The 56,004-nt window shown below is 57.5% G+C and carries 55 protein-coding genes and 1 tRNA gene (1 of these 56 only partly in view); 38 read left to right on the top strand and 18 right to left on the bottom strand.

Going from position 1 to position 56,004, the window contains the following annotated elements; translation table 11 throughout:
- Window positions 1–313, bottom strand: partial view of an amino acid ABC transporter substrate-binding protein gene (locus tag ACQZ5M_RS10080; RefSeq protein WP_449079821.1) — the beginning only. The gene continues 452 nt to the left of window position 1, outside the view; only the first 313 of its 765 coding nucleotides appear in the window; the start codon lies at window positions 311–313; its stop codon lies beyond the left edge, outside the window.
- Window positions 314–722: 409 nt separating this feature from the next.
- Here ACQZ5M_RS10080 and katG point away from each other — a divergent pair, with 409 nt between their 5' ends.
- The gene (gene katG, locus ACQZ5M_RS10075; protein WP_449079639.1) at window positions 723–2,906 is read left to right on the top strand and encodes a catalase/peroxidase HPI; all 2,184 of its coding nucleotides are present in this window, start codon (window positions 723–725) and stop codon (window positions 2,904–2,906) included.
- 121 nt (window positions 2,907–3,027) lie between these two features.
- On the opposite strand, the gene ACQZ5M_RS10070 is transcribed toward katG, so the two are convergent.
- Both ACQZ5M_RS10070 and ACQZ5M_RS10065 read right to left on the bottom strand, forming a co-directional pair.
- Complete coding sequence (locus ACQZ5M_RS10070; protein WP_296018054.1) at window positions 3,028–4,131, bottom strand: TRAP transporter substrate-binding protein; 1,104 nt, start codon at window positions 4,129–4,131, stop codon at window positions 3,028–3,030.
- A gap of 145 nt (window positions 4,132–4,276) precedes the next feature.
- Window positions 4,277–4,741 (bottom strand): group III truncated hemoglobin, encoded by a 465-nt coding sequence (locus ACQZ5M_RS10065; protein WP_296018052.1) that lies wholly within the window; start codon window positions 4,739–4,741, stop codon window positions 4,277–4,279.
- A gap of 149 nt (window positions 4,742–4,890) precedes the next feature.
- Between ACQZ5M_RS10065 and ACQZ5M_RS10060 the strand changes: the two genes are divergently transcribed.
- Window positions 4,891–5,250, top strand: coding sequence for a response regulator (locus tag ACQZ5M_RS10060; protein ID WP_062427616.1), 360 nt, complete (start codon window positions 4,891–4,893; stop codon window positions 5,248–5,250).
- A gap of 301 nt (window positions 5,251–5,551) precedes the next feature.
- Complete coding sequence (gene clpB, locus ACQZ5M_RS10055; protein ID WP_449079638.1) at window positions 5,552–8,170, top strand: ATP-dependent chaperone ClpB; 2,619 nt, start codon at window positions 5,552–5,554, stop codon at window positions 8,168–8,170.
- Window positions 8,171–8,232: 62 nt separating this feature from the next.
- Here clpB and hpt read toward each other — a convergent pair whose 3' ends face one another.
- Entirely contained in the window at window positions 8,233–8,778 is a 546-nt protein-coding gene (gene hpt / locus ACQZ5M_RS10050; RefSeq protein ID WP_296099454.1) for a hypoxanthine phosphoribosyltransferase, read from the bottom strand.
- 73 nt (window positions 8,779–8,851) lie between these two features.
- Window positions 8,852–9,523, bottom strand: a complete 672-nt coding sequence (locus tag ACQZ5M_RS10045; protein WP_449079820.1) for a hypothetical protein — start codon at window positions 9,521–9,523, stop codon at window positions 8,852–8,854.
- Window positions 9,524–9,721: 198 nt separating this feature from the next.
- On the opposite strand from ACQZ5M_RS10045, the gene ftsE reads away from it, so the two are divergent.
- The 4 genes from ftsE to ACQZ5M_RS10025 all read left to right on the top strand — a co-directional run bounded on the left by ftsE (window position 9,722) and on the right by ACQZ5M_RS10025 (window position 13,053).
- Complete coding sequence (gene ftsE / locus ACQZ5M_RS10040) at window positions 9,722–10,381, top strand: cell division ATP-binding protein FtsE (RefSeq protein WP_296018044.1); 660 nt, start codon at window positions 9,722–9,724, stop codon at window positions 10,379–10,381.
- A complete protein-coding gene (locus ACQZ5M_RS10035; RefSeq protein ID WP_296018042.1) occupies window positions 10,374–11,375 on the top strand; it encodes a cell division protein FtsX in 1,002 nt (333 codons plus the stop codon). Before ftsE ends, ACQZ5M_RS10035 begins: the two co-directional genes overlap by 8 nt.
- A 64-nt stretch (window positions 11,376–11,439) precedes the next feature.
- Entirely contained in the window at window positions 11,440–12,126 is a 687-nt protein-coding gene (locus ACQZ5M_RS10030) for a YdcF family protein (RefSeq protein ID WP_449079637.1), read from the top strand.
- A 138-nt stretch (window positions 12,127–12,264) separates the two neighbouring features.
- Window positions 12,265–13,053 carry a lysophospholipid acyltransferase family protein gene (locus ACQZ5M_RS10025; RefSeq protein WP_449079636.1) on the top strand — a complete coding sequence of 263 codons (789 nt, stop codon included), beginning with the start codon at window positions 12,265–12,267 and terminating at the stop codon, window positions 13,051–13,053.
- 3 nt (window positions 13,054–13,056) lie between these two features.
- Here ACQZ5M_RS10025 and ACQZ5M_RS10020 read toward each other — a convergent pair whose 3' ends face one another.
- From ACQZ5M_RS10020 to ACQZ5M_RS10005, 4 genes are all read right to left on the bottom strand, one after another.
- Window positions 13,057–14,097, bottom strand: a complete 1,041-nt coding sequence (locus ACQZ5M_RS10020) for an esterase-like activity of phytase family protein (RefSeq protein ID WP_449079635.1) — start codon at window positions 14,095–14,097, stop codon at window positions 13,057–13,059.
- Complete coding sequence (gene cobT, locus ACQZ5M_RS10015; RefSeq protein WP_449079634.1) at window positions 14,087–15,994, bottom strand: cobaltochelatase subunit CobT; 1,908 nt, start codon at window positions 15,992–15,994, stop codon at window positions 14,087–14,089. Before cobT ends, ACQZ5M_RS10020 begins: the two co-directional genes overlap by 11 nt.
- Window positions 15,995–16,151: 157 nt before the next feature.
- The gene (gene cobS, locus ACQZ5M_RS10010) at window positions 16,152–17,141 is read right to left on the bottom strand and encodes a cobaltochelatase subunit CobS (RefSeq protein ID WP_296018036.1); all 990 of its coding nucleotides are present in this window, start codon (window positions 17,139–17,141) and stop codon (window positions 16,152–16,154) included.
- Window positions 17,142–17,204: 63 nt separating this feature from the next.
- The gene (locus tag ACQZ5M_RS10005; RefSeq protein ID WP_296018033.1) at window positions 17,205–17,831 is read right to left on the bottom strand and encodes a J domain-containing protein; all 627 of its coding nucleotides are present in this window, start codon (window positions 17,829–17,831) and stop codon (window positions 17,205–17,207) included.
- 111 nt (window positions 17,832–17,942) lie between these two features.
- Here ACQZ5M_RS10005 and ACQZ5M_RS10000 point away from each other — a divergent pair, with 111 nt between their 5' ends.
- The gene (locus ACQZ5M_RS10000) at window positions 17,943–18,224 is read left to right on the top strand and encodes a BolA family protein (RefSeq protein ID WP_296018031.1); all 282 of its coding nucleotides are present in this window, start codon (window positions 17,943–17,945) and stop codon (window positions 18,222–18,224) included.
- Window positions 18,225–18,254: 30 nt separating this feature from the next.
- Here ACQZ5M_RS10000 and aroB read toward each other — a convergent pair whose 3' ends face one another.
- Together aroB and ACQZ5M_RS09990 are read right to left on the bottom strand one after the other, a co-directional pair.
- Window positions 18,255–19,385, bottom strand: coding sequence for a 3-dehydroquinate synthase (gene aroB, locus ACQZ5M_RS09995; RefSeq protein WP_449079633.1), 1,131 nt, complete (start codon window positions 19,383–19,385; stop codon window positions 18,255–18,257).
- Between the two features lie 4 nt (window positions 19,386–19,389).
- Window positions 19,390–19,971 carry a shikimate kinase gene (locus ACQZ5M_RS09990; protein ID WP_296080093.1) on the bottom strand — a complete coding sequence of 194 codons (582 nt, stop codon included), beginning with the start codon at window positions 19,969–19,971 and terminating at the stop codon, window positions 19,390–19,392.
- Window positions 19,972–20,258: 287 nt separating this feature from the next.
- Here ACQZ5M_RS09990 and ACQZ5M_RS09985 point away from each other — a divergent pair, with 287 nt between their 5' ends.
- The 5 genes from ACQZ5M_RS09985 (at window position 20,259) to ACQZ5M_RS09965 (ending at window position 23,502) form a co-directional block, all read left to right on the top strand.
- Window positions 20,259–20,411 (top strand): hypothetical protein, encoded by a 153-nt coding sequence (locus ACQZ5M_RS09985; RefSeq protein WP_296037598.1) that lies wholly within the window; start codon window positions 20,259–20,261, stop codon window positions 20,409–20,411.
- 24 nt (window positions 20,412–20,435) lie between these two features.
- Window positions 20,436–21,389 carry a site-specific tyrosine recombinase XerD gene (xerD, locus tag ACQZ5M_RS09980; protein ID WP_449079819.1) on the top strand — a complete coding sequence of 318 codons (954 nt, stop codon included), beginning with the start codon at window positions 20,436–20,438 and terminating at the stop codon, window positions 21,387–21,389.
- Window positions 21,390–21,452: 63 nt separating this feature from the next.
- Complete coding sequence (locus ACQZ5M_RS09975) at window positions 21,453–22,406, top strand: acetyl-CoA carboxylase carboxyltransferase subunit alpha (protein ID WP_449079632.1); 954 nt, start codon at window positions 21,453–21,455, stop codon at window positions 22,404–22,406.
- Window positions 22,407–22,780: 374 nt separating this feature from the next.
- Window positions 22,781–23,149, top strand: a complete 369-nt coding sequence (locus tag ACQZ5M_RS09970) for a hypothetical protein (protein ID WP_296022437.1) — start codon at window positions 22,781–22,783, stop codon at window positions 23,147–23,149.
- Window positions 23,146–23,502, top strand: a complete 357-nt coding sequence (locus ACQZ5M_RS09965; RefSeq protein ID WP_296022436.1) for a DUF6693 family protein — start codon at window positions 23,146–23,148, stop codon at window positions 23,500–23,502. Before ACQZ5M_RS09970 ends, ACQZ5M_RS09965 begins: the two co-directional genes overlap by 4 nt.
- Before the next feature lie 181 nt (window positions 23,503–23,683).
- On the opposite strand, the gene ACQZ5M_RS09960 is transcribed toward ACQZ5M_RS09965, so the two are convergent.
- Window positions 23,684–23,768, bottom strand: a tRNA-Leu gene (locus tag ACQZ5M_RS09960).
- A gap of 229 nt (window positions 23,769–23,997) precedes the next feature.
- Here ACQZ5M_RS09960 and ACQZ5M_RS09955 point away from each other — a divergent pair.
- Window positions 23,998–24,516, top strand: coding sequence for a disulfide bond formation protein B (locus tag ACQZ5M_RS09955; RefSeq protein ID WP_449079631.1), 519 nt, complete (start codon window positions 23,998–24,000; stop codon window positions 24,514–24,516).
- Window positions 24,517–24,540: 24 nt separating this feature from the next.
- On the opposite strand, the gene ACQZ5M_RS09950 is transcribed toward ACQZ5M_RS09955, so the two are convergent.
- Both ACQZ5M_RS09950 and ACQZ5M_RS09945 read right to left on the bottom strand, forming a co-directional pair.
- Window positions 24,541–25,098 carry an HNH endonuclease gene (locus ACQZ5M_RS09950; RefSeq protein ID WP_296022431.1) on the bottom strand — a complete coding sequence of 186 codons (558 nt, stop codon included), beginning with the start codon at window positions 25,096–25,098 and terminating at the stop codon, window positions 24,541–24,543.
- A gap of 99 nt (window positions 25,099–25,197) precedes the next feature.
- Window positions 25,198–25,842, bottom strand: coding sequence for a DNA-3-methyladenine glycosylase family protein (locus tag ACQZ5M_RS09945; protein WP_449079818.1), 645 nt, complete (start codon window positions 25,840–25,842; stop codon window positions 25,198–25,200).
- A 54-nt stretch (window positions 25,843–25,896) separates the two neighbouring features.
- Here ACQZ5M_RS09945 and gluQRS point away from each other — a divergent pair, with 54 nt between their 5' ends.
- A complete protein-coding gene (gluQRS, locus tag ACQZ5M_RS09940; protein WP_449079630.1) occupies window positions 25,897–26,778 on the top strand; it encodes a tRNA glutamyl-Q(34) synthetase GluQRS in 882 nt (293 codons plus the stop codon).
- Here the strand turns inward: gluQRS and ACQZ5M_RS09935 are convergent.
- Window positions 26,749–27,657 carry a YihY/virulence factor BrkB family protein gene (locus ACQZ5M_RS09935; RefSeq protein ID WP_296022426.1) on the bottom strand — a complete coding sequence of 303 codons (909 nt, stop codon included), beginning with the start codon at window positions 27,655–27,657 and terminating at the stop codon, window positions 26,749–26,751. The two genes, gluQRS and ACQZ5M_RS09935, sit on opposite strands and share 30 nt — an antisense overlap.
- A gap of 172 nt (window positions 27,658–27,829) precedes the next feature.
- On the opposite strand from ACQZ5M_RS09935, the gene ACQZ5M_RS09930 reads away from it, so the two are divergent.
- The 7 genes from ACQZ5M_RS09930 (at window position 27,830) to ACQZ5M_RS09900 (ending at window position 33,353) form a co-directional block, all read left to right on the top strand.
- A complete protein-coding gene (locus tag ACQZ5M_RS09930) occupies window positions 27,830–28,663 on the top strand; it encodes an SDR family oxidoreductase (RefSeq protein ID WP_449079629.1) in 834 nt (277 codons plus the stop codon).
- 169 nt (window positions 28,664–28,832) lie between these two features.
- Window positions 28,833–29,030, top strand: a complete 198-nt coding sequence (locus ACQZ5M_RS09925) for a twin transmembrane helix small protein (RefSeq protein WP_062423947.1) — start codon at window positions 28,833–28,835, stop codon at window positions 29,028–29,030.
- A 1-nt stretch (window position 29,031) separates the two neighbouring features.
- Window positions 29,032–29,619: a cob(I)yrinic acid a,c-diamide adenosyltransferase gene (locus ACQZ5M_RS09920; protein WP_112360410.1), complete on the top strand. Its 588-nt coding sequence runs from the start codon at window positions 29,032–29,034 to the stop codon at window positions 29,617–29,619.
- Window positions 29,620–29,648: 29 nt separating this feature from the next.
- The gene (locus ACQZ5M_RS09915) at window positions 29,649–30,425 is read left to right on the top strand and encodes a rhomboid family intramembrane serine protease (protein WP_449079628.1); all 777 of its coding nucleotides are present in this window, start codon (window positions 29,649–29,651) and stop codon (window positions 30,423–30,425) included.
- Window positions 30,426–30,607: 182 nt separating this feature from the next.
- Window positions 30,608–31,354 carry an electron transfer flavoprotein subunit beta/FixA family protein gene (locus ACQZ5M_RS09910; RefSeq protein WP_296099403.1) on the top strand — a complete coding sequence of 249 codons (747 nt, stop codon included), beginning with the start codon at window positions 30,608–30,610 and terminating at the stop codon, window positions 31,352–31,354.
- A 23-nt stretch (window positions 31,355–31,377) separates the two neighbouring features.
- Window positions 31,378–32,307, top strand: a complete 930-nt coding sequence (locus ACQZ5M_RS09905; protein ID WP_296099400.1) for an electron transfer flavoprotein subunit alpha/FixB family protein — start codon at window positions 31,378–31,380, stop codon at window positions 32,305–32,307.
- 164 nt (window positions 32,308–32,471) lie between these two features.
- Window positions 32,472–33,353, top strand: a complete 882-nt coding sequence (locus tag ACQZ5M_RS09900; protein WP_296017721.1) for a 3-hydroxybutyryl-CoA dehydrogenase — start codon at window positions 32,472–32,474, stop codon at window positions 33,351–33,353.
- On the opposite strand, the gene tlpA is transcribed toward ACQZ5M_RS09900, so the two are convergent.
- Window positions 33,354–34,022, bottom strand: coding sequence for a thiol:disulfide interchange protein TlpA (tlpA, locus tag ACQZ5M_RS09895; protein WP_449079627.1), 669 nt, complete (start codon window positions 34,020–34,022; stop codon window positions 33,354–33,356). It lies immediately after the preceding gene.
- 22 nt (window positions 34,023–34,044) lie between these two features.
- Between tlpA and argH the strand changes: the two genes are divergently transcribed.
- The 6 genes from argH (at window position 34,045) to ACQZ5M_RS09865 (ending at window position 42,020) form a co-directional block, all read left to right on the top strand.
- On the top strand, window positions 34,045–35,445 hold the full coding sequence (gene argH, locus ACQZ5M_RS09890; RefSeq protein ID WP_296099394.1) for an argininosuccinate lyase: 1,401 nt from the start codon (window positions 34,045–34,047) through the stop codon (window positions 35,443–35,445).
- 107 nt (window positions 35,446–35,552) lie between these two features.
- Complete coding sequence (lptM, locus tag ACQZ5M_RS09885; protein WP_449079626.1) at window positions 35,553–35,747, top strand: LPS translocon maturation chaperone LptM; 195 nt, start codon at window positions 35,553–35,555, stop codon at window positions 35,745–35,747.
- Between the two features lie 12 nt (window positions 35,748–35,759).
- On the top strand, window positions 35,760–37,028 hold the full coding sequence (lysA, locus tag ACQZ5M_RS09880) for a diaminopimelate decarboxylase (RefSeq protein WP_449079625.1): 1,269 nt from the start codon (window positions 35,760–35,762) through the stop codon (window positions 37,026–37,028).
- Between the two features lie 175 nt (window positions 37,029–37,203).
- On the top strand, window positions 37,204–39,891 hold the full coding sequence (locus ACQZ5M_RS09875) for a TIGR02302 family protein (RefSeq protein WP_449079624.1): 2,688 nt from the start codon (window positions 37,204–37,206) through the stop codon (window positions 39,889–39,891).
- A gap of 153 nt (window positions 39,892–40,044) precedes the next feature.
- Window positions 40,045–41,214: a zinc-dependent alcohol dehydrogenase gene (locus ACQZ5M_RS09870; RefSeq protein WP_449079623.1), complete on the top strand. Its 1,170-nt coding sequence runs from the start codon at window positions 40,045–40,047 to the stop codon at window positions 41,212–41,214.
- 11 nt (window positions 41,215–41,225) lie between these two features.
- Window positions 41,226–42,020 (top strand): SDR family NAD(P)-dependent oxidoreductase, encoded by a 795-nt coding sequence (locus ACQZ5M_RS09865; RefSeq protein ID WP_449079622.1) that lies wholly within the window; start codon window positions 41,226–41,228, stop codon window positions 42,018–42,020.
- An 18-nt stretch (window positions 42,021–42,038) separates the two neighbouring features.
- Here ACQZ5M_RS09865 and ACQZ5M_RS09860 read toward each other — a convergent pair whose 3' ends face one another.
- Complete coding sequence (locus tag ACQZ5M_RS09860; protein WP_296080202.1) at window positions 42,039–43,055, bottom strand: substrate-binding domain-containing protein; 1,017 nt, start codon at window positions 43,053–43,055, stop codon at window positions 42,039–42,041.
- A gap of 258 nt (window positions 43,056–43,313) precedes the next feature.
- On the opposite strand from ACQZ5M_RS09860, the gene ACQZ5M_RS09855 reads away from it, so the two are divergent.
- The 9 genes from ACQZ5M_RS09855 (at window position 43,314) to ACQZ5M_RS09815 (ending at window position 54,075) form a co-directional block, all read left to right on the top strand.
- Window positions 43,314–44,582, top strand: a complete 1,269-nt coding sequence (locus tag ACQZ5M_RS09855) for an ABC transporter substrate-binding protein (RefSeq protein ID WP_449079621.1) — start codon at window positions 43,314–43,316, stop codon at window positions 44,580–44,582.
- A gap of 63 nt (window positions 44,583–44,645) precedes the next feature.
- Window positions 44,646–45,614, top strand: a complete 969-nt coding sequence (locus ACQZ5M_RS09850) for a carbohydrate ABC transporter permease (protein ID WP_449079620.1) — start codon at window positions 44,646–44,648, stop codon at window positions 45,612–45,614.
- Window positions 45,611–46,444, top strand: coding sequence for a carbohydrate ABC transporter permease (locus ACQZ5M_RS09845; protein ID WP_296103235.1), 834 nt, complete (start codon window positions 45,611–45,613; stop codon window positions 46,442–46,444). Before ACQZ5M_RS09850 ends, ACQZ5M_RS09845 begins: the two co-directional genes overlap by 4 nt.
- Window positions 46,445–46,454: 10 nt before the next feature.
- Entirely contained in the window at window positions 46,455–47,483 is a 1,029-nt protein-coding gene (locus tag ACQZ5M_RS09840; protein WP_449079619.1) for an ABC transporter ATP-binding protein, read from the top strand.
- A 56-nt stretch (window positions 47,484–47,539) separates the two neighbouring features.
- On the top strand, window positions 47,540–48,325 hold the full coding sequence (locus tag ACQZ5M_RS09835; RefSeq protein ID WP_449079618.1) for a ThuA domain-containing protein: 786 nt from the start codon (window positions 47,540–47,542) through the stop codon (window positions 48,323–48,325).
- Between the two features lie 6 nt (window positions 48,326–48,331).
- A complete protein-coding gene (locus ACQZ5M_RS09830; protein WP_296017749.1) occupies window positions 48,332–49,375 on the top strand; it encodes a Gfo/Idh/MocA family protein in 1,044 nt (347 codons plus the stop codon).
- 268 nt (window positions 49,376–49,643) lie between these two features.
- On the top strand, window positions 49,644–51,809 hold the full coding sequence (locus tag ACQZ5M_RS09825; protein ID WP_449079617.1) for a GumC family protein: 2,166 nt from the start codon (window positions 49,644–49,646) through the stop codon (window positions 51,807–51,809).
- Between the two features lie 31 nt (window positions 51,810–51,840).
- Window positions 51,841–53,115 carry a lipopolysaccharide biosynthesis protein gene (locus ACQZ5M_RS09820; RefSeq protein ID WP_449079616.1) on the top strand — a complete coding sequence of 425 codons (1,275 nt, stop codon included), beginning with the start codon at window positions 51,841–51,843 and terminating at the stop codon, window positions 53,113–53,115.
- Window positions 53,116–53,157: 42 nt separating this feature from the next.
- Window positions 53,158–54,075, top strand: a complete 918-nt coding sequence (locus ACQZ5M_RS09815) for an ATP-grasp fold amidoligase family protein (RefSeq protein WP_449079615.1) — start codon at window positions 53,158–53,160, stop codon at window positions 54,073–54,075.
- 54 nt (window positions 54,076–54,129) lie between these two features.
- On the opposite strand, the gene ubiG is transcribed toward ACQZ5M_RS09815, so the two are convergent.
- Window positions 54,130–54,876: a bifunctional 2-polyprenyl-6-hydroxyphenol methylase/3-demethylubiquinol 3-O-methyltransferase UbiG gene (gene ubiG, locus ACQZ5M_RS09810; RefSeq protein WP_449079614.1), complete on the bottom strand. Its 747-nt coding sequence runs from the start codon at window positions 54,874–54,876 to the stop codon at window positions 54,130–54,132.
- Window positions 54,877–55,090: 214 nt separating this feature from the next.
- Here ubiG and ACQZ5M_RS09805 point away from each other — a divergent pair, with 214 nt between their 5' ends.
- A complete protein-coding gene (locus ACQZ5M_RS09805; RefSeq protein WP_449079613.1) occupies window positions 55,091–55,873 on the top strand; it encodes an SH3 domain-containing protein in 783 nt (260 codons plus the stop codon).
- The last annotated feature ends 131 nt before the right edge of the window (window positions 55,874–56,004 follow it).

Raw genomic sequence — 56,004 nt, 5'->3', positions numbered from 1 at the left:
TGCGCGCCTCTGTAATGCCAACCTGATTGATGACGGCATCGTAGCGCTTGGAATCAAGACCAGCGATCAGGCCATCCCACTTGCCTTCGATGAATTCCGGCTTCACCCCAAGCTTCTCGGCAACGGCCTGGCCAACCTCGACATCGAAACCGACAAGCTTGCCGCTGGCGTCGTGGAATGTGAAGGGAGCATAGGTACCTTCGGTGCCGATCTTGATGACGCCGGAGGACTTGATCTGATCGAGGTTTTCTCCTGCTGCAGAAGGAGAGATCATTACGGCGTGCAGCGCAACCGTGGTTACAGCCGTCGTCATGATTGTTTTGAACAAGCCCATTGGTATTCCTTTCCCTGTGTTCCGGATAACATCGCTCCGGTTGATGTCTCATCCCATAAAGCGTGACGCATTAAACGGCAGAAACATTCAAAAAGATGCGGCGATGGAGAATATTTTTGCTGCATTTTTCCATCTCGTTGCGACATGCGCAGAGAATACCGCCCAGTCGCAGTTACAGACGGTGTCGATAACAATTTCCTATCAACGCAATCGGTAAATCCAACTTAAAACTATCACATCTATTGGCTAAGACATGAACCGCGAGGAGCGCCGCGCTGGCTCAATCCAGGAAGATGGGATGATAGCGCGACGAAAGGCGGGTCATATTATTTCCGCAACCGCTTCTCATTGAATTTGATGATTTGATTTAGCAAAGCAGGAGAACATCATGGACAATCCCAACGCCAGCGCGGGCAAATGTCCCGTCGCACACTCTTCCCCGCGTGGAAGAGGCAATCGTGACTGGTGGCCCGATCAGCTGGATATCCAGAAGCTTCACCAGCATTCCAGCCTGTCTGACCCGATGGGCAAGGACTTCGACTACGCGGAAGCGTTCAAGTCCCTCGACCTTGATGCCGTAAAGAGCGATCTTCATGCGCTGATGACGGATTCGCAGGATTGGTGGCCAGCCGACTTCGGTCATTACGGCGGTCTCTTCGTGCGCATGGCCTGGCACAGCGCCGGTACTTACCGCATCACTGATGGTCGCGGCGGTGCCGGCATGGGCCAGCAGCGTTTTGCGCCGCTCAACAGCTGGCCGGACAATGCCAACCTCGACAAGGCGCGCCGCCTTCTGTGGCCGATCAAGCAGAAATACGGCAACAAGATTTCCTGGGCCGACCTGATGATCCTGACGGGCAATGTCGCGCTGGAATCCATGGGCTTCAAGACGTTCGGTTTCGCCGGCGGTCGCGCAGACGTCTGGGAGCCGGAAGAGCTCTATTGGGGTCCGGAAGGCACCTGGCTCGGCGATGAGCGCTATAGCGGCGAGCGCCAGCTCTCCGAACCGCTCGGCGCGGTGCAGATGGGTCTCATCTACGTCAACCCGGAAGGCCCGAACGGCAATCCGGATCCGGTTGCCGCAGCCCGCGATATCCGCGAGACCTTTGCCCGCATGGCGATGAACGACGAAGAAACGGTGGCGCTCATTGCAGGCGGCCACACCTTCGGCAAGACGCATGGTGCCGGCGACCCGTCGCTGATCGGCGCAGAGCCGGAAGGTGGCGCGCTTGAAGACCAGGGTCTCGGCTGGAAGAGCAAGTTCGGCACCGGCGTCGGCAAGGATGCCATTACCGGCGGACCGGAAGTGACCTGGACGCAGACGCCGACCCAATGGAGCAACTTCTTCTTCGAAAACCTCTTTGGTTTCGAGTGGGAACTGACCACGAGCCCGGCTGGTGCAAAGCAGTGGGTGGCGAAGAATGCAGAGCCGTCCATTCCCGATGCCTTCGATCCGTCGAAGAAGAAGCTGCCAACCATGCTGACGACGGATCTGTCGCTGCGTTTCGACCCGGAATATGAAAAGATTTCGCGCCGCTTCCTGGAGCATCCGGAACAGTTTGCCGATGCTTTCGCTCGCGCATGGTTCAAGCTGACCCATCGCGACATGGGTCCGAAGGTTCGCTACCTCGGTCCGGAGGTTCCCGCCGAAGACCTGATCTGGCAGGACGTCGTTCCAGCCGTCGACCATCCGCTGATCGACGATCAGGACATTGCCGAGTTGAAAGCAAAAGTTCTGGCGACCGGTCTTTCGGTTCAGGAATTGGTTTCCACTGCCTGGGCGTCTGCTTCGTCCTTCCGTGGTTCGGACAAGCGTGGCGGTGCCAATGGCGCACGCATTCGCCTGGAGCCGCAGAAGAACTGGGAGGCCAACCAGCCTGAGCAGCTGGCAAAGGTTCTGTCTGTTCTGGAAGGCGTCCAGCGTGACTTCAACGCGGCTCAGACGGGCGGCAAGCAGATATCGCTTGCCGATCTCATCGTGCTGGCAGGTGCTGCCGGAATCGAAAAGGCCGCGAAAGCTGGCGGACAGGATGTAACCGTACCGTTCACGCCTGGCCGCGCCGATGCCTCGCAGGAGCAGACCGATGTTGCCTCCTTCGCCGCACTCGAGCCACGCATCGATGGCTTCCGCAACTATGTCAACGAGAAGCGCCATCAGTTCATGAAGGCAGAGGAAGCACTGATCGACCGTGCGCACCTGCTGACCCTGACCGGTCCTGAAATGACGGCGCTCTTGGGTGGCCTTCGTGTTCTCAACGTCGGCAAGCCGGAACATGGCGTCTTCACCGATCGTCCCGAAGTTCTGACGAACGACTTCTTCGTCAACCTTCTCGACATGAGCACCCAGTGGGCGCCGGTCGCTGGAGAAAAGGGCATTTACGAGGGCCGCGATCGGACCACCAACGAGGTCAAGTGGACGGGTACCCGCGTCGACCTGATCTTCGGTTCGCATTCGCAGCTGCGCGCCTTCGCCGAGGTCTATGCCTCTGCCGATGCCGGTCAGAAGTTCGCCAAGGACTTCGTTGCCGCCTGGAACAAGGTGATGAACGCCGACCGCTTCGATCTCGTCTGAATTCAGAAGACAGGACATATGAAGGGGCGCGATGAAAGTCGCGCCCCTTTTCGTTTGTTCTGAAAAAGGAAAAAGCCATCCGCACGCGTCGGATGGCTTCGTAGTTCTGCCCAGATAACGCTTAGAGCGTGCCGTTGCGCTGCTGGATCATCATGTAGGTGTCATAGGTATATTCAGCGATCTGTGCCCAGAGATAGGCATCCTTCTTGAAGGCCTGCTGGCTTTCGTAGATCGCCTTGAAGTCTGCATTGACCGCTGAGATACCAGCATATGTCTCAACCGCTGCCTTGTGGCAGACATCAAGGATTTCCTGGCTGAAGGGACGGAGGATTGCGCCTTGAGCCACAAGCTCTTTGAGAGCCTTCGGGTTTTGCGTGTCGTAGCGCTCCAGCATATAGGCGTTGCCGGCGGCGCAGGCGTCTCTCAGAATGCGTTTGTAGTTTTCCGGAAGGCCATTAAACTTCTCCAGATTGATAAAGGCGTGAACCGCAGGGCCGCCCTCCCACCAGGCCGGATAGTAATAATACTTTGCGACCTTGTAGAATCCGAGCTTCTGGTCGTCATAGGGGCCGACAAATTCGGTGGCGTCGATCGTGCCCTTTTCAAGAGCTGCGTAGACATCACCGCCGGCGATCTGCTGTGGTGTAACGCCCACCTTCTGCATGACCTGACCGGCGAGACCGGCGATGCGCATCTTCAGCCCCTTCAGGTCATCGATGGTGTTGATTTCCTTGCGGAACCAGCCACCCATCTGTGCGCCGGTATTGCCGAGCAGGATGGAGTAAATGTTGTGCTTGGCAAGAAACGCGTTCAGCAGGTCATTGCCGCCGCCCTGATTGAACCAAGCATTGGTCTGGCGGGCATTGAGGCCGAATGGAATTGCGGTGCCGAGCGCGAATGTTGGATCTTTGCCAACATAATAGTAGGAGCAGGTATGGGCCATCTCGACCGTACCAGCGCTGACTGCATCTGCTGCCTGGAGGGCCGGGACGATCTCGCCGCCAGCGAAATGCTGGATGACGAACTTGCCGCCTGAAGCTTCCTTTACATGGTCAGCAACCAGCTGCCCCGCGCCGAAGAGAATATCCAGCCCCTTGGTAAAGGAAGAGGTCATGCGCCATGTGATCTGCGGGTTTTCCTGCGCGATTGCGGGTGCGGCGAGTGCTGCTGCGGTGACGCCTGCGCCTGCGGCGCCTGCGTTTCTGATAAACGATCTGCGATCCATTACTGATTGCCTTGACTGAAGCTTCGGCGAACCGCTTGGTACGCCTCCCGCCGATGTAATAACCACGTCCGATTGCAGCCTTCAAGACAATAGTGGTGATATTTCGGCCAGCCTCGGGTAACCGCAGGTTGAGATCAGCGATCCGTCAGGATTTGCGTGCGGGGTCGTCGAGGGCGGGGTTGTAGAAGAGGGAAAGGGTCAGGCTTCTGGCGATGCGCTCAGCGGTCTGCATGAACCAACAATGCGCTTCTGACGTAGGTGCGATCTCATCCAGCGTCTGTGAAAACAGTGTCAGCCATTGAGGAAAGAGATCGGCGCTCATGCCGCTGACACCCACATGCGCCTGGACCGGTTTTCCACCATAGGCGCCCGACTTGAAGGCTACGGAAGACCAGAAGCTCTTCATCTTTTCCATGTGCTCCGGCCAGCGACCGGCAAGCTTATTGTCGAAGACCGGTCCCAGCGCTTCATGCTCGCGGACACGCATATAGAAAGTCTCGACCAGCTGGGAGATGAACGCGACGTCGATACCCATGCGAGCCATGTCCTCTTGCGCACGTTGTTGCATTGCCATGCTGTGTGCGGCTCTTGCTTGCAGGTCTTCACTCATCAGTTATCGGTTCTGCCTCGGATTGGGTGGAACGCAAATATGGCATGGGTTGTTAACCATGCCACCGGTGGCCTCGCCGTCATTTACTTATTGCAAAGGGAAATGACCGAGTTTGGGCTCGCTGGAATGAATACCAGGAGCAATGGAAGATGGCCAGAATTCTGATTACCGAAGACGAAGACGCTCTGCGTACATTCGTGGCCCGGGCGCTTCGCCTGGATGGACATGAAACCCATGAAGCCGCCGATGGCGAACAAGGGTTTGAAAAATTGAGCGAGCAGGATTTCGATCTTCTGCTGTCCGATATCCGTATGCCTGTCATGGACGGTATCGAACTGGCCCATCGCGCCTCCACACAATATCCCAACCTCAAGATCCTGCTGATGACTGGCTACGCCGAACAGCGTGAACGCGCTGACGATCTCGTCACCAAGATCATCGATGTGGTTCCCAAACCCTTCGCATTGCCGGACATCCGTCTTGCCGTAGCCCGCGCTCTCGCAGCCTGACACATAAACCACTTTGCGCGCGACGGGTTCTTGAACCTGTCGCTTCTGCGGCTCTCGCTCTTTGCCTTTTTACAGGCCGCAAATTTTTGCATGCGCAGTTGCCGCACGCTCTTTAAAGGCATGAAAACACCCACCATATCCTTGTCAAGCAAGCCGAGGCGATAATGTTCGCCAAGGCTTGACGGCATCTGCAAATCCAAAACGTACGATGTCGAAAAAGGGGTCTGCCGCTTACGGGGGCTCCAATCCCAACGTTCCGATCTGTGCCGAAAGCGGGCAGGCCGGCAAAGGAGGTTACGATATGAACATTGAAAAATACTCAGAGCGCGTGCGCGGATTTCTTCAATCCGCCCAGACCTATGCGCTGGCGCAGAACCATCAGCAGTTTGCTGCCGAACATGTCCTGAAAGCGCTGCTCGACGACGACCAGGGCATGGCGTCCTCGCTGATCGAACGTGCGGGCGGTAACGCCAAGGAAGCACGGCTTGCCAATGATGCCGCACTTGCAAAACTCCCCAAGGTTTCCGGCGGTAATGGCGGTCTTTCGCTGACGGCGCCGCTCGCAAAGGTGTTTGCAACCGCAGAAGATCTGTCCAAGAAGGCAGGCGACAGCTTCGTGACTGTCGAGCGCTTGCTTCAGGCTCTCGCCATTGAAACCTCTGCGTCGACATCGGCTTCGTTGAAGAAGGCTGGTGTCACGGCGCAGGCGCTCAATCAGGTCATCAACGATATCCGCAAGGGTAGAACGGCAGATAGTGCCAATGCCGAACAGGGCTTCGACGCGCTGAAGAAGTTCGCTCGCGACCTGACGGAGGAAGCACGCGAAGGCAGGCTCGACCCGGTGATTGGTCGCGATGACGAAATTCGGCGCACGATCCAGGTCTTGTCGCGCCGTACGAAGAACAATCCCGTTCTGATTGGTGAACCGGGCGTCGGTAAAACGGCGATTGCCGAGGGCTTGGCGCTACGCATCATCAATGGTGACGTGCCGGAAAGCCTCAAAGACAAGAAGCTGATGGCGCTCGACATGGGCGCGCTGATTGCCGGTGCAAAATATCGCGGCGAATTCGAAGAGCGTCTGAAGGCTGTCCTGAACGAGGTTCAGGCCGAAGCCGGCGGCATTATTCTCTTCATCGACGAAATGCACACGCTGGTCGGAGCAGGAAAGGCGGATGGCGCGATGGATGCGTCGAACCTTCTAAAGCCAGCCCTTGCCCGTGGCGAACTGCACTGCGTCGGCGCAACCACGCTGGATGAGTATCGCAAGCATGTGGAGAAGGATCCGGCCCTTGCCCGGCGCTTTCAGCCTGTCATCGTCGATGAACCGACGGTTGAGGATACGATCTCGATTCTGCGCGGTCTGAAGGAAAAATATGAGCAGCACCATAAGGTCCGCATCTCGGATTCGGCTCTGGTGGCGGCGGCTCAGCTTTCCAACCGCTATATCACCGATCGCTTCCTGCCAGACAAGGCAATCGACTTGATGGACGAAGCCGCATCGCGTCTTCGCATGCAGGTTGATTCCAAGCCGGAGGAACTGGACGAACTGGATCGTCGTATCATCCAGCTCAAGATCGAGCGCGAAGCCTTGAAGCAGGAGACGGATGCGTCCTCTGCTGATCGGCTGAAGAAGCTCGAAGATGAGTTGACCGACACTGAAGAGAAGGCCGATGCCCTGACGGCCCGTTGGCAGGCTGAGAAACAGAAACTCGGCCACGCAGCGGATCTGAAGAAGCAACTTGACGAAGCTCGCAACGAATTGGCGATTGCCCAGCGCAACGGTCAGTTCCAGCGTGCAGGTGAGTTGACCTATGGCATCATTCCGGGATTGGAAAAGGAACTGGCTGCGGCGGAAGAGCGCGATGGCAGCGGTGCAGCTTCCATGGTGCAGGAAGTGGTGACCGCGGACAATATCGCTCACGTCGTCTCTCGATGGACCGGCATTCCAGTCGATAAGATGCTGGAAGGTCAGCGTGAAAAGCTTCTGCGCATGGAAGACGAGCTCGGCAAGTCCGTGGTCGGCCAGGGTGAAGCGGTTCAGGCTGTATCGAAGGCAGTGCGCCGTGCGCGTGCCGGCCTACAGGACCCGAACCGTCCCATCGGCTCCTTCATCTTCCTCGGCCCAACGGGTGTGGGTAAGACGGAGCTGACGAAGGCTTTGGCACGTTTCCTTTTCGATGACGAAACCGCGATGGTTCGCCTCGACATGTCGGAATATATGGAGAAGCACTCCGTTGCCCGGCTGATCGGTGCGCCTCCCGGCTACGTCGGCTATGAAGAGGGTGGCGCATTGACGGAAGCGGTTCGCCGCCGTCCGTACCAGGTCGTTCTGTTCGACGAAATTGAGAAGGCGCATCCGGACGTCTTCAACGTGCTCTTGCAGGTGCTGGATGACGGTCGCTTGACCGATGGTCAGGGCCGCACGGTCGATTTCAAGAACACCATCATCATCATGACCTCGAACCTCGGTTCTGAGTTCCTGACACAGATGGGTGACAGCGACACGGTCGACTCTGTCCGCGAAATGGTGATGGAACGCGTGCGCGGTCATTTCCGCCCCGAGTTCCTGAACCGTATCGACGATATCATTCTCTTCCATCGCCTGCATCGCGATGAAATGGGTGCGATTGTCGATATCCAGCTTCGCCGCCTCGTATCGTTGCTGAGCGATCGCAAGATCACGCTCGATCTGGACGAGGATGCACGGATCTGGCTCGCCAACAAGGGTTATGATCCCGCCTATGGTGCGCGCCCGTTGAAGCGCGTCATTCAGAAGTCCGTTCAGGACAGGCTGGCCGAAATGATCCTCGGTGGCGAGGTTCCCGATGGTTCGACCGTCAAGGTGACCTCCGGTACCGACAGGCTCCTGTTCAAGGTCAGGCCAAATTTGGCGCGTGATGGCGTGGCAGACGCCGCCTGATATGATTAAGGGCTCCTTCGGGAGCCCTTTTTCGTTTCACTGTCCCCTGAACAGAGAAAGCGTTATTCCGCGTCGCCAGTGACGACGCCGACGAAAGGCAGTTCGCGGAACGCGTAAGCCACATCCATTCCGTAGCCGACGACGAAGTAATCGGGGCATTCGAAGCCGACGAAATCTGCCTCCAGATCTTCCTTCCGCTTGACCTTCTTGTCCAGCAGCACTGCGATGGACACGTTGTGAGCGCCACGCTCGTAAAGCAGTTCTTTGGCAAAGCGGAGTGTGCGGCCGGATTCGAGAATATCGTCGATCAGAAGAACGTCGCGATCCTTCACGTCGCTGTCGATATCCTTGACGATCTTTACGCCCTGCGAAACCGTGCCGGTGCCGTAGCTGGACAGTGTGATGAACTCGACTTCCGGGGCAAGGCCGCTGTCATGCAGTGCGCGGATCAAGTCGGCGGCGAAAATGAAGGAGCCCTTCAGCACCGCGATCACCAGCAGGTCCTTCGTTGGTCCCTGAGCAATATGCTTTGCCATATCCCGGTTGCGCTCGGCGATCTGGTCGGCGGTGTAAAGCGGCTCGATGTTTTTTCCACGAACGACGGGCATATCTTCTCCTGCATTGCTTCGCAGCCAGCGACAGTTTGCCGGCGGGTGGAATGAAGCGCGTGCGGTAGCACAGTCAGCGCGCGGACGCATCCGTTTCGACGAAGGAAAGCTTGATTTCGGGCGTTTTTCCACCGGGATAGCGCAGTTTTGCCGAAAAGCCGTGGCTGAGGCGGGGGCCAACTTCTTTCACGGGAGGCTCGATCAACATGCTGGCAACCTTCTCGCCTTTTGCCGCGAAGAGATCGGCGCGGATGGCAGGAATTTCCTGAATGTCGGCCGTGCTGTTTTCGACGATGCCGTTGATGACGAGCACTTCCATGCCGCCAGCGTCTTGTGGCGTGATGCTGACGTGGCTGATGGCTAGCGGTTCCGGCAAGGCGGCGATGGCTTGATGCTGCGTAGGAACAACCGAAAAGCCGCCGGACAGTATGAACATGCCAACCGCTGCGGCGGCGACCACCGCTGAGTATCCATCAACCGAAAGTGAGGAAAGCTTGCGATCGACCCATGCGATCATCGCCTGAAACGTGTCGACCGCGCCGACCGGCTTTACCTTGCCTTGTTGATAAACGGCGCGGCGATTATCGTTTCCATAGTCACGGTAAAGCGTTTCCTTTACCGTCACAAACTCGGCATCGATCGTCTCGTGCTGCACTCTCCCGCCGGTCTTCGGGCGAGGGGCGGGCATGTCCGGCATCAAAAGGTCGTAATCATGTGCCGTGTGGTTGCGGAATGGACGGAACATAGCCATGGAGTTCCCTTGGTCAGGTTTTCAGCCCGGGTGTTACCAGGCATTGAAAGGAATCTTGTCCAGTCGTAAATTTAATTGGTTAACGCTTCGCAAAGATTGCTTGCATCGTGCCGGGCTTCCGGCTGTTTGCAGTTGGCGCTAAGAAGCGGCGGAGCCGGTGCCGGGTCGGAAGAGAAAGAGACTGGAAAAACGTTGATCCATTTCGAAAATGTCGGGCTGCGTTATGGCATGGGACCTGAAATTCTAAGGGACATGACCTTCGATATTCCCAAAGGTTCTTTCCAGTTTCTGACCGGCCCATCGGGTGCGGGCAAGACGACGCTGCTGCGTTTGTTGCTGATGTCGCTGCAGCCGACGCGGGGTCACATCCGCATGTTCAACCGGGATATTTCGCGCATACCGCGTAGCGAACTTCCCATGCTGCGCCGGCGTGTCGGTATCGTTTTTCAGGATTTCCGTCTTCTCGACCACCTCACGACCTATGAGAATGTTGCGTTGCCCTTACGGGTTCGCGGCAAGGATGAGAGCGCCTATCGCAATGATGTGATCGAGTTGTTGAAGTGGGTTGGGCTTGGAGAGCGCGTCAACGTTCTTCCCGCCATTCTCTCCGGTGGTGAGAAGCAGCGTGCGGCCATTGCCCGCGCGTTGATGGACCAGCCGGAAATTCTCCTTGCCGATGAGCCGACAGGTAACGTCGATCCGCCGATGGCCAAGCGGCTCCTCAACCTCTTTCTCGAACTCAATAGGCTGGGGACTGCAGTCGTCATCGCAACGCATGATTTCGCTTTGATGGATCAGGTCGATGCTCGCCGGATGATTTTGACCGAAGGGCGGCTCGACATCTATGAATGAGATGACCCGTAAGACGCCGAATCCGAAAGCGCCGCCGCAAAGCGCGCCGCAGATGCGCATCCGCCCTATGGCGCCGATTCTTCCGCAGTCCAACATTCAAGGCAATGCGCTGATCGTCGTCATCGCCATCATGGCATTCCTCGCCTGTCTGACTCTTGGTGCCGTGAGCATGGTACGCGCCACCGCGGGTAGCTGGCAAAGCCAGATCTCGCGTGAGATCACCATTCAAATCAAGCCTGAAGAGGGGCTCGATATGAACGCGGCGCTTAACAAGGCTCGTAATCTTGCGCTGGGTTTCGTCGGCACGCGCGAAGGCACGATCATGGACGATGCCGCGACAAGCCGGCTTTTGGAGCCATGGCTTGGTTCGGGGCTCGATCTTTCCGAATTACCGGTGCCGCGTCTTGTCATCATCACCATCGATGAAAACAATCCGCCGGATTTCGAAGCCATGCGGGCAATGCTGAAAACCGAGATCCCGCAAGCCTTTCTGGACGACCACCGCACCTGGGTGGATCGTCTGGTCTCCATGGCCCATACCACCGTAATGATCGGGGTAGGTGTGCTGGTGCTCGTCTTTACCGCCATGGTGCTGACGGTGATCTTTGCCACACGCGGGGCACTGTCCGGCAATCGGCATATCGTTGAAGTACTACATTTCGTCGGCGCGGAGAGCGGCTTCGTTGCGCGCGAATTTCAGAAGCATTTTCTCAAGATCAGTCTTAAAGGATCGGGTGCCGGCAGCGCGGTGGCCGCGCTGGTGTTTCTTGCTGCGGGCTTCTGGCAATCGCGTTCGCTCGCCACGCCGCAAAGCGATCAGGCAACGGCCTTGTTCGGCACCTTTTCCGTCGGCTTCGAAGGTTATCTCGGTATCCTTGCCACCATGATCATCATTTCTCTGCTGACGACTGTAACGGCGCGGATGACAGTCATCCGCACGATTGACGAAATAGACCGTATCCGCTCAGACCCGTCGAAGAGCGAGGGCTTATAGGCGCTGATGGTGAGGCGGGCTACAACCGCCTGTTCCTTGCCATAGTCCGTGCATATGGTAACCCATGGAAATGAGTCGCATAGACCGGCACGATCATATGGATGATTCGCCGCGAAACCGTCTGTTTTCGCGGCGCGGTCGCCTGCGCCGCTTCGTGCGTATCGCCATACTTGTTTTTGTCGTGACTGCGGGCGCCGTGTTTGGCGGCTTTCTCTGGTTCGCCGATTCCGTTGCGACCATGCGTCCGCCGGAAGGCGCAAGGGCCGATGCGATCATCGTGCTCACCGGTGGATATCAGCGGATCGATCAGGCGGTCGGTCTGCTGCGCGACAAGGTAGGCAAGCGGCTCCTCATTTCCGGTGTCAACCCTTCGACGACGCGCGCGCAGATCAGAAAGATGACGCAAAGTTCTCCCGATCTCTTCGCCTGCTGTGTCGACATGGGCTACAAGGCGATCGACACCATCGGCAATGCCAATGAGGCCGCTGGGTGGATACGCGATAAGGGCTATACTTCCATCGTCGTCGTCACCAATAATTATCACATGCATCGCAGCCTGCATGAATTGAGAAGCGCCAGTCCCGATACCGAGTTCATCGCCTATCCGGTCATCAACTCGGATTTGAGCCGCACAAACTGGTTCGCCAATCCGGATGTTTTACGGACCATGATGTATGAATATGCGAAATTCGTCGTCGCCGCCCTTCGCGACCTGACCGGCATCGGCAAGGGCAACGGGCTTCGCGATTGAGGGCCTGATGGGCTATGTTTCAGGCGTTGCGGCGGATAGTTCTTGCTGCGCAGCACGAATTTCGTGTAGGCGTTGCCCATCTGCGCTGGCGTGAAGAGGCACCCGTCTTCGGCCCGAGCGCCCGGAGACGCCAGGTTCATGCTCAGACTACGTTCGGTTCTGTTCAATACGCTTTTTTACCTCAATTTGATCGTGCGGATGATCGTGCTGACGCCGATCTATTTCATCGTACCGCGCAAGCTCGCCTATGAGATTCCGAAGAACTGGGCACGGTCCAACCACTGGCTGATGAAGACGATCGTCGGAACGACATTCGAAGTGGATGGCCTTGAAAACATTCCTCAAACCGGCTGCATCTTCGCACCGAAGCACCAGTCTTTCTGGGACACCTATGCGCTGCTGCCGGATCTGAAAGACCCGGTCTATATTCTTAAACGCGAACTAATGTGGATTCCTCTGTTCGGCTGGTATGTCGCCAAGCAGCGCATGATACCCGTCAACCGTGCAGCGCGCGGCAAGGCGATGCTGAAGGTCATGGACCGTGCCAAGGAGGAGATGGCCAAGGGCCGTGAACTTATCATCTATCCCGAGGGCACGAGGCGTCCTCCCGGTGCAGAACCGGAATATCGTTATGGTATTGCACGTCTCTACCGCGATCTTAAAGTGCCTGTCGTGCCCGTTGCAATGCATCCAGGCCTCTTCTGGCCGCGCCGCTCCACCATGCGCTATCCCGGCCATTTCAAGGTGCGCATCTTGCCCCCGATCCAGCCTGGTCTCGATCCCGATACCTTTTTCAAGACATTGATCGAGGTCACGGAGAGGGCAAGCGACGAGTTGTTGATCGAGACGGCGCGCAGCAATCCAGACCTACCCATGCCGCCGACGGCGCAAAAGCGGCTGGCCGAGCTCGGTTTTTCCCGGGGCTGAAAATCAGTCCAGCTTGAATTCCAGCATCAGGTTGCGCTGGAGGAAAGAGCGATTGTCATCGGACACGACGATGATGTGCGTCGATCCATCTTGCTGGACCAATACATCCATGCCCTCCATATTGTCGATCTGGTAGGATGGCCCGGCTTCGATCAACGTTTCGCCATCCACGACGGCGCCTGGACGAATATCCTGGCCAGCAATGCGGCGGATGCGCATACCGATCCCTTCGCTCAGATTGAAGCGTCGCTCCAATAGAAGCAAATCGCCATTGGGTAAGAAAGCTCCGTCGGTCACGGCAAAAGACCCATGCCGCTTTACGGAAAAAAGGCCCTTCAACGGTCCTTCCAGAATAGCAGCGAAGAGGTCACCATCTTGATCCATGCTGTCTTCCGCCACGGCAACCAGGGCCCCTTTCAGGGATGAGTTTTCCGGCGAGGCGACAAGCGTCTCCAGTCCGCCATTGCGACGAAGCTCGCTGTTCGGAATGAGGTGGGGGAGCCGACCCCGCGGCTTCGCCTCGGCCAGATCGTGATCCGGATAAATGCCAATCCGGTGGAATTGTTCGTAGCTGACATAGAGCCGGTCGCCGCGAAGCGCCAATCCCTCGGCATCCATATCCACTTTTTTACGAGCCGTGTTGCCGCTCTCGTTTAGCATCGGGTGGATGCTAAGATGCGTGACGCCGGAAAGTGCGCCTGTTGTGACATCGCGCTGGATTTTTCCGGTCATCCAGTGGCCGGTGTCCAAAACTGCGACGAAACTGCGCTGATCGGGCCGGAAGCGGATGCTCGAAATCGCACCGAACTGGGAATCGGATGATCGAAGTGTCATGCCGCCGAGAAATTCCAGTTTACCGAAGCGCTTTTCAGTCGATCCAAGAAGGAAATCCCGGATCGGTGTGGCTGTGACAGGTAGATCGGGTGCGGAAGCACCAATTGTAGCCGGGGTCAGACCGACGAGTGTGAAGCCCAATGCTGCAAGGATCGACCTCGAAGATCGACGGGGGCGAACACCCCCGCCAAGACGTGTCTTATCCCGCACGGCGCATCCTGCCGGAGGAATTGGCCGAGCTTGCGCTTTTATCTTCGAAAAGAGCCGCCAGCTGCTCGGTCATGGCGCCAGCCAATTCGTCCGCGTCGACAATGGTCACGGCGCGACGATAGTAGCGCGTGACGTCGTGGCCAATGCCGATGGCGAGAAGCTCGACCGGGGAACGCGTTTCGATCTGTTCGATCACGGCGCGCAGGTGCCGCTCCAGATAGTTGCCCGGATTGACAGAAAGGGTCGAGTCGTCCACCGGCGCGCCATCGGAGATCATCATCATGATCTTGCGTTGCTCCGGCCTGTTGATCAACCGGTTATGCGCCCACATCAACGCTTCGCCATCGATGTTTTCCTTGAGCAAGCCTTCGCGCATCATCAGACCGAGATTGTTTCGCGCACGGCGCCAGGGCGCATCGGCGCTCTTGTAGATGATGTGTCGCAGATCGTTGAGGCGACCGGGCGAAGGTGGCTTACCATTAGCCAGCCACTGCTCGCGCGACTGTCCGCCCTTCCAGGCCTTGGTTGTAAAGCCGAGAATTTCGACTTTCACGCCCGAACGCTCCAGAGTGCGCGCCAGAATATCGGCACATGTTGCGGCGACTGTGATCGGGCGTCCTCGCATCGAGCCGGAATTGTCGATGACGAGCGAAACGACCGTGTCGCGAAATTTCGTATCGCGTTCCTTCTTGAAGGAAAGCGGCTGCATCGGGTCGATGATGAGACGTACGAGCCGAGCCGGATCGAGGTATCCCTCTTCCAGATCGAAATCCCAGGAGCGATTCTGCTGCGCCATCAGGCGGCGTTGCAGACGGTTCGCCAAGCGCCCGACCGCTCCTTGAAGATGCGCCAGCTGCTTGTCGAGGAAGGCGCGCAAACGATCGAGCTCCGCTTCGTCGCAAAGCTCTTCGGCGTGGATTTCCTCGTCGAATTCCTGGGTGAAGATGCGGTAATCCACCTTCTCGTTGAAATCGTCAAACGGGCTATTGGGACGGCGGGTCTCTCCGGGCGTTTCTGACTCATCGTCGAGATCGTCGGACATTTCGTCCTCCGACATCTCTGCGCCATCCATCTCGCCGTCTTCCATCTGCTCCTGAGAGGCTTCGCTCTCTTCGGCAGGGGCTGCATCGGAGCCGGCCTCTTCCTCGACCTGCTCTTCCTGCTGCTCGTTGCTGCGCGGCTGGTCTTCGTCGGATTCGGCCTCCTGCGATTCCGGCTCGTCATTCTCGTCGCCAAAATCCTCTGCCATCTGCATGGATGTCAGCATTTTGCGCACAAGCTTGGAAAAGGCTTTCTGATCCTCAATGACGGAGGACAGGTCTTTCAGGTCGCCGGACGCCTTGTCTTCGATGAAGGAACGCCAGACATCGAGAATTTTGCCAGCACTTTCCGGTGGCTTCTCGCCCGTCAGCTTCTCGCGCACCAGAAGGGCCACAGCCTCGGCGATCGGCGCGTCTTCCTGGCTGTTGATGGTGCCGAAGTTGGCCTTGGCATATTTCTCCGTGTTCATCGCACGGATATTGTTCGCCATGCCGGGCATGCGCAGTGCGCCAATGGACTCAACACGCGCCTGTTCCACGGCATCGAATATCTGCCGTGCATCGGCGCCTTGCGGCGACATCGTCGCATGCACATCGCTATCGTGGCATGCAAGGCGAAGCGCCATGGAATCACCAAGCCCGCGGGTGATCGCCACTTCCTGCGCCGTCGGCTTCTTGGAGATTTCAGGCAGACGCATACGCTCGCCAGCAAGACCCGGGCGCTCATTGGCGAAGACCACTTCGACTTCAGAGCTGCCCGCCACTGAGCGCACGCAGCCAGTAATGGCCTGACGCAACGGCTCAGTGTCGATCACCGTGCCGGATTTGGGTCTCGAATTGTCGCCGCGCGCTGCCATGGTCTTTCCTGTCGATTCTGAACGCTCCGCGCAGGCATTATGCCTTGCGCGCGGAAGCGTCTTCGTCTTCATGCATTGGGAGCAACTTCAAACGCAAAGCCGAGCGTGGTTTCGCGTAAGGCCGCTCCAGCGATCTTCCCGGCTCCCGCTGGAAGGATCAGGCGCTGAGAACGATGTTCGCAGCACTTTCCTTGAGCTCGACACCGAAGGCGCGCTGGTACTGTTCTGCCACCAGCGTCCGCTCCAGCTCATCGCACTTGTTGAGGAAGGTGACGCGGAAGGCGAAAGCGAGATCACCGAAGATTTCTGCGTTTTCTGCCCAGGTGATGACGGTACGCGGGCTCATGACGGTGGAGAGATCGCCATTGATGAAGGCCGAGCGCGTGAGATCGGCAACGCGCACCATCTTCGATGCGGTTTCGCGGCCCTTATCGTTGTCTAGGCTCTTTACCTTTGCGACGATGATGTTCACTTCCTGCTCATGCGGCAGGTAGTTCAGCGTGGTGACGATAGACCAGCGGTCCATCTGCGCCTGGTTGATCTGCTGGGTACCATGATAAAGGCCTGTCGTGTCGCCAAGGCCAACGGTGTTGGCGGTTGCGAAAATGCGGAAAGCCGGGTGAGGGCGGATGACACGGCTCTGGTCGAGCAGCGTCAGGCGGCCGGATGATTCCAGAACGCGCTGGATCACGAACATGACGTCCGGGCGCCCGGCATCGTATTCGTCGAAGACGAGCGCGACATTGTGCTGGTAGGCCCAGGGCAGAATGCCATCCTTGAATTCGGTTACCTGCTTGCCATCCTTCAAGACGATGGCGTCCTTACCGACGAGATCGATACGGCTGACATGGCTGTCGAGGTTGACGCGCACGCAGGGCCAATTGAGGCGCGCTGCGACCTGTTCGATATGGGTGGATTTACCCGTGCCGTGGAAGCCAGACACCATGACACGTCGGTTATGAGCAAAGCCTGCAAGGATCGCCAGCGTCGTATCGCGGTCGAAAAGATAGTCGGGATCTAGATCGGGCACATAGGCGTCACCCTGGCTGTAAGCCGGGACCCGCAGATCCGTATCGATACCGAAGACCTCACGGACAGAAACAGTCGTATCCGGAAGGTTGGTAATATCAAGGTCAATTTTGCTCATCACGTCTCCAAGGCGGGTAGCAACCACCCGGCCACATCTTCATAAGGCAATTACCAAAAGGGCTTAGCAGAAACCCGATTGCTTTAACAATTGGTAGGCTTGAATGACAGCCCGAAAACGCTCTTCCGAACCGCGATCGCCACCATTAGCATCAGGATGGTGCTTTTTGACAAGCTCCTTATAACGCCGTTTTATGTCATCCTGCTTCGCGCCAGCCTCAAGTCCCAGCGTATCGAATGCCTTCGCCTCGAGCGTTTTCAGCTTTCTGTCTGGCTGGACGCGTTGCCCGCCTGCCTTGCCATCGCCAAAACCGTTGGCGAAGCCGAAAGGATCCCGGATGCGCGCGTTTGCCGCACCTGAGCGCAGGGTGGAGTGAAGCGGGCTGTCTCGTGCGGTCTTGTTCACCCCAACCGTCCATGTCGGGCGGTGGCCGGTGATCGCTTCCTTCTGATAGCGGGCAATCTCGCTGTCGGACAGGCCGGAGAAGTAGTTGTAGCCCTTGTTGTAATCTTTCACATGTTCGAAGCAGAACATGAAGAATTGACCTTCGGCATTGCGACCGACGGGTGCGCGGTGATTGCCGGGCTTGTCGCATCCGTCCCACTGACACACGGGGGCCTGAGCCTCCGGCGGTTGCTCTCTTTTGCGACGCGTACGGATGCGGTCGAAATATTTCGAATCCAGTTTCATGATATCCTGATTATGGTGCGCAAAAGCGCACACAACAAGAATTGACAAAGCGGAATGTTACAGGCTTTTAGGGAGCCCCTTCAACAACGCGACAATCAGGAGATGGATGCCATGTCCTTGCGCCAAAGCATGGAAAACAAGCTGCGAGACGCATTTTCGCCGGACCGCCTGAATGTCATTGATGAAAGTCACATGCATGCCGGGCACCAGCCCGATATAACCGGCACAGGCGAGACGCACATGCGTATTCAGATAGTGTCCGAGCAGTTTTCCGGCAAGTCTCGCGTGGACCGCCACCGTGCAATTAATGGCCTTCTGAAGCCCGAACTGGATGCCGGCCTGCACGCACTTGCCATCGAAGCCGCAGCGCCGGGCGAGCCGACGCGGTTCTGATCGGATAACGCGTCTATCGCCGCTGCGGCGTCAGCCGGGATGCTTTTCCGACAGGAAGCTCTGAACCTCGGACGCAGCCACATCATCCGCCACAAAAGACTGGCCGATGCCGCGGGTAAGGATGAAGGTGAGCTTACCGCCCTTGACCTTCTTGTCCTGAGCGATCGCCGCCATCAGCGTTTCGACCGGCGGAAGCTGGCCGGGAATATCCTTCATCGATGTGGGCAGACCGACTGCCTTCAGATGGGCTTCGACGCGGTTTGCATCATCCGGGCTTGCGAGATTCATGCGAGACGAGAAGTGGTGTGCCAGCACCATGCCGATGGCAACGCCTTCGCCGTGGACCAGGCGCTCGCTGTTATATTCCGTTGCCGCTTCCAAAGCGTGGCCGAAGGTGTGGCCGAGGTTCAAAAGGGCGCGAACGCCGTTTTCCTTCTCATCCGCCACCACCACGTCGGATTTTGCCTGGCAGCTCGTGGCGATCGCTTGGATTCGGGCAGGCCCGCCTGTCTCGATCTCTGCCCAGTTCTTCTCCAGCCAGGCGAAGAATTCCGGCTTGTCGATCAGGCCGTATTTGACCACTTCGGCATAGCCTGCTCGAAATTCGCGTGGGCTCAACGTATCGAGTACTGCAGTATCGGCCAGAACCAGATCCGGCTGGTGGAAGACTCCCACGAGGTTCTTGCCATGGCGGCTGTTGATGCCGGTCTTGCCGCCAACGGAGGAATCGACCTGCGCCAGAAGCGAGGTCGGAATCTGCACGAAGCGTATACCGCGGCGCACAATGCCGGCGGCGAAGCCAGCCAGGTCGCCGATGACGCCGCCGCCGAGCGCTATGACGGCATCGTTTCGCTCGATCCGCGCGGCAAGGATCGCATCGCACACCGTTACGAGATGCTCGAAGCTCTTGGTCTTCTCGCCTGCGGGTAGCGTCAGCGATACGGCCTCGATACCATCCGTCTGCAGGCCGTCCATCAGGGTTTCGAGATAGAGTGGGGCCACATGCTCATCAGTAATGATGGCGGCCCGCTTACCCTTCAGCCGTGAGGAAATTTCCCCTCCGGCACGGCCAATCAGGCCTGGCCCGATAAGAATATCATAGGCGCGTTCACCCAGCGGAACATGAACAAGGCGCTCGTCGGTCTGGATGGCAGAGGGCATGGAATCAGGCTTTCCTGGTAAGGCTGGCGATGGCTTCAAGAACTTCCGTCGTGATGATGTCCTTGCGAACATCCCGCGATTCGATGGTGATATCGGCTTCGCGATAGATCGGATACCGCTTCTCCATCAGCGCTGCGAGCGTCGCCTTCGGGTTCTCGGTTTTCAACAGTGGACGATGATCGCGCTTGTTGACGCGCTCCCACAGAATTTCGAGATCGGCCTTCAGCCAGAGAGAGACGCCGCCACGCTTGATATGCCTGCGGGTATTCTCGTTGATGAAGGCTCCGCCGCCGGTGGAAACGACCTTCGGACCGCCGCGCAAAAGCCGCTTGATGACCCGCGTTTCCAACGCGCGAAATTCGTCCTCACCGTAAGTGGCGAAAAGCTCCGAAATCGTCATGCGCGACACACGCTCGATCTCATCGTCGGTATCGACGAAAGGGACCCTCATCTGCTGTGCCGCCGACCTGCCGATGGCGGATTTGCCAGCACCCATCAGCCCGACAAAGACGAGATTGCGCCTGCCGAGTGCGGCGCGTGCTTTCTCGCCTAAGCTCTGGGGAACGGATAAGTTGATTTCGCTCATGTATGATGGCCCATTTGGCTTCGGTATCTTCAAATGTTTACCAAGCGTCAAGCCAAATCGCGCCTTATAGGCATGTCGCGCAAAAGTGTGCAGCGGTTTTGCGATAACGACATGCGATGAAACAAGAACCTAAAGCCTAAAGCGCGAACCTGAAAGATGACGGCGCGCTTTAGGCGAGAGAAATCGCCTGACCGGATGACGTCGATTGTCATGCGCAAGGCCAGCGACGCCATGTCCTTGCCAAGATGTTTTTAGAGGCAAGGCTGACCAAGCGCAGCGGAGTGACAATGCCCACCCTTTTCCGTTTCATCTTCATCCTGGCGGCCATCGCAGGCATCGTTTACGGAAGCATGGTGTCGCTCGTCACGCTGGTGAAGCCGCGTGAGCGGGAAGTAACCGTGCGCATTCCATCCGAACGCTTGAATCCTCCAACCCCTTGAGGAGCGGGTAGCCCGATGGCTGGAATGTCTCGCCAGGATCATGCAAGGCTTGAAGGCTTTCTGGAGATGATGAGCGCCGAGCGGGGTGCTGCAACCAACACACTTGCCGCCTATGAGCGCGATCTTGCCGACGTGATGGAGTTTCTCTCTTCTCGGCACGCATCTTTGACGGAGGCCACGACGGGGGACCTTTCCGCCTACCTTGCCTATCTCGCCACCCAGGGTTTTGCCGCGTCGTCGCAAGCAAGACGCCTGTCCTCGCTTCGCCAATTCTACAGGTTTCTTTATTCGGAAGGTGTTCGGAGCGACGATCCGACGGGAATACTCGATGCGCCGCGCAAAGGCCGCGCTCTCCCCAAGACCATGAGCGTCGCCAACGTGACTGCGCTACTGGCGCAGGCAGCTGAGGAGGCAGAACAGGAAGGGCCGGGGCAACTGTCACGCATCCGCATGCATCTTTTGCTGGAACTGCTCTATGCCACAGGCATGCGGGTGAGCGAGCTTGTCTCTCTTCCCGCCAAAGTATTGCGCCACGAAGGCCGGTTTCTGATGATCCGCGGCAAGGGCAACAAGGATCGCGTCGTCCTGCTGTCGCGTGCAGCCATCGACGCGATGGAAAAATATGACGCGGGCCGCAAGGCGCTTGCACCAAAGAACCAGTCGCAGGGAGAAAGTCCCTGGTTGTTTCCCTCCGTCAGCAAGGAGGGGCATCTGCCGCGTCAGGTGTTCGCCCGCGATTTGAAAGATATCGCCATCCGCGCCGGGTTGACGCCATCGGCGGTCTCGCCGCACGTGTTACGGCACGCCTTTGCCAGCCATCTTTTGCAGAATGGGGCGGATCTGCGCGCCGTGCAGGAACTGCTTGGTCATTCGGACATTTCCACGACACAAATATACACGCATGTGCTGGAAGAACGCCTTCAAGAGCTGGTACAAACGCACCACCCTCTTGCCAAACAGGGCAAAAACCTTGATTAGAGCGACCGGAACCGCCGGGAGACCCCGGTCAAACCTTGCGCAAAACGATCGGAAACGGATCTCATGCTCAGCTATCTCGACTTCGAAAAACCCATTTCGGACCTGGAAGGCAAGATTCTCGAACTGAAGAAACTGGCCACCGAAGATGAGAGCATAGATACGTCCGAGGAAATTTCGCGCCTGGAATCCCGTGTCAATGACGCGATGCAGGATATCTATTCCAAGCTGAATGCCTGGCAGAAGACGCAGGTTGCACGTCACCCGCAGCGGCCCCACTTCATCGATTACGCCAGCACACTTTTCACCGATTTCACACCGCTTGCCGGCGACCGCAAATTTGCCGAAGATGCCGCCATTCAGGCAGGTCTTGGCCGTTTCAACGGTCAGCCAGTCGCCATCATCGGTCAGGAAAAGGGCAACGACACGAAGTCGCGTCTCAAGCACAATTTCGGCAGCCCGCGTCCTGAAGGGTACCGCAAGGCGATCCGCGTTCTGGAACTGGCCGACCGTTTCTCCCTGCCTGTTGTCACTTTGATTGACACAGCTGGTGCCTATCCAGGTGTAGGTGCTGAAGAGCGCGGCCAGGCAGAAGCGATCGCGCGTTCGACCGAAATGTGCCTCAACATCAAGGTGCCGATCGTATCCGTTGTCATCGGCGAAGGCGGATCCGGCGGCGCTATCGCGATTGCCACAGGGAATCGCGTCTACATGCTGGAGCATGCGATCTACTCCGTGATTTCGCCCGAAGGGGCAGCTTCCATTCTTTGGCGCGACTCGACTCGCGCCAAGGAAGCCGCAACCAACATGAAAATCACCTCCGATGATCTGAAGGCGCTCGGTGTTATTGACGGCATCATCAAAGAGCCGATCGGTGGCGCGCATCGCGATCCGGCGGGTGTCATTGCTGCAACCGGCAAGACGATCGATTCCGCATTGAAAGAACTCACGGCGCAATCCGGAAGTCAGTTACGCGCCGAACGCCGCCAGAAGTTCCTGGACATCGGACGTAGTCTGTAACTCCGCCAAAAGTGCTGTTCTGATCAAACGCGCGCCGCAGGCGCGCCTTTTTCGATATGGCGCATACGCTTAGGAAGCATGGCATTAGCTTCCTGATGCAGATCAGATTTCGATAAAAGTCATGATCTCGGGCATGTCGGGCGAAGTAAACGATCGTCCGCGTAGAACCATCTTGGTAATCGCGGAAGGCGTTTCGAGCCGTTCTTCTAAATCACAGCAACGCTATCGCGCTAATCGAAGGTAGATTTTGACCGTCCTTGATGTGCGCCGTGGATGATCTGAAACTTAACCTAGTAAATTCTTGACTCCACCGCGATCTTACGTTGTATCGTTGCCCTGGGACGTAGGGGCGTCTCAAAGGGGAAAAGGATATCATGAAGAAGATCGTGACGTTGCTGGTTGCAGGACTGGCCTTGACCGCCTGCGCGAAAAGACCAGACGCCATTGTGCCGGTCGACGTGCCTATGGCGGCCTATAGCAACATGGACTGTCAGGCGTTGGCTCAGGAATATCTGAAGGAGCAGAATGCCCTTTTCGCCGTATCCAAACAACAGAACGACGCCGCGACCGGCGATGCTTTCGGCGTCTTCCTGATCGGTGTTCCCATGTCCAGTACGTTCGGTGGTGACAAAGAAGGTCAAGTCGCCGTCACAAAGGGCAAGGTCAATGCAATTGAAGCAAACCTCAGAAGCAAGGGCTGCAATGTCCCGGCTTATACCAAACCGGGAAGTCGGAAGTCATGACCGATATCGTGTCCTCAGGCAGCCGCAGGGGCAGGCTCAAGTGCTCGTTCAGTGCGGTCGAGGCAATCGGAAGCGTTGTCCTGTGGTTCATCCTGACGATTGTGACCTTAGGTTTGGCGCTTCTCGTTTTTCCGTACTATTTAAATCGCGCCGTCTTGAACAAAACGGAAGTTCTCGATGGCTCAGGTCGGGCGATCGGTAGGCTCAACTGCACCTTCAATATCGGCCACTCCATCGGCCATCTCCTCATCTGGCTGATTCTTATTCTCGTAACATTCGGCCTGGCGAGCTTTTTATACGTCTATCGTGTGCTTCGGGTTGTTCTCAACGAGACGGCGATCGAATATTATTGATGCCGATGGCAGAGGAATAGCACAGCGGGGCAGTTTTCTGCCTCGCCCATCAGTCAACAAGCCTCGTTTTATGTCTTAAAAGTGCTGCTAAATAAAATTGCGAGGAATCCCACGTCAACGCCGATCTAGCTATTCTCGCCAGCTACACAGCGCATTGCTCTAAATGGTTGGGAAAAGCTAATGGTGCCCCTTGCCGGAATCGAACCAGCACTCCTTTCGGAACCTGATTTTGAGTCAGGCGCGTCTACCAATTCCGCCAAAGGGGCAAATCCGAAGCGTGTCGATTGGTATGCGGCGGACTATACGAACCGCGGGTCTTTGGTCAACCTGTTTTTGCTGAAAAGTGTGTTTCACGAAACTTTGTTTTGGCGCTTCAAACTGGGCGGCTCCGAGGATTGCAGTCTGGCGCGGGCTGGATTAGAGCGATGGTGGTCCCGCCTTATTTTCCACCTGTTCAAGTGGTTTCAAAAATCTCCGAAGTTGTGAAGGACGATCATGACCTATGTAGCCTCAGTAGAAAAAAGCCGTGCTGTTTCGGCGGTGCTCGTCACTGCGGGTATGATCTTCACCGTGGGGTCGGCGCTCGGTTTCCAGCATATTGGCGGCTACACGCCCTGCGCCCTTTGTCTGTTGCAGCGTGATCCGTATTATTACGCCATTCCAATGGGTATTCTCGCCATTATTGCCAGCGTCTTCAAGCTGCCGGTGGCGCTGACGCGGGTTCTGCTCGTTTTGATCGGTGTGGCCATGCTGATTGGGCTTGGACTTGGTGTGTATCATTCCGGCGTTGAATGGGGTTTCTGGCCTGGCCCGACGACATGCGCAACAGGCGCCCCGTCGATCACGACAGATGCGGGCAATCTTCTGAGTGATCTTAATGCCATCAAAGCGCCGTCCTGTAACGAGGCAGCGCTTAGAGTTCTGGGGCTTTCCTTCGCAGGATGGAATGTGATTGCGAGTGCGGTGCTTGCGGGCATCGCCTTCTGGGGAGCAAGCCATAATAGCGCCCGATAAGGAGAAATTGCAGTCCTTGGAAAATCAGGGCTGCAGTTCGGTATCCCAGTAGAGATAGTCCACCCAGCTCTCATGCAGATAATTCGGCGGGAAGAGCCGCCCGTTATTGTGCAGATCCTGAACCGTTGGCTGATAGGGATGCTGATGCGGGAACATGCCTGCCTGCTTAGGCAGCTTGCTGCCCTTTTTCAGATTGCAGGGCGAGCAGGCGGCCACGACATTGTGCCATGTGGTCTCTCCGCCGTGGGCGCGAGGGATGACATGGTCGAATGTCAGGTCATCGCGCGATCCGCAATATTGGCATTCAAACTTGTCGCGAAGAAACACGTTGAAGCGGGTGAAGGCGGGATTTCGCGTTGGCTGCACATAGGTTTTGAGGCTGACGACGCTCGGCAGTCGCATCGAAAAGCTCGGTGAGCATACCGCCTGATCGTATTCCGCGATGATGTTCACACGGTCAAGAAAGACTGCCTTGATCGCGTCCTGCCAGGACCAGAGCGACAAGGGATAGTAACTCAGCGGCCTATAGTCTGCGTTCAGTACGAGCGCCGGCAGGGCCTGTGGTGAAACTGCAATCGTCAAGGGATTCTCCTGATCGATTCGGCATCTGCATCTGTATATTAGGTCCGTTGTTACAGGATTGTGAAGCCTCTAAATGAAGCGTCAAAAGAAAGGCGGATTTCAGGCAATCGGCAAGGCATTGCGCCGCGTGACGGATGCGTAATAGGCCCAGAAAAGACGCGCTGCGACCGACCGCCACGGAGACCAGATGCGCGCTCTTTCCGTCAGTTCTGCCTTTCCAGGACGGACATCGAGCGCGAAGGCGTGCCTCACGGCGGCCTGAAGCGCGACGTCGCCTGTCGGGAAAATGTCCGCATGCCCACCGCAGAACATCAGATAAACTTCCGCAGTCCATGGACCGATGCCTTTCAACGCGGTCAATTTCTGCATCGCGATCGACGCTTCCAAGCGGGTGATCCCGGCAAGGTCGAGTTCACCCGTGGCGACGGTGGCGGCCAGCAACAGAAGCGTCGCTTTCTTGGCATTCGATAGGCCGAAGCTTGAAAGTTTTGCTTCATCCAGGCTCAAAAAATGCTCGGCCGTGACGTCAGCCATGCCGGCCTTCATCCGGCGCCAGATGGCATCGGCGCTGGCGCGAGACACCATCTGGGAAACCACGATGTGCGCAAGCCCGGAAAAGCCCGCCTCGGTGCGGCGTAGAGGAATGTCGCCTGCGCATGCAATCACAGGCTCCAGCCGCGGGTCGGCAAGACGAAGTGCTGCGATGCCTTCCTCGATATCCGCCATCGAGCTTACGATCCTCATCGCGTCATCGAAGCTCACGATGACAACAGGCTGGCAAACATGGCAGAAAGCATCATGACTTCACCTCTTCGTCAAAATTCCGTCTATCGCTTCGCGCCCAGTCCCAACGGGCCTCTGCATCTGGGGCACGCGCTGTCTGCTTTCCTGAACTATGATATGGCGCTTGCACAAGGGGGGCAGTTCCTGCTGCGGATCGAAGATATCGATCTGACGCGCTGCACGCCTGCATTCGAACAGAGGATCTACGAGGATCTGTCTTGGCTTGGGTTGAAGTGGCCGCAACCCGTCCGGCGGCAGTCAGATCATCTCTCACACTATCGCGAAACGCTCGACCGGCTCATTCACATGGGTCTGGTCTATCCTGCTTTTATGAGCCGGAGCGAAATCAAAGCTTTCGTGATGGAGTACGAAAGAACGGGCTCCGCGTGGCTGCGCGATCCGGATGGTGCTCCGCTCTATCCGCCACTGGACAAGCGCCGCGCTCTACACGAGGTAGAGGCGTTGCTTGCTTCCGGGGTGAAACATGCATGGCGGCTCGATATGGAGAAGGCGCTAGCCAAAGTCGGTAAGCCGTTGACCTGGAACGAACTGGGGCAGGGAAGCGAAATGACGATCGAGGCCGACCCGGGGGCATGGGGAGATGTGGTGCTGTCGCGTTCAGATGCGCCGTCGAGCTATCACCTGTCTGTCGTCATCGACGATGCGCTGCAAGGCGTGACTCAGGTGGTTCGCGGGCTGGATCTGTTTCACGCCACCTCGGTACATCGACTTATCCAGAGGCTTCTCGATCTGCCGGCGCCAGACTACAGTCACCATCGCCTTATTGTGGGGCCGGATGGACGCAAGCTTTCCAAAAGCGAAGGCAGCACGGGGCTATCGACCCTGCGTCAGCAGGGGCATACGCCCTTAGATGTCCGCCGCCTCGTCGGCCTCTAGCGCTTGCCTAAGGCTCCCGGTGCGGATGCCGACCTTCACCACCCGGCGCACACGGTATTTCATCAGCGCCGCATTCACTTCAGCGCCCAACATGAAAATGACCCCGACCATATAAAGAAATACCAGCACGATCATTACAGAGGCCAGACCTGCATATGTCGCGGCATAATTGGCGAAGGTTGCGAGATAGTAGGCAAAGATAGCAGCACCGATGATCCAGAAAATCATCGTCAGCAGAATACCCGGCAGTACGTCCCAAAGTTTACGACGGCCCGCTGGCAGCCAAAGATGAGCGGCAACGAGGCCCATAGTCAGGACGACGATCGTTCCATAGAGGCCGAGATTGGACACCAGCTGCAGAACTTCGGTCAAAAGCGGGGAGCGGGTTTCGACGAATTTCAATGCAACGGGAACGGCGACCAGCACGATGCTGATGCCGGTAAAGACGACTACGGCCAGTACCACGTAGAAGAGGCTGAGCAGACGGGTAACATACCACCAGCGTGTTTCCGTCACGCGGTAGGCGCGGTTCAACGAGATGCGGATCGCCTCCACGCCATTGGAGGCAAAATACGCCGCCGCCAGAACCGAGATGGTCAGAAGTCCGCCGCGCGGTATCGTCAAAACCTGCTGTACCTGCGCCGCCAACGGTCCGGCGATCGCTTCCGGCCAGGTATCGAAAATGAGATGGACGGCTGTTTCTGAAAACTGGTCCGCTCCGAGAAAGCTGGCCAATGCAGTGCCGAAAATCAGAAAAGGAAAAAGCGCCAGCAGGCCAGACAGCGCCACGTGGCTTGCCATCGCCCAGCCGTCATCCTCGGCAAAATGAATATAGGCGTCGAAGGCAACTTTGCGGGCGAGGCTTAAAGCGGCAGCCATGTCACCTCCTTGATCAGCATTTCATTCGTAGGGTGCAATGAAATATGGGAAATGGGTTTTGATTTGTATAGCGCCTGAGACCGACCATCGGTTCCATTTCACCGCAAAGAATTGTGCGCTATTCAACGGGACGCAAACTTCCTTATCTTCATCGTGAATTGTCGAGGAACTCATGTCTGAAAAGCCGGTCATCATCATCACCGGATGTTCAACCGGAATCGGCGCTCATTGCGCGGGCGCGCTTCACCACGATGGCTGGCGGGTCTTCGCCACCGTGCGCAGAACGCAGGATATGGCGCAACTGGAGGCGTTCGGCATCGAAGCGCTGCTTATGGATTATACCAGACCGAAGAATATTGCAGCCCTGGTCGATGAGGTCGCATCCCGCACGGACGGACGCATCGATGCGCTGTTCAACAACGGGGCATATGGGCAGGCCGGCGCGGTGGAAGATATTTCGGTCGAGGTTCTACGCCAGCAATTCGAAACCAACGTTTTTGGCTGGCATGACCTGACCTGCCGTGTGATTCCATTCATGCGCAGACGAGGGCAGGGACGAATCGTCCATTGCTCTTCCATCCTCGGTCTGGTGCCTTATCGATATCGCGGCGCGTACACCGCGTCGAAATTCGCTCTTGAAGGACTTGGGATAACGCTGCGCATGGAGCTTGAAGGTAGTGGCATTCATGTCAGCCTCATCGAGCCCGGACCGATCTCCTCGAATTTTACGTCTACCGCCTTGAAACATATCAGGGCCAATATCGATGTCGAGAGCTCTTTTCATGCCGAGGAATACCGAAGACAGCTCGCCCGGTTGGACGGTAGCGGACCGGTTAACAAGCATAAGCTTGGACCGGAAGCCGTCTACAAGGAGCTACGACATGCGCTGACGGCTCGCCGTCCGAAACCGCATTACATCATAACGGCTCCGGCAAAGCAGGGTATGTTACTGAAGCGACTTCTACCGGCATCTCTATTTTACAGACTTCTTCGCAAGTTCGACTAGCTAAGTCGACGTTTCATCCGTTAGAACCGGAGCAGTTGGTTTGGAGTCCGAAGCGTGTCGCGATCCGCAGATTCGCTCTCTTCATGCTTTCGATTTTGTTTTGTCGCATGCCGCTATCGCAAGGCCACTGAATAGTTTTGCGCGGATCATGCTCTAGGGAGGCAACGAGATGTCGAGCTTTACCACCGTTCTTGCGGTCATCGTCATGGGGCTGGTTGTGCTGGTTCTCATCCGCGGCCTGTTCAACATGCTCAAGGGCACCGACGCCAACCGTTCCAACCAATTGATGCAGCTGAGACTGATCTTGCAGGCGGTTGCCATCGTCTTGATCATGCTGACCTTGTGGCTCACAGGAGGTGGACGCTGATATGGTAAAGCTCAACAAGATTTATACTCGCACCGGTGACGATGGTACGACCGCGTTGGTCTCCGGCCCGCGCCGGGCGAAATATGATCTGCGCGTCGAAAGCTATGGTGACGTGGACGAGACCAATTCGGTCATCGGCATGGCGCGGCTACATACCGCCGATTTGACCGAACTCGATGCGATGCTGTTTCGCATTCAGAACGATCTTTTCGATCTTGGGGCCGATTTGGCCACACCCGATGATGGTAAGCCTTTGTCTTACGAGCCATTGAGGATCGTCGAATCGCAGGTCACCCGCATCGAAAAGGAGATCGATGCTTTGAACGACACGCTGTCGGCTCTCACCTCCTTCGTGCTGCCCGGCGGCTCGGCCGCGGCGGCGCATCTGCATCTGGCGCGCACGGTGTCGAGACGCGCGGAGCGCCGGATGGTGGAGCTTGCGAAGATGGAAGACGAGATCGTCAGCCCAGCGGCATTGAAATACATCAACCGCCTGTCCGATTTCCTCTTCGTTGCCGCGCGTTTCGCCAATCATAATGCGGACGCGATCAAGGCGGATGTTCTGTGGGTGCCGGGCAAGAACCGCTGAGTTGAGCGTAAAAGCAGAGGTCGCATTCCATGTTCATCCCGCTGCATGATGCGAACTCGCTGAAGCACATCAAGCTGCAATATGTGACGGTGTCGCTGATCGGCATCAACATTCTCGTCTGGCTGGTCGTTGGCGCATTTTCAAGTGAGCAGCAGGCAAGCGCTGCGGTGCTGGGGCTAGGTTTCATTCCCGCCGTTCTGTTCGACTATGCTTCGCTCGACCCTGCGCTGGTATTGGTGCCGAAGGATGCGACGATCTTTACCTATGCGTTCCTGCATCTGAGCTTTTGGCACCTCGCCTCGAACATGGTGTTTCTCTGGGTGTTCGGCGACAATGTCGAAGATGCGTTCGGCCATCTCGGCTTCCTGATCTTCTATCTTGCCTGCGCCGCCGCCGGTGCGCTGCTTCACGGGTTCATCGCGCCACAGTCCCAAGGTCCACTGATCGGAGCATCGGGTGCGGTTTCCGGCGTGGTGGCCGCTTATCTTCTGCTGCATCCGCGCGTGTGGGTCTGGGTGCTGGTCTTCATGCGCATTCCGGTGCCGCTTCCAGCCTTCATTCCTCTGGCACTATGGGTTGGCCAGCAATTCGTCATGCTGCTCTTGAGCCCGGAAGAAAGCGTCTCCTGGGCTGCACATGTAGGAGGTATTCTGACGGGGGCGATCCTTGTTGTTTTCTTTCGTCGAAGCGGCGTTCCACTGTTTGACCGGACACTGGTTACGCCGCGGGCGGTTCAGCACAAAAATCAGGGGCTGCAAGACGCTGGCGTGTCGCAAACGGAACGGCCATCCGATAGTATTCCGTGAAAATTATTCTGAGAGCGAGTATTTACGTTCACGTCAACGTAAGATATTTCGTGAGTGCATGGCGTCATGAGCATTGTTCCGTTGATCTCATTGGAAAAATGCGTATCCATGGCTCAACTTGATTGTCAGGAGGACCGTTGGCGCGCGCGCTTTAATGGTCAGGAGTTGAAAGAAGGCTGCCGATGAAGATTCTTGTCCCAGTGAAGCGTGTGGTGGACTACAACGTGAAGATCCGCGTTAAGGCGGATGGCTCCGGTGTAGAGCTTGCCAACGTCAAGATGTCGATGAACCCTTTCGACGAAATCTCCGTCGAGGAAGCCCTGCGCCTGAAAGAGGCTGGTAAGGCCGAGGAAGTGATCGTCGTGTCCATCGGCCCTGCAAAGGCTGAAGAGACGCTCCGCACCGCACTGGCCATGGGCGCCGACCGGGCGATTCTGATCGAAACCGACGAAACGGTAGAGCCGCTATCGGTTGCCAAGCTGTTGAAGGGCGTGGTCGAGGCGGAAAATCCCGGCCTCGTTATCGTAGGCAAGCAGGCGATCGATGACGATTCCAACCAGACCGGCCAGATGCTGGCAGCGCTCCTGGGATGGGGCCAAGGCACCTTCGCCTCCAAGGTCGAGCCGTCCGACGGCAAGGTTGCTGTCACCCGCGAAGTGGATGGTGGTCTGCAGACTGTCGATCTCAAGCTTCCGGCAGTCGTTACCACCGACCTTCGCCTCAACGAACCGCGTTATGCGTCGTTGCCGAACATCATGAAGGCCAAGAAGAAGCCGCTCGACAAAAAGTCGCCAGCCGATTTTGGCGTGGATATTGCTCCGCGCCTCAAGGTTCTGAAGACCGAGGAACCCGCTGGCCGCAAGGCAGGCGTCAAGGTCGGTTCTGTTGGCGAACTGGTGTCGAAGCTCAAAGCTGACGGCGTCCTCTAAGGAAAGCGAAAGGGAGATAAACCATGGCCATTCTTCTTCTGGCAGAACACGACAATGCAACCCTTTCCGACCAGACGGCTAAGACGCTGACGGCGGCAACGCAAATTGGCGGCGATGTGCATGTGCTGGTTGCCGGCTCAGGCGCCAAGGCTGCAGCCGATGAAGCTGCGAAGCTTTCCGGCGTTTCCAAGGTACTGCTTGCCGACGATGCATCCTATGCCAACCAGTTGGCCGAGCCTCTGGCTGCTCTGATCGTTTCGCTGGCCGCGTCCTATGATGTGATCATCGCCCCGGCGACGGCTTCGGCCAAAAACGTGCTGCCCCGCGTGGCCGCTCTTCTTGATGTGGCGCAGATTTCCGAAATCACGGACGTCGTGTCCGCCGATACTTTCAAGCGTCCGATCTATGCCGGTAACGCCATTCAGACGGTTCAGGCGACCGACGCCAAGAAGGTCATCACCGTCCGGACCGCGTCCTTTGCTCCGGCTCAGGCTGGTGGTTCTGCCTCCGTCGAATCCGTCTCGGCTGCCGAGAACCCTGGCGTTTCCTCCTTCGTTTCGGACGCGCTTGCTTCGTCCGACCGTCCGGAATTGACGTCTGCCAAGATCATCATCTCGGGCGGTCGCGCGCTCGGTTCTTCGGAGAAGTTCAAGGAAGTCATCCTGCCGGTTGCCGACAAGCTCGGTGCTGCCGTCGGCGCATCGCGCGCTGCCGTCGATGCCGGTTACGCGCCGAACGACTGGCAGGTTGGCCAGACGGGCAAGGTGGTTGCTCCGCAGCTTTACATCGCCTGCGGCATCTCCGGTGCCATTCAGCATCTGGCGGGTATGAAAGACTCCAAGGTCATCGTCGCCATCAATAAGGACGAAGAGGCACCAATCTTCCAGGTGGCCGATTACGGTCTGGTCGCAGACCTCTTCGAAGCTCTGCCAGAGCTTGAAAAAGCAATCTAATCACCGCAATGATAGCAAGCGGCGCGTTTTTACCGACGCGCCGCTTTCGTTTTGTGGCAATATGCGCAACAACGAAGATCTGAAGCGCCACCGGGTCCGGTTCAAGAGCCAAGACGCGCTTCGAAGTGACCAGTGCTGAGACGAATTCAACAGGAGAGATACGCATGACAGGCCCAATCAAGAATATCGGTGTTATCGGAGCCGGTCAGATGGGCTGTGGCATTGCGCATGTCTCTGCTCTCGCGGGTTACAAGGTCCATATCTACGACGTCTCCAAGGACAGGATCGAAGCAGGGCTGGCCACCATCAATGGCAATCTGGCGCGTCAGGTCTCCAACGGCAAACTGGAGGACGATACGCGCAAATCGGCGCTCGGCCTGATCGGCGGCTCCTCCGATCTTAACGATCTGGCTGCGATGGATCTCGTCATCGAGGCTGCCACAGAAAATGAAGAGGTAAAGCGCAAGATTTACGCGCAGGTCTGCCCTGTCCTGAAGCCCGAAGCCTTGCTCGCCACCAATACCTCGTCTTTATCGATCACCCGCCTCGCATCTGCGACCGACCGCCCCGAACAGTTCATGGGCATTCACTTCATGAACCCGGTGCCGGTGATGAAGCTGGTCGAACTTGTGCGTGGCATTGCGACCGGCGAGAAGACTTTCGAGACTGCCAAGGACTATGTCCGCTCGCTGGATAAGGCGATTACGGTTGCGGAAGATTTTCCAGCCTTCATCGTCAACCGCATTCTTCTGCCGATGATCAACGAGGCGATCTATACGCTCTATGAAGGCGTTGGCACGGTCGAGGCCATCGATACGGCCATGAAGCTCGGCGCCAACCACCCGATGGGTCCATTGCAATTGGCAGACTTTATCGGTCTTGATACCTGCCTTTCAATCATGCAGGTGCTGCATGATGGTCTGGCCGACAGCAAGTATCGTCCCTGTCCGTTGCTGGTCAAATATGTCGAGGCAGGCTGGCTTGGCCGTAAATCCGGCCGAGGTTTCTACGACTACCGCGGCGAGACACCGGTTCCGACACGTTGATCAAGGCTGCGTAACTGCCGTCACGAGCGCTTTGGCGTCGGGGCTGTCCCAGGCAGCAGGGCCGTTCATCGACGCCAGCAGACAGCCGTCATCATCCAGAAGCAGCGTTGCCGGCAGGCCGAAGGCGAGACCTTCTTTCTTCAGCACGTTGAACACGCCCATGGAACTATCGCGATAAAGTTTGAGCGAATCGATTTTGTATTCGCTCATGAAGGCCTTCGGCTTTTCATCTTCGCCCGTGTCGATATTGATCGTCACTACTTCGAACTTATCGCTACCCTTTTCTTTTTCCAGCGCGTTCAGTGCCGGCATTTCCTCCCGGCACGGCACGCACCATGTGGCCCAGAGGTTCAGCAGAATTGCTTTGCCTTTGAGATCCGCTTGCGTCATCGCCGTGCCTTCGGGAGACTTGAACGAGAGCGGGATCACGCGCGGCTTGTCGGTCGGCGCCATGGCCGCAAGTTGGCCTTTCAGCAGCGGTTCTGTGGATGCGATGCGCTTGCCGGCACCCTCACATAAAGCCGCGTCCACCACCGCTGCCCCTTGAACCTCAGCTTCAGACCCAATATGCCTGAACAACACCACTCCCCCGCCGCTGACGATGCCGGCGATGGCGGCAATTGCAACAAGTCTGGCGGAAGGAAGTCTGAAAGGTCTTTTTTCTGTCATCGAATACTCCAGGGCATGCACAATGGCTGACGGCGCAGAACAGAAATCCTCCAACCAGATGTGGGGCGGACGCTTTGCTTCCGGTCCCTCAGCCATCATGGAAGAGATAAATGCCTCCATTGGCTTCGACAAGAAGCTTTACGCCCAGGATATCCGTGGCTCCATCGCCCACGCCACCATGCTCGCTGCAAAAGGCATTATTTCGGCTGAAGATAAAGACAAGATCATCGAGGGCCTGAACACGATCCTGTCAGAAATCGAGGCGGGCGCGTTCGAGTTTTCGCGCAAGCTCGAAGATATCCACATGAATATCGAGGCGCGGCTGGCCACTCTGATCGGTCCGGCTGCCGGTCGCCTGCATACGGCGCGCTCGCGCAACGATCAGGTGGCGCTCGATTTCCGCCTCTGGGTCAAGGAAGAGCTTCAGAAAACCGAAGCCATGTTGAGCGCGCTGATCGCAGCCTTCCTCGACCGCGCCGAACAACATTCCGATACGGTCATGCCGGGCTTCACCCATCTGCAGACGGCCCAGCCCGTTACGTTTGGTCATCACTGCATGGCCTATGTCGAAATGTTTGGGCGCGACCGCGCCCGCGTTCGCCACGCCATCGAGCACTTGGATGAAAGCCCGATCGGGGCTGCGGCGCTGGCTGGAACTGGTTACCCTATCGACCGCCATATGACGGCCAATGCCCTCGGCTTCCGCGAGCCGACGCGCAACTCCATCGATACGGTGTCGGATCGCGATTTTGCGCTCGAGTTTCTCTCCATCGCCTCCATTTGCGCGACGCATCTGTCGCGTCTGGCGGAAGAAATCGTCATCTGGTCCACACCGCAATTCGGCTTCATCCGCCTGTCGGATGCCTTCTCTACCGGCTCTTCTATCATGCCACAGAAGAAGAACCCGGATGCTGCCGAACTGGTGCGCGCCAAGACCGGTCGCATCAATGGTTCGCTGGTCGCGCTGCTGACGGTGATGAAGGGCCTGCCGCTCGCCTATTCCAAGGATATGCAGGAAGACAAGGAACAGGTTTTCGATGCGGCGGAGAGCCTGGAACTGGCGATTGCCGCCATGACCGGCATGATCCGCGATCTGGAGGTGAGGGCTGATCGTATGCGTGCCGCTGCCGGATCCGGTTATTCGACCGCGACGGATCTGGCCGACTGGCTGGTGCGCGAAGCGGGCTTGCCGTTCCGTGATGCGCACCACGTGACCGGACATGCCGTGGCGCTTGCGGAAAAGAAGGGTTGCGATTTGGCCGACCTTTCGCTTGAGGAATTGCAGGCGATCAATTCTGCGATCACCGCCAGCGTCTTCGACGTGCTGTCGGTCGAAGCGTCGGTCGCAAGCCGCACGAGTTTTGGCGGCACGGCGCCGTCCGAGGTCCGCAAGCAGATTGCCTGGTGGCGTGGTCGCAACTGATCGGTCGACCGATCAATCCAGCGTTACACCACCATCACAAGAAACAGGGTGCACAAGCGCCCTGTTTTTCGTTATCAGAGATGCAAAGAATTCCTTTGGACGGGTCCATGCTCTTTAAAACCTCTCGCAGTTTCATCACTCCGGTCAGCGTGGCGCTCGCCGCCGGCCTTGCTCTCTCCAGCTGCGGCCGCAAAGGCGATCTTGATGCGCCAAGCACGCCAGTCGAGCAGCGCAACCAGCGCTCGGACAAGAAGGTGGAAACGACGCCGGAACGTCCCTTCGTTCTCGATAAGCTTCTATAACGGAATACGGCCGTGAACCATTTTCATTACATCGACGGCGTGCTGCACGCCGAAAACGTTGCTGTGCCTGAAATTGCCAAGGCTGTCGGGACGCCCTTCTACATCTATTCGACAGCGACGCTTGAGCGCCACTACAAGGTTTTCTCTGAGGCCTTCAGCGATGTAGATGCAATGGTCTGCTACGCGATGAAGGCCAACTCCAACCAGGCGGTGCTGAAAACGCTGGCCAAGCTTGGTGCGGGTATCGATGTGGTGTCCGGTGGTGAACTGCGCCGCGCGCTGGCCGCTGGTATCCCTGCAAGCCGCATCATGTTTTCCGGCGTCGGCAAGACGCCGGCGGAAATGGATCTGGCGCTTGAGGTAGGGATCTACTGCTTCAACGTAGAATCGGAGCCGGAACTCGAAATCCTCAATCTGCGAGCGGTGAAGGCTGGCAAGAAGGCACATGTCTCCTTCCGCATCAATCCGGATGTGGATGCCAAGACGCATGCCAAGATTTCGACCGGCAAGAAGGAAAACAAGTTCGGCATTTCATATCAGCGGGCGCGGGAGGTTTATGCTCATGCCGCAACGCTGCCCGGTATCGATGTCAGCGGCATCGACATGCATATCGGCAGCCAGATCACCGATTTGCAGCCTTTCGAAGATGCGTTCCGACTTTTGCGCGAGCTGGTGGAATCCTTGCGCGGCGACGGTCATACGATCAGCCATGTGGATATTGGTGGCGGTCTTGGCATTCCCTACAAGGATGACAACAATCCACCGCCTTTGCCGGATGCATATGCGCATATCGTCAAGAACGAATTGAAGAGCCTCAATTGCAAGATCGTCACCGAACCTGGTCGGCTGATCGTCGGCAATGCCGGTATTCTCGTGACCGAAGTTCTTTATGTGAAGGATGGCGGCGAGAAGGATTTCGTCATCGTCGATGCGGCCATGAACGATCTCATTCGACCCACACTTTATGAAGCCTATCACGGCCTTCGTCCGGTGGTTCAGCCGGCGGCCGATGCGCCGCGCATCAAGGCGGACGTGGTGGGACCGGTCTGTGAGACCGGTGATTATCTGGCACTCGATCGCGAGATGGCGCTACCTCAGCCGGGTGATCTCATCGCGGTCAGTTCGGCGGGCGCATATGGCGCTGTTCAGGCCGGAACGTATAACTCCCGTCTTCTGGTGCCGGAAGTCTTGGTCAAGGACCATCAGTTCCATGTCGTTCGTCCTCGCAGCACCTATGAAGAACTGATCGCGCTCGACTCCTTACCCGCCTGGCTGGACTGATTGGCGTCATCACGATTAGGCGAACTGAGCTAAAAAAAGAGGGCAAGCCGTGGCTTGCCCTCGTCTTCGCCACAAACGATGTTATCCTGCGCGCTGTTGCACTGAGGGATTTCGTGGCTGCGGCGTTGGCGAGATCGGCGGCGGAATCGTGTGGCCAGACCGGGAGAACGGATTGATGACCACCAGGCAGGGCGAAAGAGGCGCTTTCGATAAAAGACCCGAGCTCGCACGACGCGTGGCAGCGAAGCGGTTCTTTGCGAAAGCCGTTCTGTTTGTCGAGCGCCTCGCTCCGCAGACGGTTCTGCCGCTCTCCATCGCCGCACTCTTCCTGTCTTTTGGCTGGTTCGGGCTTTTCCGACAGATGCCCGACCTTTTGCGCTGGGCCGTCGTTTTTCTTCTCGTCTTTTCGTTCCTCACATCATTGCTCCCGATAGCGCGATTGCGCTGGCCATCGAAGGACGAGGCGTCCCGCCTGCTTGAAGAGCGTAACGGCCTCGCGCACCAGCCTGTCGGCGTGCAGGAAGACGAACCCGCTTTCGACACCCCGATCGCGCGCGCCTTATGGCGAGAACACCAGACGCGTATGGCCGAGCGGATTGCCGCGCTCGATGCCGGCTTTCCTCGACCGGATATTGCTGGACACGACCGAATGGCGTTGCGCGCCGTTCCGGCGCTTCTTTTGGTGGCGGCTTTTGGCTTCTCCTATTCGAACGGTGCGGGCAGCGTTGCCGATGCGTTTCGCAACCGCCCTGCCTCCGGTCCGTTGAACCCAGATATCCGTCTTGATGCTTGGGTCACGCCGCCATCCTATACCGGTCGTGCGCCGATCTTTCTGACCAGTCAGAATGCCGATCGCGATGAGGCAGTCTCGGTTCCGCAATCTTCCAAGCTGACAATCCGCATGACGGGCGGCGCTGGCCAGGAAGAGGTGACGTTCGAGCCGGACGAGGCTGGCGAGTTGCAAAAGCTCGCGCCCGAAGGGACGGAAGAAAAGAAGACCGCCGCTGAAGCTACAGCACCGCCGCCAAGCCCAGACAATCCCGCTGCCGTTGCGCCGCGGACTTTCACTATGGAGTTCAAGGAAAGCGGGACGATCGAGGCTAATGGCCAGTCCTGGTTCTTCAACATCATCCCGGACAAGCCGCCAGTCATCGCTTTCGATAATCTTCCTCGCCGTGCGGCCAATGGCGCGCTTGAGATCGGCTTTACCGCCAAGGATGATTATGGCCTGCGCGAGGCCCATGCCGTCATCGAGCCTCTTGAGGTTCAGGCAGATGCAAAACCGCTTTATCCGGCCCCGGAGTACAAGCTCGATCTTCCGCGCCAGAACCCGCGCGACATGAAGGGCGTCACGAGCCGCAATCTCACCGAACACCCTATGGCTGGCAAGCGCGTGCGCATTACGCTGGTTGCAACGGACGGCGCCGGGCAGACCGGCAAGAGTCCGCCGCAGGAAATGATCCTTCCCGGTCGCAATTTCTCCGAACCCCTGGCAGCCTCTGTCGCCGAACAGCGGCAGATATTTTCGCTCGATACAAGGCAGATGCCGAGGGCGATCGCCTATAATGAGGCGGTCAGTTTGCGTCCGGAAGAGACCATCCCCAACAAGACGCACTATCTCCTGCTGCAATCCGCGCAGGCGCGCATGAAGCTCGCCTATAATGAGGAGATGCTGAAGAATACGGCGGATTATCTCTGGGAAATCGCACTTGGCATTGAAGATGGCGATCTGTCGCAGGCGGAAAAGCGCTTGCGGGACGCGCAGGATGCATTGTCGCAGGCGCTGGAGCGCAAGGCGCCGGATGAAGAGATCGCCAAGCTGATGCAAGAGCTTCGCGACGCGATGAACGAGTTCATGAAGGAGCTCGCACAGCGCATGCAGAACGCGCCTCAGGGCAATATGAACCAGCAGGCGCAGAACGTGCTGCGCCAACGCGATTTGGAGAATATGATGAACCAGATCGAGAACCTGGCCCGCTCCGGCAACCGTGACGCAGCGAAGGAAATGCTGTCGCAAATGCAACGCATGATGAACAACCTGCAGGCAGGCAGACCGCAGCGCGGCCAGCAGGGTCAGCAGCAAGAAAACAGCCAGTTGCGCCAGCAGATCGACAAGCTTGGCGAGATCATGCAGCAGCAGCAAAAGCTGATGGACGAAACCTTCAAGCTCGATCAGGCACTGCGCGACCGCATGCAACGCGGCGATCCTCAAGAGGGCGAAGAGGGTGGCGAACAGCAGATGGGCGAGAATGGCCAGCCGCCGCAAGACCAGCAAGGCCAGAATGGGCAGCAGCAGAATGGGCAGCAGCAGAATGGGCAAGGGCAAAACCCCGACCAGATGACTGCCCAGCAGCTTCGCGAGGCGTTGAAGAACCTGCGCCAGCAGCAGGACGGGCTTGGTAAGCAGCTTGGCGAGCTTCAAAAGGGCTTGCGCGATCTCGGCATGGAGCCTGGCCAGAACTTCGGTAAGGCAGAGCAGGAAATGAAGGGTGCTGGTGAGGCGCTGGGACAGAGCCGCGGCGAACAGGCAGTCGAAGGTCAGGGCAATGCGCTGAATGCGCTGCGTCAGGGCGCGCAGGACATGATGGGTCAGATCATGCAGGCCATGCGCCAGCAGGGCCAGCAGCCTGGTCAGGGTCAGCAGGGCATGATGGGGCAGGGCGACCAGAATGGTCGCGATCCACTAGGCCGTCCGCGTGCAAATTCTGGTCCGGATTTCGGCGACTCGCAGGTTCGCGTGCCGGATGAAATCGATGTGCAGCGCGCGCGTGAAATCCTCGAAGCGATCCGCGAGAAGCTCGGCAACAATCCACCTGCCGATGTGGAGCGACGCTATCTGGAGCGCCTGCTCGACATCCAGTAACCGTCCATGGGTTTTTAGCAGGATGGTTGCGGGTTCGCCTTGATGAGATTGTCTCATCGGGCGACGTAATGGCTGCGCGATTTCCATCGTCCGGAACATTCTCAAACAGGTCAAGTTTGAAGGGTAACCCCAAGCGAACCGGAGGAGAATGTTATGAAGGCGCTAACTTGGCATGGAAAACACGATATTCGCTGCGAAACCGTGCCTGATCCCGTGATCGAGGATGATCGCGATGCCATCATCAAGGTGACCGCCTGCGCCATCTGCGGCTCCGACCTTCACCTCTATCATGGCTCCGTTCCGGACATGCATTCCGGCGACGTGATGGGCCATGAGGCCATGGGCGAGGTGGTCGAAGTAGGCAAGGGCAACAGCAAGCTGCAAGTCGGCGACCGCGTGGTCGTACCCTTCACCATCTCTTGCGGCCACTGCTTTTTCTGCAAGAGGGGCTTCTTTTCCGGTTGCGAGAACAGTAATCCCGACAAGGAAAAGGCGAAGAAAATGTGGGGAAATTCGCCCGCGGGTCTCTTTGGCTACACGCATATGCTCGGTGGCTATAGTGGCGGTCAGGCGGAATATCTGCGCGTGCCCTATGCCGATGTCGGGCCTATCAAGGTGCCGGAGGGATTGACCGACGAGCAGGTTCTGTTCCTCTCGGATATCTTCCCGACCGGCTACATGGCCGCTGAGTTCTGTAATATTCAGCCTGGCGAAACCGTCGCAATATGGGGCTGCGGACCGGTCGGTCAGATGGCGATCCGTTCCGCCTATATGCTGGGCGCTGAGCGTGTTATCGCCATCGACAGCGTGGCGGAACGGCTGGCGCTTGCTGCCGCCTCGGGCGCGTTGACGCTGAACTATCTCGAAACCGATATTTACGACGAGATCATGCAATTGACCGGCGGGCGTGGTGCGGATGCGTGCATCGACGCCGTCGGTACGGAGGCTGATCCGGCGGCCAGTTGGGATTCGCGCATCGACCGCATCAAGGTCGCAACGTTCATGGGCACCGACCGCCCGCATGTACTGCGCCAGGCTATCCATTGCTGCCGCAATTTCGGCACCGTCTCCATTGTCGGCGTCTATGGCGGATTTCTCGACAAGATCCCCATGGGGTCCGCCATCAATCGCGGGTTGACGCTTCGCATGGCGCAGACCCCCGTTCAGCGCTACCTGCCGATGTTGATGGATCGGGTATTGAAGGGTGAGATCGATCCATCCTTCGTCATTACTCATCGCGCCACGCTGGAAGAAGGCCCCGGCCTCTACGAAACATTCAAGAACAAGGACGACGGCTGCATCAAAGTTGTCATCAAGCCGTAAGGAGAAGCACTATGTCTGAGACGCAAAGGGAGAGGGGGCTTGCGCTCGTGACCGGTGCCTCCAGCGGCATCGGCTTCGAACTGGCAAAATGCGCAGCCGAAAGAGGTTCCGATCTCCTCGTGGTCGCTGACGACGAACGTATTTTGAGCGCAGTGAGTGCCTTTACCGTTCGGGGCGTTAAGGCCACACCCGTTATCGCCGACCTCGCAACGCCGGATGGGATTGAAAGCGTCGTGAAGGCCATCGCAACTCAGGGACGACCCGTAGATTTGCTGATGGCGAATGCAGGTCAGGGGCTCGGAGATGCTTTTCTCGACCAGGATCTTTTACGCGTCCAACGTGTCATCAACACCAATATCAGCGGTACGGTGGCGCTGGTGCATCACGTTGGCAATCTGATGCGCGGTAGTGGCTCCGGCAGGATACTGTTGACCGGCTCGATCGCCGGCTTCATGCTCGGCAGTTTCCAGGCGGTTTATAACGCCACCAAGGCCTTCATCAACAGCTTTGCTCTGGCACTACGGGATGAACTGAAAGACACGGGCGTCACTGTTACATGCCTGATGCCGGGGCCAACGGATACCGAATTCTTCGAGCGCGCCGGTATGCTGGACACGCTGGTTGGCCAAGGGAAAAAGGACGATCCCACTTTCGTTGCCGAAGTCGGTTTCGACGCCATGATGAAGGGCGATGGTGATGTCGTCAGCGGCTGGAAAAACAAGATTGTGGCGGCCGTCGCAAATGTGACGCCGGCTGGCGTGCTGGCAAAACACCATCGTCAGATGGCGGAGCCCCAAAAAACGTAATCAAGAATATCGGAAGGGTCATGCAAGAGAGCCGGTGGATTGGCGCAGAATCAACTCCACCGGCCATAGCTCTTGGCATTCCTGAACCGGCCTGCCCGATATGATTTGAAGCAGAAGTTCGGTCACGCGCATGCCGGCCATTCGCATGGATGAGCGCGTGGTGGAAAGCGGCGGCATCAGACTTTCCGGCGTCAGGTAGGGGAAGACGTCGTCATGGGCAATCACGGAGACATCCTTGCCGATGGAAAGGCCCATTTGTGTGGCGGCGCGATAGACCCCTTGTGCCGTCATCATCGCGCCTGCGACGAAAGCGGTCGGGCGGGATGGTTGCTCTAGAAGCGCACGCGCGAATCGGAAGGCTGTTTCCTCGCTGAAATGCTCGTTCATCATCAGTTTGGGGTCGGGGGTCAGGCCGTACTCCGTGAGAGCGTCTCGGAAACCCTGTTCTCGGTCGTTGACGAATGTCCTTCCCTTCGGTCCGTTGATCAAGGCAATGCGCCGGTGGCCGCGCTCCAGAAAATGCATGGTGGGGCGGTATGTCACATCGCGATTGTCGATATCGAGCCAGGCATGCGGAAGAGAGATGTTTGACCGGCCATGCACGATAAAGGGGACGCCCAACCGGTTGAGCAAGGCGATGCGTTCATCCGCAGGGCGAGGAGAATGGACGACGATGCCATCTACCTTGCCACTTGCCGCCAAGCGGTTGAAGATCGCCAGTTCCTCGTCCAGATTGTTGTCGATAGCCACGCTGACGAGAATGTCGGTTTCCTGTCCTTCCAGACGGGCTGCCATGCCGCCCATGAATTCCGAGAAAAAGTGTCCGCCGCCGCTGCGGCCCATGACAACACCAATAGCGCCTGCGCGACCTGTAACGAGCCTCACTGCGTTGGCATTGGGTCTATACCCAAGCCTGCGCGCAGCCTCCATCACCCGCTCGCGAGTTTCCTGACGAACCTCCGGATAGCCCCCAAGGGCACGGCTGACGGTCGTTGGAGAGAGGCCAACCTGTTCTGCAAAATCCTTGAGCTTCATGATGTCCGCCGTTTTCATCTGCATGCTAGCTCAATTGGAATTTTTCAAGCAACAAAAATCGAAACCGATTTAAAATTATACGATCGTCATGAGCCATTTAGATTCATAGGCTTCACGTTGGGCCGCGGGTTGTCGACGGAACGGCTCGATTAAATAGCAATTGGCGCCCTATTGACAGAAGAAATGGGAATTGTAAGCTTCCCAAAATTGAAAGCGTTTTCAATTTGTGGTCGTCAAAGTTTCAGAGGGAGGAGAATGATGACGAACTTTTCTAAGAGGGCTTTGTTCCTGTGTGGCAGTCTTTTGGCCTTTGCCGCGTCTGCGCAGGCTGCCGAAATCGCCATGGCCGCGAACTCAACCGGCAAGAACCTCAACTTCATTCGCGAGCGTCTGACCGAATTCGAAAAGCAGAGCGGCCACAAGGTGAAGCTTGTGACGATGCCGCCGTCGTCAAGCGAACAGTTTAGTCAGTACCGGCTGTGGCTCGCAGCTGGAAACACGGATGTGGATGTTTATCAGACCGATATCGTCTGGGCTCCGCAGCTTGCCGATCAGTTCGTTGATCTGACGGCTGCGGCGAAGGACGTCATCGCTCAGCACTTCCCGTCTGTGGTTGCTTCGCAGACAGTGGACGGCAAACTGGTTGCCATGCCGATGTACACCGACGCCCCGGCAATGTTCTATCGCAAGGATTTGCTCGACAAATACGGCAAGAAGCCACCGAAAACCTGGAATGAAATGGCGGAAACGGCCAAGGAAATTCAGGACAAGGAACGCGCCGCCGGACAGAAGGACATGTGGGGTTTCGTTTTTCAGGGTAGCGCCTATGAGGGCCTGACATGCAACGCCCTCGAATGGGTGGCATCCGCTGGCGGTGGGCATATCGTCGAGACCAACGGCGATATCAGCATCAACAATGAAAAGGCTGCCGCCGCACTTGAAATGGCCAAGAGCTGGATCGGCACTATCGCTCCGCAAGGTGCGCTCGCCTACAAGGAAGAGGAGGCCCGCGGCGTCTGGCAAACCGGCAATTCCGTGTTCATGCGCAACTGGCCTTATGCCTATGCTCTGGGCAATGGTGCAGATAGCGCCATCAAGGGCAAGTTCGGCGTCGTGCCGCTACCTGCGGGCGCAGAGGGTCAGGCACCTGCTTCGACCTTGGGTGGCTGGAACGTCGCTGTCTCCAAATATTCGAAGAGCCAGGACGCAGCCATCGAACTGGTGAAGTTCCTGACCTCTGCCGAGACGCAGAAGAAGCGTGCGGTGGAGCTTTCCAACATGCCCACCATCGCGGCACTCTACGACGATAAGGATGTGGCCGCCGCGCAGCCCTTCATGCCGCAATGGAAGCCCATCTTTGAAACGGCGGTACCGCGTCCGTCCGCAGCTACGAAGGTGAAATATAATGAGGTGTCGTCCAAGTTCTGGGGCGCTGTTCACAACACGCTTTCCGGCTCCGGTACGGCCGCAGAAAATCTCGAGCTGCTCGAAGTCGAACTGACCGATCTCAAGGGAAGTGGCTGGTAACACTTAAAACGCGAAGCGGTATCGCTTGCCGCTTCGCTTCCCGTCCAATCGGTGGAAACTCTCATGAAAACTCCTGTCCCTGATCGACCGGCGGCGACGGTCGGCTCCGACCTGCAATCGGAAAGGCTGCGCTCCGCATGGCTGTTCCTCGCCCCGACCTTCCTCGTGCTCGCCCTGGTCGCGGGCTGGCCTCTCGTCAGAACCGTCTGGTTCAGTCTGACGGACGCCTCTCTGACCAACCTCTCCGACGCGCAATTCGTTGGCCTGAAGAATTACATTTCCTGGATTACACTCAGCAGCGGTCGCACCGTTTATCGTGGCCTTTTGGCAGACCCTGTCTTCTGGGGTGCCGCCTGGAACACGGTGAAATTTACAATTCTCTCAGTGTCGCTGGAAACGGTTCTCGGTCTTATCGTCGCGTTGGTGCTGAATGCCGAATTCAAGGGCCGAGGCCTTGTCCGCGCCGCGATCCTCATTCCCTGGGCCATTCCCACCATCGTTTCGGCGCGCATGTGGTCGTGGATGCTGAACGACCAGTTCGGCATTCTGAACGACATGATGCTGAGCCTTGGCCTCATCAGCCAGAAGATCGCATGGACGGCTAATCCCGAGACGGCGATGACCGCCGTACTGATCGTTGATGTCTGGAAAACGACGCCCTTCATGGCGCTCCTCATCCTTGCCGGTCTGCAGATGGTGCCGAAGGATATGTATGAGGCGGCCAAGGTCGATGGCATCCACCCAATCAAGGTGTTTTGGCGTGTCACGCTGCCGATTATCCGCCCGGCCCTCATGGTCGCGGTCATTTTCCGCATGCTGGATGCGATGCGTGTCTTCGACCTGATCTACATCCTGACACCGAACAATGCGCAGACCCGGACGATGTCGGTTTTGGCACGTGAGAATCTCTTCGACTTCGACAAGTTTGCCTACGGTGCGGCGGTCTCGACGATGCTGTTTCTCATCATCGCGTCGATCACCATCGTCTATATGTGGCTTGGCCGCGTCAACACTGATGGAGGCGCAAGATGACGGCAACGACGGTTCTCAAAAACACCGCCTTCTACGCGCTCGTCGCCATTATCATCGTAGTGGCCGTGTTCCCCTTCTACTACGCCATCCTGACGAGCTTCAAATCTGGTACGGCGCTGTTTGAAATCAATTATCTGCCGAAGACTTTTTCAATCGGCAACTATGCCGACGTGCTGGCCAATGACAGCTTCCTGCGCAATCTAGGCAACTCTTTGCTGGTCGCGACCTGCGTCGTCGCGTTGTCTCTGCTTCTGGCCGTGACTGCCGCTTACGCTCTTGCCCGCGTTCGCTTCCGGGGTCGTGCTCTGCTGCTGCTGACGATCCTGTCAGTCTCTATGTTCCCGCAGATCGCGGTGCTGGCGGGTCTCTTCGAACTGATCCGTTGGGCAGGCCTTTTCAACACCCCCTTGGCGCTGATCTTCTCCTACATGATCTTCACGCTGCCCTTTACCGTCTGGGTGCTCACGACCTTCATGCGGGACCTGCCGGTTGAAATCGAGGAGGCTGCGATTGTCGACGGCGCTTCGCCTTGGGTCATCATCACGCAGGTTTTCTTGCCGCTGATGTGGCCGGCATTGGTCACGACGGGACTTCTCGCCTTCATCGCGGCCTGGAACGAGTTCCTGTTTGCGCTGACCTTCACCTCATCCAACGAGCAACGCACGGTTCCGGTAGCGATTGCGTTGCTCTCGGGAAGCTCCCAGTTTGAAATTCCCTGGGGAACGATCATGGCGGCTTCCGTCATCGTCACCGTCCCACTCGTCATCCTCGTTCTGATCTTCCAGCGACGCATCATTTCCGGCCTGACAGCCGGTGGCGTCAAAGGCTAGGAGAAATCTCATGACCAGCATTCAACTGCGAAACTTACGCAAATCCTTCGGCGCCTTCGACGTCATCAAGGGCATCGACATGGATATCCGTTCCGGCGAATTCATGGTCTTCGTCGGCCCATCCGGCTGCGGAAAATCCACGCTTCTGCGCCTGATCTGCGGCCTGGAGGAAATCACCGGGGGCGAGCTTTCCTTCGAGGGTGAGATCGTCAATCGCCTGACGCCGGCCAAGCGCGGTGTCGCCATGGTCTTCCAGTCCTACGCGCTTTATCCGCATATGACAGTTTTCGAAAACATGGCCTTCGGCATGAAACTCGCCGGTTCCAGCAAGGAAGAGAGGCGCAAGCGCGTGGAGGCAGCAGCTGAGATGCTGCAGCTAACCCCTTACCTGGAACGTCTGCCCAAGCAGCTTTCGGGCGGACAGCGCCAACGCGTGGCGATCGGACGCGCTATCGTTCGCGATCCGAAGGTCTTTCTCTTCGATGAGCCGCTTTCCAACCTCGATGCCGCCCTTCGCGTCGCCACCCGTCTTGAAATCGCCAAGCTCCACCGTAGCATGCATGACACGACGATGATTTACGTTACCCACGACCAGGTGGAGGCGATGACGCTTGCGGACAGAATTTGTGTGTTGCGGGACGGCCTTGTCGAGCAGATTGGCACGCCACTCGAGCTATATGAAGCCCCGGTCAACACCTTCGTCGCGGGCTTCATCGGCTCACCGAAGATGAATTTTATCGGCGGCCGTCTTGCAGAAAGCCATGGTGCGCATTCGATCGGCATTCGGCCAGAACATATCGTCGTTTCAGACGGTGCGGGTGGCTGGACGGGCGAGATCGTCCACTCCGAAATGCTTGGCTCCGATAGCTACATATACGTTGATATCGGCGCGGACGAGCCGCTCGTCGTTCGCGAGGAGGGGGTTTCCCACCGGGCGACGGGAGAGACGCTCAAGTTATCGCCCTTGCCGGAGCACATTCACCGTTTCGATCAGGCGGGCGTTTCGCTGAGACGCGCAGAAACACGCGGAGCCGCCTGATCAATTTCCGTTCACTGGCGTTAACAACCAGCGCTGGTTCATCAAGGAGTATATCTATGACCATCAACACCGTCGTGTGGGGTGAAAATATCCACGAACACATCAACGAGACCGTTCGTGCTGTTTACCCAAACGGCATGCATAACACGATCGCCGATGCCCTGAACAAGGACCCGGAGATCAACACAACGACCGCCACTCTGCAAGAGCCAGAACATGGTCTTTCGCAGGCGAGATTGGACCAGACCGACGTGCTGGTCTGGTGGGGCCACAAGGACCATGGCGCAGTTCAAGACGAAATCGTCGAGCGCGTGGCGAAGCGCGTCTGGGAAGGCATGGGCCTTATCGTTCTCCACTCAGGCCACTTCTCCAAACCGTTCAAGCGGCTGATGGGCACCCCATGCGCGTTGAAATGGCGCGAGGCCGGCGAACGTGAACGCATCTGGACCATCAATCCCCGCCATCCGATCGCGGCTGGTCTGCCGGAGCATTTCGAACTGGAAAACGAGGAAATGTACGGAGAGCAGTTCTCCGTTCCCGAACCATTGGAAACCGTGTTCATTTCCTGGTTCCAGGGTGGCGAGGTGTTTCGCTCAGGCCTGACCTGGCGCCGCGGTGCGGGCAATATCTTCTATTTCCGCCCAGGGCATGAAACATATCCCACCTACCATGACGACAACATTCAGAAGGTGATCAGCAATTCGGTCAAGTGGGCCTACAATCCAGTGGGAGCGCTCAAGAGCATTCACGATGCGCCGAACGTGCCCGTCGAAAAGGCGCTCGAGCCGATCGAGGAACGCGGCCCCAAACTGCACCAGGCTGGTGAAGCAGGTTACAGGTAATTCATTATGAAGCTACTTATTCTTGGAACCGGTGGTATGGCGAACACGCACGCCACCCACTTCTCTCAGATTTCGGGCGTGGAAACCGTTGCCGCTGTCGATGTCGACGAGGTGATCGTGCGCGCCTTTGCTGCACGCCACAACATACCGTTGACCTTCACCTCGCTGGATGATGCTCTGGCATGGGGTGAATTCGACGCTGTGGCCAATGTCACGCCGGATGCGATCCATCATCCGACCAGCCTCAAGTTGTTGGCTGCGGGAAAGCACGTCTTCTGCGAAAAGCCTTTGGCGGAAACCTATGGTAAAGCCGCGGAAATGGCAGATGCCGCCGAAAAGGCAGGCTTGGTTGCCATGGTGAACCTCACTTACCGCAACGTGGCACCGCTTCAGGAAGCGCGCAAGATGGTGCTGGAGGGCCGTATCGGCAAGCTGCGGCATCTGGAGGCTTCCTATCTCCAGAGCTGGCTAGTGTCGAAAGCCTGGGGCGACTGGATGACGGAGAGCAAATGGCTCTGGCGCCTTTCAACCAAACACGGCTCGAACGGCGTTCTTGGCGATGTTGGCATTCATATTCTCGATTTTGCATCTTACGGTGCGGGCAGCGATGTGGAGCGTATCTTCACGCGCCTAAAGACCTTCGACAAGTACGAAGGCAACCGGATCGACGTCTACGACCTGGACGCCAATGACAGTTTCACCATGACGGCGGAACTACAGAATGGCGCCATGGGGGTCATTCACGCCACCCGTTGGGCGACCGGCCATCTGAACGAGCTTCGCCTGCGCCTGCATGGCGACAAAGGTGCGCTTGAGGTCGTTCATACGCCCGAATATTCGACACTGCGCGGATGCCTTGGCGACGATATCGAAAAGGCGATCTGGCGCGATATCGAGCCGGAGCCGGTGCCGACGAATTATGAGAAATTCGCCAAAGCCGTGATGGAAGGCGGGGTCGCCGATCCTGATTTCCGCCACGCCGCCAACCTTCAGAAGGTTCTCGATCTCTCGATCGTCACCGATCGTGAACGACGCGAGATTGCCGTCTGAGGTTAAGAACTACGATGTCGATATTAAAGGTCGGGGAGCATCTAGCCCCTCGGCCTTTTTTGCTACTTCGTGTCAAAAGACCCGCAAAACGGTATGTTAACAGGTCCCGTTCTAAGGTGACGCAGAAAGTGTCCAGGTCTGGCCGTCCGTTATATTGAGGCGATCCTGTCCGAAACTTAGACCTTTCTTTACGTGGGTCATGGTGTGCCGATGTCTTCACCGGTTCCTCGTCTGCTTTATGTATTGAGTTATAGGCCGGTGAACTGACATGGCGATGAACCAGAATGTGATGGACGAAGCGAGTTATCGCGAACCCACGCATGGACCGGAGAACCTGTTGCGACTCTTCGCGCTTTTGTGGCGAAACATTCTTCTTATCATCCTCAGCGGGCTGCTGCTGGGCATGGTTGCATTCGGCATTTCACTGCTGATCCGCAATTACTACCAGGCGACCACACAAATCCTGCTCGACCCCGAAGGCTCGCGAATTCTGGAAAGCGAACTGTCCACCCAGCCGCGGGCGGTGGACTCGCATGTACTGAACCAGCAGTATCTGCTGACGTCCAATGAGCTTCTGGCCCGTGTGGTCGAGAAGGAGAATCTCGAGGATGATCCGGAGTTCGGCGCGTTCGGATCCGAATACACCGACAGCAGAAGTCGCACTCAGCTTGCCATCGATAGGCTGCGTAAGGCTCTGTCCGTGGCGATCGTCGGTAAAAGCTTCATCGTCAATGTAACGGTACGGTCGAACAGCCCGGAGCAGGCGGCGAAGATCGCAAATACCATTGCCGACACGTACCTCCAGCTCCGTTCCGAAATGAATACCGATACGCTGAAACGGACGGGGGGCAGCCTTTCGGCACAGCTCGAACAGCTTCGAAAAGCTGTGGAGGATGGAGACCGCGCCGTTCAGGCCTACCGGGCCACGCATAATCTTGCAAATGTTGCTGGTCGCCCTGACATCGAACAGCAGATCACCGATGCCAATGCCGAAATCGCCCGCCTATCCGGCACAATCGCCGAGAACGAGGCCCTGGTGTCCGAGCTGACGCAGGCGCGCAACGACAGGCAATATCTGCGATCCATTCCAGACACGTCTCTCACGCCCTCGATCATTTCTCTGAGGGCGCGCTATCAGCAAAGCCAGGAGGAGCAAGCCGTTCTTGCCACCTCGCTTGGCGCGCAGCATCCCGCGCTTCAGGCGGCGAGAGCCAGAACCCAGTCCCTGGCAACGATCCTTGACGATCAGCTTCGCAACTTCGCGACCACCACGTCGCGCAATCTGGATCGACTGAAAAATCAGTTGGCGCTTCTTCAGGCCAATCTCGACACTCTCAAGCGCAATCTCAATGGTGAAGAAGACACCATGGTTCAACTGCGCGAACTTCAACGCAAGCTCGACAGCGATCGCGCTGTCTATGAGTCCTTCCTGTTGCGCACCCGCCAGCTATCGGAGCAGCAAAGCGCACCCGCAGAAAATCCAAGGATCATTTCAGTTGCAGAGGCGCCGTTGCGCAAGGCCGGACCGCCGAGAGCCCTGATTGCGGCAGGTGCCGGACTGTTCGGTATGATTCTTGCGGCAGGCTTTCTGGTGCTGCGCGACCAATTCGGCGGGCGAAACGCAGTCGTGATCGCGCCAGGTCCGGCAAACGTCATCAACCGCTTTAAACGGTTGAAGGCTGCAAAAGCCGAAAAGGCCGTTGAAACGCTTGCCGAGCCGACCGGAGCGCCCAATGCCGGCACTGTCGAGGAGGCGAGTGCGCCCACCCAAGTGGAAGCGCCCGTCACGCCATCGGAGCCGGTGCGTAACCCTGTGCTTCGGAAGTCCGGCATCATCTCCGGCATTTATAGCCGCGCTCTTCTTGCACGAGACACGGACGATTATGCCGGGGTTGTGAAAGAACTTTGCGCTTCCGTTCCCCTTGCGAAGGGTTATGCGGTTCTGGTGGTTTCAACCGGTCTGAAAAACCGCGCCTCCAACGCTGCGTTCAATCTGGCCCATGCCGCCGCTCGGTTGGGACGGCGCGTCTTGCTGGCGGATGGCGCGAGCCGCGATCCTGCCTTGACCGCCATGTTGCTTGGCTATTCTCCATCCGTAAAAGACTATGCCGCCGAACCCCATGGTGGAGTGATTGCCGATTTCGAGGAGACGTCGCTTCTGAAATTTTTGCCGGCGGGCGCCGATCTTCAGGCACATCTATCCGGACATATGGTGAATGATGAGAATGAGGCTTTCGATCTGATCGTCGTGGATGGCGGGATTGCTAGCGCGCATGCAGCATCGAGTTCGATTGCAAGAATGATTGATGAAGTCGTTCTCCTTGAAAACGAAGAGGACGCAGGAAGCACTGTCCTGTCGCTCGTGGCTCTCGAAGAAGGCGGGCTGAAGCAGGCGCGTGTGGTTCGTCAGGACCATGCCGGCCTTCACTTTTGAGGCTGGTTTGGCACAGACTGGACACCTTGCGATGAAGCGCTTTCCATTCCTCGGCAAGAGCCTTAGGTCGATGGGTCTTAGCGTGCTTTTCAATACCGGGCTTCGTGGGTCGACGCTTGCCCTGCGTTTTGCCCTCTCATTTTATATCGTCAAATTCATGGGTTTGGAGGCGGCCGGCATTTACGGTCTGGCGCTTGGTGTTGTCACTACTGCGCCAGCCATTCTTGGGTGGGGTCTCAATTATTTTATTGCCCGCGATGTTAGCGGCAAGTCGAATGGCGTGACCGGCGCCTATATGAAAACGCGACTTGCGGTTACGGTCGCTTCGCTATCGATCATGACGCTGCTTTTGGTGGCCTTCGCCTTCCTCTTCGACTATCCAATCAAGCCGCTTTACCTACTCGTTCTCATCGTCGTGTGGTTGGAAACCATTTCCTGCGATATCCATATGCCCTTGATTTCCAAGGAAATGTCGAGCGCTGCCAATATTCTGTTTTTCTTGCGCACAACATCTTGGGTTCTGCCGGTCATTGGACTGGGTCTGCTGTTCTCTTCGTTTCGCAACATTGAGACGGTGTTCGCCGGATGGGCGCTGGGATATCTCGGCATGTTTGCCGGGCTTTTTTATTTTTTGCGGCACTGGCCGCTTGCGCGGATCGTCAGAACACCCATCCGCTACGATTGGATCAGGAGCCGCATGCGCCGCTCCTGGCTCATCCACATTAGCGATATGAGCAATGTCGGCCTGGTCTATGCGGACCGCTACATCGTGTCGCTGTTGCTGACCTTGTCCCTCACGGGCGTCTATACGTTCTATTGGTCGCTGGCGAATGCGTTGCAGACGTTGATTTCGACGGCGGTGTTACAAATCGCCATTCCCAAATTGTTCAAAGCCTATAGCGATGGTTCGATCAATGAGTGGCGTGGCACGATGATACGGCAGTTCGTCAAGACCGCGGTGGTCGGGCTCATTCTCGGGGCAGCGATCTTCATTGCGGGAAGCATCGTTGTACAGTTCATGAACATGCCCACACTTAGCGAGTACAGGGGCATTTTCGCCCTGCTGCTGCTGACGGCGGCGGTGCGTGCCTGTACGGATCTGATGGGCTTCGGATTAAGCAGCCTTAGAAAAGACGGCTCCTACGCCTTCGTCAACCTGTCGAGTGTGATCCTATCTGTCGGAATGAGTTTCCTTCTCATCGGCACATTCGGGTTCATGGGGGCGGGGCTCGCCGCGTTTGTGACCGCGCTGATAACGGCATCCATTTCGGGGATCATGCTCTGGCGGGCGTCCAGAATTGTTTAAAGCTATTGGAGTCAGCCGGTGGGCGGGCGAAAGAGGATGGGCATGGCAGTCGGTCAACCGCAGAAAAGTGTCATCGGAAAACTCTTGAAGGCGCTCTATCACGCCACGATCCGTTGCCTGCCTATCAAGCAGGCGACGCAGTTGCAGTATTTCCGTTATCATAAGCTCTGGCCCAACATCGATCATCCAAAGACGCTGAACGAACATCTGGTCGCCCGCAAAATCGCCTGGCGAGAACCGGCAGACGATCCCCGTCTGGTCCTCTTAAGCGACAAGATCGCGGTCAAAGCGCATGTGGCGAAACTGCTTGGCGAGGAATGGGTAACGCCGACGCTTTGGCGCGGCAAAAATCTCGATGATTGCCCGGCGCTGCCGTTTCCATACGTGATCAAGGTCAATCACGGATCGGATCGAAACATCTTCGTCTATGGGCCGCAGGATCTGATTGGCGCGAAGGAGAAATGTGACTCCTGGCTTCAGGGCCGCACCGCTTGGCGACTTGCGGAGGAATGGTACAACCACATCGATCCAGAAATCTTTATTGAGCCCTTTATCGGCGAAAATGGCGAAGCGCCGGTTGATTACAAGCTCTTTTGCTTCGAGGACGACATTCCCTGCATCCAAATCGATACAGCACGCTTCAGCGATCACCGGCGTTGCTTTTATGACGAGAATTGGACGAAGCTGCCATTCGGTCACTATTATCCGATCGAAGACAAGGAGCTGCCGCGTCCGCCGCACCTCGATGCCATTCTTGCCGCAGCCCGGACGCTTGCGCAAGGCTTCGAGTTCGTCCGTATCGACTTCTACGACAAGCCGACCGGGCCCGTCTTCGGTGAGATGACGTTCTGCCCAACCTCCGGATTCGGCGCGTTTCGCCCGCCATCGACCGATGCCTGGCTTGGCACCTTCTGGCGCGACACTCCAAAGGGCTGCCTTCGCACATCAGCGGACAGTTGATCGCAGCAGGATGTGGACGAACGGTCATGCGCCATCGCGCTGCCGTCTGAAGGCTTACATGGGGCGCTTTGCGAGCATCATATAATTCACATCCATGTCGGGAGAGAGGTTCCACCTGTCTTGCAAGACATTGTAGAACACGCCCGTGCGGTGAATAATCTCAAGCCCGTTCGCCTTCAAAGGCGCTTCCAGTTCCTCGGGTCGCACCAGCTTTTCATATTGATGTGTTCCGCGTGGCAGCCACCTCAACACATTTTCTGCTGCAAATATCGCAAGCGCGCGGGCCTTAAGCGTCCTGTTGATGGTTGCTGCGAACATCAACCCGCCGGGCCGGACCATTTGTGCGCAGGTCGTCAGGAAAAGATTCACGTCGGCCACGTGTTCGACCACTTCCATGTTGAGGATTACGTCGAATGTCTCGCCCGCAGCCTGCAACTGCTCGGCCGTAACGGCGCGGTAATCGACGCTTACGCCGCTCTCGCGTGCATGGGTGGACGCGATGCCTATGTTCTTTTCAGATGGATCGGCGCCGACGACATCTGCGCCCATGCGCGCCATTGGCTCCGAGAGGAGACCGCCGCCGCAACCGATATCCAGGAAACGCAGACCTTCGAGAGGGCGATGCGCTTTTGGGTCGCGACCGAAATTCTCGCAGACACGGTTTCGAATATATTCGAGCCTTACCGGGTTGAATTTATGGAGCGGGCGAAATTTGCCGGTAGGGCTCCACCATTCCGCGGCCATGGCGGAGAAACGATCCACTTCGCTCTGGTCGATCGTCGTTTTCGCGGTCTCGCTCATGGTCATCTCCTAAAATTCTATGATCCTGAAGTCGGATGCTTGAAAGGTGAAGTCAAGGGGCTGCCTGCTATGGAGCAATGGTTTTGCGCGGCCCATAGGCGCAAGGAACCGTTTTGCCGCCCTTTCGTTTCATGCTGCGTTCAGCAAGGCCGCGTATTTTTACAGCGCTGAGTGCCGAACACCGGTGGCCAGTCCTTTGCTTGAGGAGAAAAAAGTGAAGAAGAAATTATTAGGTGCAATTGCACTACTGGCGCTCGCTGCTGCGCCCGCGCTTGCGCAAGCGGCGACGCGCGGCTTTGCCACCGCAAACGTCAATATGCGATCCGGTCCAAGCACTGCCTATCCGGCGGTGGTGGTTATTCCAAACGGCGCGCCGTTGACGATCCACGGTTGCCTGTCCGACACGCCCTGGTGCGATGTGTCGTTCAGCTATGGACGCGGCTGGGTCGCCGGGCGCTATATCCAGGCCACCTATCGTCAGAACCGCGTTTACGTAGAACCGCGCTACTACCGTGATCTCGGCGTTCCGGTCATTACGTTCGAGGTTGGCCGTTACTGGGATCGCTACTACCGCGACCGCGACTTCTATCGCGAGCGTGACCGCTGGCGCCGCCCGCCGCCCTCCGGCGGTTATTGGAATGCACCTCCACCATGGGCCGACCGCGATCGCCCGCGCCCGCCACGCGAGGAGTGGCGTGATCGCCGTGGCCCTGGCCCTAACGACGGACGCTGGGAAGAGCGCTATGGTAACTGGGACCAGAACGACCGGGACCGCCGCGAGCGTGAGCAGCAACGCATAGAGCGAGACAGAGAGCGCGAGCGTGACCGCGACAGGGACCGTCCGCGCTGGGAGCGCGAGGGTGACCGTGACGGTCAACGCGATCGCAACTGGAATGATGGCGAGCGTCAACGGCGTTGGCAGGAGCAGGAGCGCGCTGTCGAGAGCAATGGCGAAATGTCCTGCCGCCCCGGCGACCGCAACTGCGAGGGACGTTAAAACTAAAAAGCCCGGCTCTAAGCCGCCCTCATACTGCTGACAAACCCCTGGCGTGAGCTGGGGGTTTATGAGTCATTGGGACATGTTAAAGAAACCTGCTCCTGAACAGACTGCTCTTGAGATGGTGACGC

It is taken from the genome of Rhizobium sp. 22-785-1 (assembly GCF_053521965.1).
Note: the sequence above shows the minus strand (reverse complement) of the source record. Positions and strands in the feature narration are given on the sequence as shown.

Bases quoted from the DNA above. Each gene is read 5' to 3' on its own strand.
- katG (WP_449079639.1), top strand. From the start codon at position 723: ATGGACAATCCCAACGCCAGCGCGGGCAAATGTCCCGTCGCACACTCT.
- ACQZ5M_RS10070 (WP_296018054.1), bottom strand. From the start codon at position 4,131: ATGGATCGCAGATCGTTTATCAGAAACGCAGGCGCCGCAGGCGCAGGC.
- ACQZ5M_RS10065 (WP_296018052.1), bottom strand. From the start codon at position 4,741: ATGAGTGAAGACCTGCAAGCAAGAGCCGCACACAGCATGGCAATGCAA.
- ACQZ5M_RS10060 (WP_062427616.1), top strand. From the start codon at position 4,891: ATGGCCAGAATTCTGATTACCGAAGACGAAGACGCTCTGCGTACATTC.
- clpB (WP_449079638.1), top strand. From the start codon at position 5,552: ATGAACATTGAAAAATACTCAGAGCGCGTGCGCGGATTTCTTCAATCC.
- hpt (WP_296099454.1), bottom strand. From the start codon at position 8,778: ATGCCCGTCGTTCGTGGAAAAAACATCGAGCCGCTTTACACCGCCGAC.
- ACQZ5M_RS10045 (WP_449079820.1), bottom strand. From the start codon at position 9,523: ATGTTCCGTCCATTCCGCAACCACACGGCACATGATTACGACCTTTTG.
- ACQZ5M_RS10035 (WP_296018042.1), top strand. From the start codon at position 10,374: ATGAATGAGATGACCCGTAAGACGCCGAATCCGAAAGCGCCGCCGCAA.
- ACQZ5M_RS10030 (WP_449079637.1), top strand. From the start codon at position 11,440: ATGGAAATGAGTCGCATAGACCGGCACGATCATATGGATGATTCGCCG.
- ACQZ5M_RS10025 (WP_449079636.1), top strand. From the start codon at position 12,265: ATGCTCAGACTACGTTCGGTTCTGTTCAATACGCTTTTTTACCTCAAT.
- cobT (WP_449079634.1), bottom strand. From the start codon at position 15,994: ATGGCAGCGCGCGGCGACAATTCGAGACCCAAATCCGGCACGGTGATC.
- cobS (WP_296018036.1), bottom strand. From the start codon at position 17,141: ATGAGCAAAATTGACCTTGATATTACCAACCTTCCGGATACGACTGTT.
- ACQZ5M_RS10005 (WP_296018033.1), bottom strand. From the start codon at position 17,831: ATGAAACTGGATTCGAAATATTTCGACCGCATCCGTACGCGTCGCAAA.
- ACQZ5M_RS10000 (WP_296018031.1), top strand. From the start codon at position 17,943: ATGTCCTTGCGCCAAAGCATGGAAAACAAGCTGCGAGACGCATTTTCG.
- aroB (WP_449079633.1), bottom strand. From the start codon at position 19,385: ATGCCCTCTGCCATCCAGACCGACGAGCGCCTTGTTCATGTTCCGCTG.
- ACQZ5M_RS09990 (WP_296080093.1), bottom strand. From the start codon at position 19,971: ATGAGCGAAATCAACTTATCCGTTCCCCAGAGCTTAGGCGAGAAAGCA.
- ACQZ5M_RS09985 (WP_296037598.1), top strand. From the start codon at position 20,259: ATGCCCACCCTTTTCCGTTTCATCTTCATCCTGGCGGCCATCGCAGGC.
- xerD (WP_449079819.1), top strand. From the start codon at position 20,436: ATGTCTCGCCAGGATCATGCAAGGCTTGAAGGCTTTCTGGAGATGATG.
- ACQZ5M_RS09975 (WP_449079632.1), top strand. From the start codon at position 21,453: ATGCTCAGCTATCTCGACTTCGAAAAACCCATTTCGGACCTGGAAGGC.
- ACQZ5M_RS09970 (WP_296022437.1), top strand. From the start codon at position 22,781: ATGAAGAAGATCGTGACGTTGCTGGTTGCAGGACTGGCCTTGACCGCC.
- ACQZ5M_RS09965 (WP_296022436.1), top strand. From the start codon at position 23,146: ATGACCGATATCGTGTCCTCAGGCAGCCGCAGGGGCAGGCTCAAGTGC.
- ACQZ5M_RS09955 (WP_449079631.1), top strand. From the start codon at position 23,998: ATGACCTATGTAGCCTCAGTAGAAAAAAGCCGTGCTGTTTCGGCGGTG.
- ACQZ5M_RS09945 (WP_449079818.1), bottom strand. From the start codon at position 25,842: ATGAGGATCGTAAGCTCGATGGCGGATATCGAGGAAGGCATCGCAGCA.
- gluQRS (WP_449079630.1), top strand. From the start codon at position 25,897: ATGACTTCACCTCTTCGTCAAAATTCCGTCTATCGCTTCGCGCCCAGT.
- ACQZ5M_RS09935 (WP_296022426.1), bottom strand. From the start codon at position 27,657: ATGGCTGCCGCTTTAAGCCTCGCCCGCAAAGTTGCCTTCGACGCCTAT.
- ACQZ5M_RS09930 (WP_449079629.1), top strand. From the start codon at position 27,830: ATGTCTGAAAAGCCGGTCATCATCATCACCGGATGTTCAACCGGAATC.
- ACQZ5M_RS09925 (WP_062423947.1), top strand. From the start codon at position 28,833: ATGTCGAGCTTTACCACCGTTCTTGCGGTCATCGTCATGGGGCTGGTT.
- ACQZ5M_RS09920 (WP_112360410.1), top strand. From the start codon at position 29,032: ATGGTAAAGCTCAACAAGATTTATACTCGCACCGGTGACGATGGTACG.
- ACQZ5M_RS09915 (WP_449079628.1), top strand. From the start codon at position 29,649: ATGTTCATCCCGCTGCATGATGCGAACTCGCTGAAGCACATCAAGCTG.
- ACQZ5M_RS09910 (WP_296099403.1), top strand. From the start codon at position 30,608: ATGAAGATTCTTGTCCCAGTGAAGCGTGTGGTGGACTACAACGTGAAG.
- ACQZ5M_RS09905 (WP_296099400.1), top strand. From the start codon at position 31,378: ATGGCCATTCTTCTTCTGGCAGAACACGACAATGCAACCCTTTCCGAC.
- ACQZ5M_RS09900 (WP_296017721.1), top strand. From the start codon at position 32,472: ATGACAGGCCCAATCAAGAATATCGGTGTTATCGGAGCCGGTCAGATG.
- tlpA (WP_449079627.1), bottom strand. From the start codon at position 34,022: ATGACAGAAAAAAGACCTTTCAGACTTCCTTCCGCCAGACTTGTTGCA.
- argH (WP_296099394.1), top strand. From the start codon at position 34,045: ATGGCTGACGGCGCAGAACAGAAATCCTCCAACCAGATGTGGGGCGGA.
- lptM (WP_449079626.1), top strand. From the start codon at position 35,553: ATGCTCTTTAAAACCTCTCGCAGTTTCATCACTCCGGTCAGCGTGGCG.
- ACQZ5M_RS09875 (WP_449079624.1), top strand. From the start codon at position 37,204: ATGACCACCAGGCAGGGCGAAAGAGGCGCTTTCGATAAAAGACCCGAG.
- ACQZ5M_RS09870 (WP_449079623.1), top strand. From the start codon at position 40,045: ATGAAGGCGCTAACTTGGCATGGAAAACACGATATTCGCTGCGAAACC.
- ACQZ5M_RS09865 (WP_449079622.1), top strand. From the start codon at position 41,226: ATGTCTGAGACGCAAAGGGAGAGGGGGCTTGCGCTCGTGACCGGTGCC.
- ACQZ5M_RS09860 (WP_296080202.1), bottom strand. From the start codon at position 43,055: ATGAAGCTCAAGGATTTTGCAGAACAGGTTGGCCTCTCTCCAACGACC.
- ACQZ5M_RS09855 (WP_449079621.1), top strand. From the start codon at position 43,314: ATGACGAACTTTTCTAAGAGGGCTTTGTTCCTGTGTGGCAGTCTTTTG.
- ACQZ5M_RS09850 (WP_449079620.1), top strand. From the start codon at position 44,646: ATGAAAACTCCTGTCCCTGATCGACCGGCGGCGACGGTCGGCTCCGAC.
- ACQZ5M_RS09845 (WP_296103235.1), top strand. From the start codon at position 45,611: ATGACGGCAACGACGGTTCTCAAAAACACCGCCTTCTACGCGCTCGTC.
- ACQZ5M_RS09840 (WP_449079619.1), top strand. From the start codon at position 46,455: ATGACCAGCATTCAACTGCGAAACTTACGCAAATCCTTCGGCGCCTTC.
- ACQZ5M_RS09835 (WP_449079618.1), top strand. From the start codon at position 47,540: ATGACCATCAACACCGTCGTGTGGGGTGAAAATATCCACGAACACATC.
- ACQZ5M_RS09830 (WP_296017749.1), top strand. From the start codon at position 48,332: ATGAAGCTACTTATTCTTGGAACCGGTGGTATGGCGAACACGCACGCC.
- ACQZ5M_RS09825 (WP_449079617.1), top strand. From the start codon at position 49,644: ATGGCGATGAACCAGAATGTGATGGACGAAGCGAGTTATCGCGAACCC.
- ACQZ5M_RS09820 (WP_449079616.1), top strand. From the start codon at position 51,841: ATGAAGCGCTTTCCATTCCTCGGCAAGAGCCTTAGGTCGATGGGTCTT.
- ACQZ5M_RS09815 (WP_449079615.1), top strand. From the start codon at position 53,158: ATGGCAGTCGGTCAACCGCAGAAAAGTGTCATCGGAAAACTCTTGAAG.
- ubiG (WP_449079614.1), bottom strand. From the start codon at position 54,876: ATGAGCGAGACCGCGAAAACGACGATCGACCAGAGCGAAGTGGATCGT.